Source organism: Streptomyces sp. D2-8, assembly GCF_023184515.1.
Taxonomy (GTDB): Bacteria; Actinomycetota; Actinomycetes; order Streptomycetales; family Streptomycetaceae; genus Streptomyces.
In genome coordinates this window covers 166916-215734 of sequence record NZ_JAAHBP010000011.1, presented here as the reverse complement: position 1 = coordinate 215734, position 48819 = coordinate 166916, and the positions used below count along the sequence as shown (strand labels likewise).

Below are 48819 nucleotides of genomic sequence, written 5' to 3'. Positions count from 1 at the left end.
CCGCCCTGCGGCCGCACTTTCGACTGTGGGATCAGCGGCTTCGCGATCTCCCACAGCCCGTCCGGAACAATCCAACTCCACGTACCCCGCCCCATACAGGGCCCAACGAGCGATCACCACATAGGACACCGTCTAAGGCCAGTGCAGGTGCGCAGGTGTGAGCGTCACCAGTTCATAACCGTCGGGAGAGGACAGCGAGCATTTCCGCTCCAAGGGCGTGCCGCGCTCCTTCTCGTCCTCGCGAGCTCACCATGGAACATGCCTTGGACGCCTACACCACCACCAGCGCTCGGCCTTCTCGTCGTTCCCGGGCTCGGTGCATGCACGGAAGATGCCGTCCAATCGCGTCACAGAGGATCTCAGGCCGCCGGCGTATACGTCGTCGACCTCGCGCACGAGACGCGCCAAAGTGTCCCGGGCCTCCAGATCACGCCGGAAGAGGTCTTCCCGGTACCGGCCAGAAGGGCTCCAGTCGGACTCCAACCGGCGCACCAGCCTCTCCCACACGCGCAGGCTGTAGTGGACGCGCCCTTCGACGCTCGCCGTCGTGTCCGTCGGACACGTGGCCAGGAAGGCATCGGAGAGAGGCGTCCCGATGGGCTCGTATTCGAGAGCTTCGGGGAGCCACTCCACCTTCGCGCGAGGGAGATCGGCCACCTTCTCCTCCACCGCGTCGACCCGGTATCTCGTGTCCTCATCGGAGTCGATCGCCTCCAGCCGGCATCTCACGACGCGTCCATCCGGCACCGCGACCCAGTATGCGGAGTCCAGGTCGATGTCCATCGAGGGGTAGAGGGCCGAGGTCGTCGTACGGACCGCGAGCCCTTGCGCCAAGTCCGCCTCACTGAGAGCTCCGGCCGTCTCGTCCTCGACGTAGATGTCGAGCTCCAGCGCCAGGTCACCGGGCGGCAGCACGCGGTACGTGCACAGAATAGGTGAGTCCCAGCGACGCGCTTCCTGGTCCCCGTCCGTGTCGGCGACGTCGACCGCTTCGCGCGTCACGGCCAGCAACTGAGCCAGCGCCCCGCGGAGCCGCGACGGCTCTGTCTCCGCGACGGTGAAAAGATTCGCGATCACTTGTACGTCCCGTCATATACCCGCTTGGCCTTCGCGGCCTTGTCCGGATTGTTGACGAACTTCGGATCGCGCTGCAGTTGCTGCGACTTACTGAGATCACCCTTATTCCGCACGATCTCCTTCAGAGCAGCGTATTCAATGCGGTCCATGTCGACCAAGCCAGGGCCGGAGACCGGAAAGACGGTTCCGGTCCTGTCGTGGCGTTCCTGATCATGTACGTCGTCCCAGAGTGACCTCTCGTCGAACGGCCCCGGAGCGAGGGGAACCGTGTCGTTCGTCCCCGCGCCCTCATAGGTGATGATCCGAGTCGACCACGCCGGACCACCGCCGCTGTCGTTGCCGCCCGTACCACCGTCGGCACCCGTGCCTCCCCGGCCACCTGCACCACCCTGTGTGGCCGAGTCGCCTTCGGCACCCGCCTCGCCATCCGCGCCCGCACCACCGTCTGTCCCCGCACCACCGTCTGCGTACGCGCCGCCGTCCGCGTTCGCGCCGTTGTCGCCGTCGGCGCCGGCGGCCGAACCGTCATGCTGCACACCGTCGTTGTCCCCGGCCGCACCCGTCTCCGTGCCATCGCCCTGCGGGGCGGGGCAGGCCGTGCCCGTCACCGAGCAGACCGCCGACTGGATGCCGTCGGCGATACGCCCGCCGAGGCCGCCCACCGACAGTGCGACGATGATCGCCGCGACCACCGCGATGAGCCCCGCGTACTCCACCGCGGTCTGGCCCTCGTCCCGCCGCCAGCGGATCATTCTCCCCAGGCTGAACGCCCGCCGCTCCGCCCTGTCCTGAGGAGCGCTCTCGAACCACTCACGCGACCGGTCCCGGCGCAACAGCAGGATGACCGCCACCGGCATCGCCGCCTGCGTGATGCCCCGCAGATCACCGTGCAGCAGCGTGCCGAACGACAGCCACACGATCCACGCCTGTACGGCGATCAGTGCGCGGCTCGTCCACACCCCGCCCCGCCACAGGCGCCGGGCCAGGTAGATCCCGGCCACGCTGGGCAGCGAGTCGTACGCCAGGATCCCGAAGATCTCCCCGGAGTGGTACGTCACCACCGACAGCACGGTGACCACGTACAGCACCGTCAGCGCGAACTGCACCCACAGCAGCAACTGCGCCCAGCCCAGCTCCCTTGGCAACGGCGAATGCCGGTTCCGACGGGCTGTTCTGTGCACCCCACATCCCGCTCGGGGGTATCGGGTCACCGGCAGGGGACATGCGCGACCTCAGCTCAGCTCGATCAACGGCCGTTCAACACGGGCATCGAGCCGAGACTAAGGATCGTCGATCACTCACGCATGGGCCCGTGGCCCCAACGCTGGGCCCACTTTCGGTGGCTCAACTCTCCGAGCGAGGGAAGGAGACCTCGACCCGGCGGTTCTTCTTGCGGCCGGTTTCCGAGGAGTTGTCGGCGATGGGGTACTGCTCGCCGTAGCCGCGGACCTCGTAGGTGACGTTGGAGTCGGTCAGTTCCTGGTCGAGGACGTTCTGCACGGCGTCGGCGCGTTTTCTGGACAGGATGTCGCCGTGGGCGGAGGAGCCGAGGTTGTCCGTGAAGCCGAAAACGCGGATCTTCGTCGCGTTCTGCGTCTTGATCTCCTCGGCGATCGCGGAGATCCGGGCCTTCGCCTCGCCGCTGAGTTTCGCGCTGTCCTTGCCGAAGAGGACCTCGGCCTGGAGGGCGAACTTGACGTCGGCGTTGGTGTCCTCGCGGCGTTCATCGCCGCTTTGGTCTTCTACGACCTGTTTGATGTCGAGGACCTTGGCGGAGGCCAGGGTGGCGCCTTCGGGGAGTTTGAGGTCGGGGTCGTTGGGGTCGACCTCGACGGGGGCGGAGGCGGAGGCCTCGGTGCCAGGGGGGACGCCGGGGGTTTCGTCGGCGTGGGCCGAGACGGCGCCGTAGAGGTTCGTGGCGACCATGAGGCCGGCGGCGGTGAGGACCAAGGCCAGGCGTGGAGTCGTCGGTCCGGTGCGTGTGCGGGTCTTCATGGCCGGCCTCACCCGGAGATCTTGATGGTGCCGCTGGAGAACGTCGGCAGTTGCACGGTCACGTCTGTGGTGCTGGTGGGTGGTGCAGGGAATTGCATGAATACCGGAAGCGTCTGGCCGGCTTTAAGCGTTCCGAAGCCGGTTGTCGTCAGTGGCCGTCCGTCCGTGTCGCGGAGCACGTAGTAGCGCTTCTTCCCTTTCGAGTCCACGAGGGTGGCGCCACCCAGGGAGGGGCCGTGTTTGATGACTTCCGTTTCATCGCCGCTCATCTGGGACGGGATGACTACCGATTTCGCCCCGTCGTTCTTCAGGTTCCCGCTCACAGTGATGAACCCGCCCGCGTCCCTGGCCGCCGAAGTGACCTGGAGAAGAAGTCCTTCTGTGCCTTTGAGTTCGGCCAAGGGCGTCTCAGACTGCCCCTCCTGAGCACTCGGCTGAGATCCGTCTCCCTTGGAAGCGGAAGCCGACGAGTTCGGCTTCTTGTCTTCACCGTCACCACCACCGCCACAGCCGGCTGCCCCGAGGGCCAGTCCGGCCACTACGGTCAACGCGACGATCCCCCTGCGGGCGTTCCCAGTGAACCGAATGCTCATCTGTAGGCTTCCTTCATCACTCGTCGTTCGCTCTTCAGCCGGCCAGGTGGACATCGAAAAGGTCCTCCGGCGCTGGGAGATCTGTGAGGTCGTCGGGGTCCAGAATCCACTTCTGGCCCGAGCAGTCGAGCGTCGGCAGCGCATCCGCTGGGGCGTTCTCCGCAGGCAACTTGAAGCCGCAACGCGACTCGATCACCGCTATGGCGGAGGCTTCCGCGTACTGGTTTTCCGTGCCCGGGACGATGGACTCTCCAACGGGTTCACTGGACTGGACGTCAACTTTGTAGCTCAATGGCCGAGGGCCCTGCCCGCAGCTCCGCACTTCGGCGTCGTTCTGCACCGCAAACTGGTTCGCGCGTCCGCACCCGTCGAGTACTGCACCACGGCCGTTGAAGATGTCATCCCACGTGGCGGGGTCTAGCACCCTCTCAAGCCACTCACCTGCGAGCTTGTCCCGGGTCTCCTGGGCTGCCGCGAGCGCCGCCGCATCGGCGGCTGTCTGGGCACCACTCCGATTCACCGTGGCCTGGCCAACCGCAAAGTACGCCAACGCAAGGAAGAGCAGGCCTGCCACCATCGTGATGTAGATGGGGAAGGCCTGCCCTGCATCGCCACACCTGCGCGTATGCATCAGGTGATTTCGTTGATCTTCTCCTGGATCTTGTTGAGGATCGTCTGACCGATGTTCGTGCCCGTAATCGCCAGCACGATCGCCACCACCACCGCGATGATGCCCAGGTACTCGACCGCCGTCTGCCCCTTGTCGCCGGCGCGGCGCTGCATCGCCGCGGCCGTCGTGTTCTTCCAGCCGTTCACGCGGACCTTGGTCGCGACGGCGGTCTTCAGCATCAGGTCGCTCATGGTGTTCCCCTCCGGTTTCGGCTGTGTCGCTTTCGACACGACGACCGTACGGCGGAACGCCCTGTCCGCCAGAGGGCCCCAGGGCCCAATTCCGGGCCCAATCGCTCGGGCCCAACCGGTTGTTCCCCCATCGCGTCACCGAAGGTCACCCCAGTCCCCGGTGTGCGTCCGGAGCCGTGCCGATCCACTTCGCGGCGGCCTCGGAGCGGCTGGTGCTGTGGAGCTTGGCGAAGATGCGGTTGATGTGGTTCTTGACGGTCTTCTCGCTGATGAAGCACGTGGCGGCGATCTGCTGATTGTTCATGCCGGACGCGATGAGGTCCATGATCTCCGCCTCCCTCGTGCTCAGTTGGAATCGCGACCTGTCGGGAGCGGCCGGCCGGCCACTCGTCCACCCAGACGAAGACTGTCCCACATGCGGTTGCACTTGCGAAAGCTTTTCTGAAGAAGTAGGCGGGGGTGGGGTGGGCGAAGAATTGAAATGCGCTGGTGGAGCCGGTTGTTGAGGCTGCGTATGCGATTGCATGGAGGCGGAAATTCCGTATGCAGTCGCACTCGACGACTGGCCCAGGCCTTCCGGCAGGGGTGAGGCCGGGGCCCTCTCCTGGCGGAGTCGGGCCAGCAGGGCACCCGCCGCCGTGGGGGTGAAGTGGGCCCGGCCCTCCTTGATGTCCCGTACGGCATCGACCAGCTGGCCGGCCGTGAACTCGCCGTGGACCAGGTAGCCGCCCGCTCCCCTGCGCAGGGCCTCCTGGACGATCTCCGACTCCCTGCTGTAGGTCAGCATCACGACCGGGGCGATCGGCACCAGGTACGGAAGTGCCGAGATGCCGTCCACGCCGGGCATACGGACGTCGAGGAGGACGACGTCCGGGCGGTGCTGGAGGGCGGCCTCGTAGGCCTGGCGGCCGTCGGCGGCCTCCGCCACGACCTCGATGTCCGGGCGGCCGGAAAGCAGGGCGGTGAGGCCGGCGCGGACCACGGGGTTGTCGTCCGCCACGACGACCCGCAGACGGCGGGCCGGTCGCGCCGACGGCGGGAGCGGGAGGTCGGCGAACGGGTGGTGCGGTGGCGGCGGCTGCGGGGCGCCGGTGGGGTGGGGCGTCTGGTCCGGCATCAGGGGCCTCCTCTCGGGTCGTGGGGTCATGCGGTGGGGGTGGCCAGCGCGGCCAGGGGGAGTTCCAGGCGGACCTCCGTGCCCTGGGGGTGGCCGCCGCGGCCTATGCGGATGCGGGCGCCGACCGAGGCGGCGCGTTCGACCATGCCGACCAGGCCGAAGTGGCCCGCTCGGCGCAGCTGTTCGAGGGAGGTACCGGGTGGGAGGCCGCGGCCGTCGTCGTAGACGCTGATGCGGAGCAGGTCGCCGTGGACGCCGGCGCTGACGTCGACGCGGGTGGGGCGGGCGTGGCGGTGGGCGTTCTCCATGGCTTCCGAGGCGATGGTGAGGAGCTGGCGGGCCACCGCGGGCGGGACCGGGGGGACGGCGTGGGCTCCGGTGGGGCGGTAGACCGCCGGGAGGCCGGTGCGGGTGCTGAAGTCACGGGTGCGGGCGGCCAGCTCGACCAGGACGTCCGTGGCCTGGTCGGGGTCCGATTCGCGGCGCAGGTCGGCCAGGAGTTCGCGGGACTCGGCGGCGGCCCGGCGGGCCGAACGGGCGACCAGCGCAGCCTGCTGTCTCACCAGGGCCGGGTCCATGCGCTCGGCGCCGGCCGAGCCGGTCAGGCCGTCGGCGGCCAGGGCCACGCCGTGCAGGGTCTTGGCGACTGAGTCGTGCATCTCCCGTGCCAGGCGGGCGCGTTCGGCACTGACCGCCTCCGTCACGGCGAGCCGGGCCTGGACGGTGGTGAGGGCCTGGGTGGCCGCGCCGAAGCGGAGCATGAGGTTGCGGAGGCTGGAGCCCACGGCTCCGGCGATGACGCAGAGGCCGGGCAGCAGAGCGGACTCGGTGATGCCGGGGGCCGGGTTCTCCTGCGCCGCGTGGATGAGGAGCAGGAGGAGGGCCTGGAGGGAGGCGAAGACCGCTGCGCCGCGCCAGCCGTAGACCAGGCCTGCCAGGAGGGGGGTGCAGACGCTGACGTAGGCGAGGGTGCTGTCGGGGCCTGCGGCGATGAGGAGCAGGGCTCCGAAGACGGTGTCGGCGGCGAGGAGGGTGGGGTGGCGCAGGAGGAGAGGGCCGAAGCGTTCCCAGTCCCTGAAGAGGACGTAGGAGGTCATGAACGTGACGACCACGGCCGCGCCGACGAGGCGGGTGGGGAGGCCGTCGTTCGCGTTGACGAGGGCGGTGGGGGTGGCCAGCGCGATCATGGCCAGCCTGAAGCCGAAGACCTGGCGGCACATGGCCTGAAGAGCGTTGACCTGGATGTCGATCGCGGGGCTTCCGGGCGTGCCGTTCGCCCGGCCTTCGGCTGGGACGGGGCTCCCACCCGCACCGCTCGTACGGCCGTCGCCGTCGGGTACGGGCGGCCCCGGTGCGAGCGACCCTGGTGCGGCCTGCCCCGGTGCAAGCGACCCTAATACGGGCGGCCCCGGTGCGGGCTGCCCTGATACGGGCCGCCCCTGCGGGAGCGCAGCGCCATCGGCGGCCGTCCCGCCGGTCACCGGCCCCTCTGGACCACCACGTGCCGTCGGCATCGGTCCCCGCGCCGGGGCATCTGCCGCAGCCCCCCGAGGCGCCCCGGGCTCCCGGCGTCCACTCCCCTTGATGCGCAGCGTCGGCTCCCCGCCGGCACGTCCCCCGGCCGCCTCCCATCCCGGCGGCAAGGCAGGCGTCACCGACGTCACCGGTACGTCCGGTGCGCCCGTGCGGACATGCGCCGGGAGCACCGTCCCCGCCGGGGGCGTCGTGATCTCCGGTGTCTGCTCCGCTCGGCGGCGACGACGTCGTCCCAGCAGACCCGTCCGCTCCCCTGTCATCGACATTCCGTCGCCCCCCTCCCCTACTTCCCCTACTTCCCCGTCACCGAACCGAAGTCCGTGCCCGAGCCGAGGATCAGGCCGGCGCCGAGCAGGAGCATCGTGGCCGGGACCATGAAGGTCGTGATCATCATCGTGGCCTTGGGGACGGCCCGGGCGGCCTTGCGGCGGGCGTTCTGCGCGTCCGTACGGCGCATGTCCTTGGCGAGGGACACCAGCGTGTCGACGATCGGCGCGCCCAGTTCCTCGCCCTGCTGCCACGCCGTCACGAACATCGCCACCTGCTCGGAGTCGTTGCGGCGGCGCAGCTCGGCGAAGGCCTGGCGGCGGCTCATGCCGAGGTCCATCTGGCGCAGGGTGATGCGCAGTTCGTCGGCCCAGGGGCCCTCGTAGCGGGAGGCGACCCGGTCCAGCGCCTGGCGGAAGCCGAGGCCCGCGCTCACCACGACCGCGAGGACGTCCAGGAAGTCCGGCAGGGTCCGTTCGATGACGTCCTTGCGGATGCGGATCGCCGACCAGATGCCGACCTCCGTCCAGAACGCGCCGAAGGCCAGCAGGAGCAGGGCGACCAGCAGTTGGCCCCGCATGAGGAAGACCAGGAAGCCCAGGGCCCCCAGGAAGCCGTAGACCGCCCGTCGTGCCGCGTACCTGTCGATCGTCAGGCCGCCGGGGTTGCCCGCGAGGTCGATCTTGCGGCGGTACTTCGCCACCTGGTTGGGGCCCATCAGGCGCAGGACGGCGGGCGCGTAGCGCATGCCCATGCGGTCGATGAGCGAGTCGACCGCGCCGGTGCGGGTGGAGCCGACCTCCAGGGCCAGGGCGAGGTCGCCGGGCAGTTTGGCCTCCGCGCGGTACATGCGGAGGCCGGCGAAGACGCCCCAGACACTGAGGCCCATCAGCAGGGCGAGAAGCAGTCCCATGGTTGCCTCCGGGCTCTCAGACGTCGATGCGGGACAGGCGGCGGATGAGGACGAAGCCGACGGCGTAGAGCGAGAAGGCGATGATGACCGCCGCCTGGCCGAAGGGGGAGCCGGTCATGCGGTCCAGGGCGCCGTCCTTCACCCCGTTCATGAGGAAGAGCGAACCCACGCCGAGGACCGGGACCGCGTACGACGTCATGTTGACCTGGGAGAGCTGGGTGCGGACCTCGCGCCGGGTCTCCTTGCGCTCCTCCAGCGTCTCCGTCAGGTTGCGCAGGGCGCTCACCACTTGACCGCCGGCCCGGTTCGACAGGACCAGCGTGGTGACGAGGACGACCAGTTCGCGGGAGGGGAGGCGGTCCGCCATTTCGCCCAGCGCGTCGTCCATCGAGGCGCCGACCTCGAGCTGGGCGGAGACCTTGCCGAGTTCCTCGCCCGCCGGGGCCTCCATCTCCTCCGCGGCCATGCCGATGGCCGTGCGCAGGGCGAGGCCCGCCTGGGTGGCGTTGGCGAGGATCCGGGCCATTTCGGGGAGCTGGTTGATGAACTTCTCGATGCGTTTCTGGCGTTGCCAGTTGAGGAACTGGACCGCCACCCCGATGCCGAGCAGGCCCGCCAGCGGCCCGAAGAACGGCGCCAGCGCCGCCTGCCCGATCAGCCACAGTCCCGCGACCGTGGCGAGCATGTAGACGAAGAACTCACCCGGGGTGACGTCCAGGCCGGTCGCCGCCAGGCGCAGTTCCAGCTTCTTGCCCAGCTTGGTGCGCCGCAGCCGGCGGTCGATGCCGCGGAAGTTGCGGCGCCGGCCGGCCACCGGGATCTGGCCGGTGGCGGAGAGGCGGTCGACGAGCGCCTGCCGCTGTGCCTTGCCCGAGGCGTAGGAGTGCAGGCCGACGACCGCGAGGACGCAGGTCAGCAGGGTGATGCCGGTGGTGAGCGTGATGAGCTGTTGCAGTTCCATCGGTCGGTCCTACCTGGCTTCTCGGGTGGCTAGCTGGTCCGCGGACCGGGCGATGCCGAACGCCTGCGGGAGGGGCTGGTTCGCCATGTAGAGGCGGTCGGCGGTGCGGCGCGGTAGCGGGAAGTACTCGAAGGCGCCGTGGATACGGCCGTCGGAGGTCATGGGCCGCGCGGTGAAGCGGGCGACCGTGACCAGCCGGTACGGGTCGCTGCCGTGGCTGTCCATCAGTGCGATCTCGGTGATGCGGCGGGCGCCGTCCGCGAACCGGGTGAGCTGCACGATGACGTCGACGGCGCTGTTGATCTGGTCGTGCAGCGCCACGAAGGGGATCTCGACGTCCGACATGGACGCCAGGGTCTGGAGCCGCATCAGCGCGTCCTCGGCGCTGTTGGCGTGGACCGTGGCCAGCGAGCCGTCGTGGCCGGTGGACATCGCCTGGAGCATGTCGAGGGACTCGCCGCCGCGGACCTCACCGACGACGATCCGGTCGGGGCGCATGCGCAGGGAGTTGCGGACGAGGTCGCGGATGCTCACCTGGCCCTTGCCCTCGACGTTCGGCGGGCGCGACTCCAGGCGGATGACGTGGGCCTGCTGGAGCTGGAGTTCGGCGGAGTCCTCGATGGTGATGATGCGTTCGCCGTCGGGGATCAGCCCGGAGAGGGCGTTCAGCAGGGTCGTCTTTCCGGTGCCCGTCGCACCCGAGACGATGATGTTGAACTTCGCCTGCACCAGGCCCGCCAGCAGGTACAGCATGTGCTCGTCGAGCGAGCCGAGTCCGATCAGCTCCTGGAGCGTGAAGGAGCGCGGGAAGCGTCGGATGGTGAGGGTGGCGCCCGTCAGGGACAGGGGCGGGATGATGACGTTGACGCGCTCGCCGGAGGGGAGGCGGGCGTCGACCATCGGGTTCGACTCGTCCACGCGGCGGTTGACCGTCGAGACGATCCGCTCGATGGTCTGCATCAGCTGGTCGTGGGAGGCGAAGCGCAACGGCAGTTGCTCGACGCGGCCGCCGCGCTCCACGAAGATCGCGTCCGGGCCGTTGACCATGATCTCGGTGATGGACGCGTCCTCCAGGAGCGGCTCCAGGATGCCGAGGCCCAGCGCCTCGTCGACCACCCTGCGGATCAGCTGCGCGCGCTCCACCGTCGACAGGACGGGACCCTCGCGGCTGATGATGTGCCCGAGCACCCGCTCCAGCCTCGCCCGGCGCTCGGCGGCGGCCAGCGAACTCATCTCCGCGAGGTCGATCTCCTCCAGGAGCTTGGCCCGGTAGGAGGCGACCATGTGGCCGTCCTCGCCCCGGTTGCCTTTCTCCTCGGGGGTGTTGATGCGTGCTCGCAGGCTCATGAGTGCGGTGCTCCTAGCTCGTTGCTCAGTGGTCGAGCGGCATCGTCGCGGTCTTGACGGCCGGGTCGAACTTCCAGCCCGGCACGAGGGACGGGATCTGCACGGTGGCCGTGACCGTGACCTCGTCCCCGCCGATCGACGCCGGGCAGCTCGTCTCGTCGGCCAGCCAACTGCTCACCGCGGCCTTGCAGTCCGCCTCGTGCGGCCCCTCCAGCGACGCACTGCGCGCCCCCGTCCTGGCCGCCGTGCCGGCCTGCTGGGCCGTGTAGGCGATGAGGCCGAGCTGCACGGCCCCCAGGGCCACGATCAGCAGGATCGGCAGGAAGCCGATGTACTCGATGGCGACCTGGCCTCGGTCGCGGCCCTTGCGGATACCGTTCATCACCCTTTCGCCTCCTCGACCGCCCCGGCGTGGCCGTGGACCGTGAACCCGAAGGTCAGCGCGCCGGGGAAGAGGACCGGGACCTGAAGGCGCGCGTCGGCCGTCACGTAGCCGGAGCCCGACCCGCAGGTCACACTCGCCCCGGATCGCCACGCATCCGACAGATGCTTCAGCCCGGCCGCCTCGCACACCCCCTGCCGCGCCCCCGGCTCCGCCGCCGTCGCCTGGCGTACCGCCTCGTCCGCGGCATTGCCCGCGAGGGTGTAGGTGTAGCCGACGAGGACGACCTGCCACAGCGCGATCAGCGTCACGATGATCGTCGGGGTCATCCCGAGGAACTCGATGGTCACCTGACCCTTGTCCCGCTCCCACCGCTTTCTTGAGAGCACCCTCACCCCTCCCTCCTCCGCCGAAAGCTCACCGCCCCCCGGCCCCCCTTCTGCGCACCGTCCGCGGCCTTGACCAGTCCCAGCTCCCCCGCCAGGCCCCACAGGGCCTGCTTCACCGAGCTCTTGTTCTCCAGTTCGTGGATGCGGCCCGCGTCCACGACGCTCTGCAGTTCCTTGAAGTTGGCGGGGACCACGGTGGCCGCGACCGCCGTGCCGGTGATCTTCTGGATCAGGGGCGGCTGGATCTCGGTGCTGCGGGAGTGCCGGTTGACGACGACGGTCGTCTCCTCGGCCTTGCGGATCTGCAGCCGGTCCCACATCCGCACGGCCCGTTTGGCGCCCCGTACGGCGACCACGTCCGGGGTGGTGATCAGCAGGGCCCGGTCGGCCATCTCCACGGCGGCCGCCCCCGCTCCGCCGAGCTGGGCGCCGCAGTCGATGACGACGACCTCGTAGCGGGAGCGCAGGGCGCTGACGATCTGCCGGGTGGCGCGGTCGGTGACGTCCTCGCCGCGTTCCCCTTCGGCGGGGGCGAGCAGCAGGGCGAGGCCGGTGTCGTGGCGGAAGACCGCGTCGGCGAGGACGCGCGGGGAGATGTCCGTGATGGCGGCCAGGTCGACGACGGAGCGGCGGAACTGGACGTCCAGGTAGGAGGCGATGTCGCCGGTCTGGAGGTCCATGTCGACCAGGGCGGTGCTGCGGCCGGAGGCCTGGGCGGCCAGGGCCAGCTGGATCGCGGTCAGGGTGGCGCCGGCGCCGCCCTTCGCGCCGCTGACCGTGATGACGGTGCCGCCGACGCCGGTGAACACGTCGCCGCCGGCGCCCAGGTGCCGCCGTACGCCGACGGACCACTGGGCGACGGCCTGGACGCGGCTGGCGAGTTCCTCGTAGCTGAGGGGCAGGGCGACCAGGCCGCGGGCGCCGTAGTCCATGGCGGCCTGGAAGAGGCCGGGGCTCGCGTCGGAGGTGATGAGGATGACGCCGACGGCCGGGAAGCGCAGGGCCACTTCGCGGATCAGCTCCAGCGCCGGGACGGGGCCGATCCGCTCGTGCACCACCACGACCTCGGGCAGTTCGTCGACGGACTCGGCGGCCAGCCGGGCGAGGGTGTCGATGAGCTGGGTGGAGTCGACCACGGGTGCGACGGGCTCGGCGTCGGGGAGCTGGCTGAGCAGCGTCGTGACGGATCGGACCGCGTCCGTGTCACCGACTGCCGGGAGGATCCTCGTGGGCATGGCAGCCTCTCACTTGTCTTTCGCGAGTTCGTACGTCCGGTCCCGCTCGGGGACGGTGGTGTCGCTGCCGGGCGCGACGAGGGCGAGCCGGACGCGCTTGGCGAACGACTCGGCGTAGGTGATGCGCTGGGCGTCGAGGGCGGACAGCGCGAACGTGATCGGGACGGCGTCGGTGGGCTGCTGGGTGCGGTTGCCCTCGTCGGGCTTCAGCGCGGTCAGTTCGCCGACGTCGAGGACCTTGGCGCTGGTGATGATGATCTTCGACTGGTCGGGGTCGCCCTCGCGCGCGCCCTCGAAGGTGGCGTAGACGTTGACCGAGGCGCCGGGTGTGATCTTGCCGGCCACGCCGGTGGCCGCGTCGATCATGATGGCGACCTCCTGCTGGCCGGGCTGGAGGGCCGGCCGGCGGACGATCATGTCGGTCTGGAGCAGGGAGCCCGCCCGCAGCGTGGTCACGGCGATCTTGCCCTGTATCTCCCGCAGATCGGTGACCGCGTTGTCGGACAGCCACCGTTCGGGCATCTTGATCTTCTCGAACTGGCCCGTGCCGAGGGTGGTGTAGGGCGGCACGTCGGATTTCAGCCGGTAGGCGGTGACCTCGGGGCCGACCTTCGACTTCACGTCGCTGATGACGGAGAGCACGCCGGCGAAGGCGCCGAGGGCGCAGACGACCGACAGAAGCAGGAGAATCACGCCGCGGCGCTGACGGGAGTTCATGAACCGTACAACCTCGTTGGGGATATCGGTCGAGCGGGATCGGAACAGTGCTGACGAGCGGTGTCAGGCCTCAGCCGACGGCCGTTCGGTTCTCGAGCTGCTTGCGGGGCGGGCTGTCGTGGGCGGGTGGCCCGGCCGAGCAGAACACGCAGCGGTCGCCGATGACGTCGATGCCGCACCAGTGGCACGGGCTGCGCCGGACGGAGGTGACCAGCTGGTAGAGGACGGACAGGTCGGGCAGGTAGCTGCAGAACTCGATGAGCCTGCCGGTGCCCCACCAGCCGGGCGACTCGGCCGGGAGCGCGGTCTCGCGCAGCCCCTGCACCTTCCAGGAGGGGGCGAGGGTGCCCGTGACCCAGTCGGACTGGAGCTGCCCCTTGGCGACCAGCATCCAGGTGCCGAACTCGGGGCCGGGGAGCCGGGCTTCGGGAGTGATTCGGACCAGGTGCGGTTCGGGGTGGGCGAGGACGCCGAACTGGCTGCCGGGCACCCAGGACTTGGCGTGCGACTTGAGGCCGACGGGGACGCGGTCGAGGCGGGCGACGGAGCCCAGCAGCGCGCCGGCGTGGATGTAGTGGACGAGCAGCCGGCCGGCCGAGGCGAGGACGCCGGGGCTGATGTCGCAGGAGGCGAGCTGCCGTAACTGGCGGACCAGGACGGCCAGTCCGAGAGGCGGAAGATCCGGCCGGAACAGCGCGATCCGGTCGCTCTCCATGAGGGAGCGCAGGGTGTGCAGCCGTCTTTGCACCGCGGTGGGCGCGGCCTGCGAGCAGACCACGATCACGTGCCCGTGGTGCTCGACCAGGGCCTGCATCTCGGCCAGCGCCTGCTCCAGGGGGCGTCGATCGACGTCCCGCAGCACGACGGCGGGCAGGGTGCGTTCGTCCTGCGGCGGCAGCGCCATGTCGGCGCTGGTCACGGCAATGGCAGTTGGCACGCGCAGCTCCCCGTTTCCCCATGCCCGTCGGAACGCCGGATGTCACTCCGGCGCACCGTGTCGACTTCACTGCGTGACTACCTCAGCACTGTATCCACGGCTCTGTGACCGGAGAACAGCGTTTGTGTAGCTGAGCAGCAACTGCCATTGCACAAGATGCGTCAAAACGGGGCAGGTTGAGCATCTTGCCGGTCACCGCGCGGCGGGAGTGATGCTCGACAGGTTGGTCTGGACCTCTTGACAGCCGCGTTGGTCTGGACCATTTTCTTGTCATGTCCAGACACAGACGATCCCTGCGGCTGTGGTCGGGTGCCGTCACGGCTGCCCTGGCCCTCACTGTCACGACCGTCGGCCAGGCGAACGCCGCCGACGTCAACAACGCCAGGAACGCCGGCTTCGAGTCGGGCCTGAGCGACTGGACCTGCTCGGCGGGCAGCGGTACGACGGTCTCCTCCCCGGTGCGCACCGGCACGGCGGCGCTGCGGGCGACCCCGTCGGGGCAGGACAACGCCCGGTGCGCCCAGACGGTACGGGTGAAGCCCAACGCGACGTACACGCTGGGCGCCTGGGTCAGGGGCGGGTACGCCTACCTGGGCGTGACGGGCACGGGCACGACGGACGTGTCCACCTGGACGCCCGACTCCTCGTCCTGGAGGCAGCTGTCGACCACCTTCACGACGGGCTCCTCGACGACCTCGGTGACGGTGTACACGCACGGCTGGTACGGGCAGGCGGCGTACTACGCGGACGACGTGTCGGTCCTCGGCCCCGACGGCGGCGGGGGCACGGACCCGGGCCCGACGATCCCGTCGGCGCCGGGCGGCCTGACCGTCTCCGGCACGACGTCCGACTCGGTCACCCTCGCCTGGAACACGGTGTCGGGAGCGACGGGGTACACCGTCTACCGCGACGGCACGAAGGTGACCTCGGTCTCCGGCACAGCGGCGACGGTGACCGGGCTCGCGGCCTCGACGTCGTACTCCTTCCAGGTCACGGCGACGAACGGGGCCGGTGAGTCGCCGAAGTCGGCGGCGGTGACCGGCACCACGAACCAGCCGAACGGCCCCGGTCCGGCGCTGCCCGAGCACGCCGTGACCGGCTACTGGCAGAACTTCGACAACGGCGCGACGGTCCAGCGCATCTCGGAGGTCCCCGCCGCCTACGACATCATCGCGGTGGCCTTCGCCGACGCGACGGGCACGCCCGGGGCGGTGTCGTTCACCCTGGACTCGGCCGGGCTGGACGGCTACACCGTCGACCAGTTCAAGGCGGACGTGAAGGCCAAGCAGGCGGCCGGCAAGAAGGTCGTCATCTCGGTCGGCGGCGAGCGCGGCACGGTGTCGGTCAACGACGCCGCGTCGGCGACGAACTTCGCGAACAGCGTGTACTCCGTGATGCAGACGTACGGCTTCGACGGTGTCGACATCGACCTGGAGAACGGACTGAACGCGACGTACATGACGCAGGCGCTGCGCGCCCTGTCGGCGAAGGCGGGCCCCTCGCTCGTCCTGACGATGGCTCCGCAGACGATCGACATGCAGTCCACGTCCAACGGGTACTTCCGGACCGCGCTGAACGTGAAGGACATCCTCACGGTCGTCAACATGCAGTACTACAACAGCGGTTCCATGCTCGGCTGCGACGGCAAGGTCTACAGCCAGGGCTCGGTCGACTTCCTGACGGCCCTGGCCTGCATCCAGCTGGAGAACGGCCTCGCCCCGTCCCAGGTGGGCCTGGGCCTGCCGGCCTCGACGCGCGGGGCGGGCAGCGGCTACGTCTCACCGACCGTGGTGAACAACGCCCTGGACTGCCTCGCCAGGGCCACCCACTGCGGCACCTTCACACCGCCCCGGACGTACCCCGGCCTGCGCGGCGCGATGACCTGGTCGACCAACTGGGACGCGACGGCGGGCAACGCGTGGTCCAACGCGGTGGGACCGCATGTGCACGGGCTGCCGTAGGGGCGGCCGGACTCACCCCGTCGGACGGTAGGGGCCAAGCACCCAGGCCGGCTGCGGGGGCCGAAGCCGGGGCCGGGCGGGGGAAGTGGCTGCTCGGTCATCCGGCGAATCGCCCCTCCTAGAAGAAGTCCCCCCACGGCTGGTCCCAGACCTGCTTCACGCACAGGATCAGGAAGAGCAGGCCGGCGATGGCGAGCATCGCGTTGCTGAGGGGGCCGTTGCGCCACTCGCGGGGCGTGCGGGAGGAGTTGAGGAGCCAGATCAGGGTGCCGGCCAGGAACGGCAGGAAGGCCGCGCCGAGGACGCCGTAGATGATGATCAGGCGGAAGGGCTGGCCCTCGAAGAGCAGGATCATCGGCGGGAAGGTCAGCCAGAGCAGGTAGGCGCGGAAGGGCCAGGAGCGTTCGCGGGTCCCCGAGGCGACCTCCTCGCCCTTGGCCCGGCCCTTGCCCGACAGACGGGTCACGAAGTCGGCGAACATCAGGCTCACGCCGTGCCAGACGCCGATCAAAGAGGTGAAGGACGTGGCGAAGAAGCCGATCAGGAAGAACGTCGCCGTCGCCGAGCCGTACTCGTCCTCCAGGATGTCGCCCAGCTGGATCAGGCCCTTGTCGCCGCTCGCGATCGCGACGTTCGCCGAGTGCAGCAGCTCCGCGCCGACGAACAGCATGGCGATGACGAAGATGCCGGTCGTGATGTAGGCGACGCGGTTGTCCAGGCGCATGACCTTCATCCAGCCGGTGTCGGTCCAGCCCTTGGCGTTGACCCAGTAGCCGTACGCCGCGAGCGTGATCGTGCCGCCGACGCCGCCGATCAGGCCCAGGGTGTTGAGGATCGAGTCCTTCTCGTCGGGCAGCACCGGGAGGAGGCCCGCGAAGGCGTCGGCGATGTTGGGCGTGACGCGGATCGCCAGGTACACCGTCACCAGGAACATGACGCCCACCAGGATCGTCATGACCTTCTCGAACACCGCGTACTTGTTGAACCAGACGAAGACCAGACCGACCAGGCCGCAGGCGATGCCCCACCACTTGAGGTCCATCACGTCGGGGAACAGCGCTTGCAGCGGCAGCGCGCTCGACGACATGGCCGCCGCGCCGTAGACGAAGCCCCAGACCACGACGTAGACGGCGAAGAACCACGTGGTCCAGCGGCCGAGGCTGGCCCAGCCGTCGAACAGGGTGCGGCCGGTGGACAGATGCCAGCGGCCCGCCGCCTCGGCCAGGGAGATCTTCACCAGACAGCCGATGATCGCGGCCCACAGGAGGGTGTAGCCGAAGTTGCTGCCCGCGATCAGCGTGGCGACCAGGTCACCGGCGCCGACACCGGTCGCCGCGACGACGATGCCCGGGCCGATGTACTTCCAACTCGCCTTCCGGGGCTGTGGGGGATGCGTGGCCTCGTGATCCGTGGTGTTTCCCGTGGTGTCCGCCATGCAGATCAAGAAACCGCAATGAGCCCGGGCCGACAAGAGGGCCTGAGCGGAATCACTCCAGGGGCGCGGGGAACCGCGCGAACAGCCACGACGAACCCGCACACCGGAGCCGGGCCCGGGCGGCGTGGCACACCGCCCGGGCCCGGCCCAGCGGAACGTCACGGCTGTCGCCGACCGCAGCCGTCCGCTCCGCACGTGCCGAGCTCGAACCACATGGTCTTGCCCGCCCCGTCCCGGTGGCAGCCCCAGCGCTGGGCCGGCGCGTCCACCAGGAACATTCCCCGGCCGTTCTCCCCGGTGCCCGCGTCCAGCACCCGCGGCACCCGGCGTTCGCCGTCGGCGACCTCGCAGCGCAGTACGCCGTGCGCGGCGAAGAGGGTGAGCCGGAAGCGGCCCCCGGCGTGCACCAGGGCGTTGGTGGCCAGTTCGGCGACGAGCAGTCCGGCCACGTCCGCGACCTCACCGCGCCCGCCGAGCCCCCATCCCTCCAACTGCCTGCGGACCTCCGAGCGTGCCTCGCGGACGGCGGAGGGCCGGGGTGCGTACTCGACACTCAGGTGGCCTGCTCCCAGGCGTGGTTGCGGGAACGGGCCGTAGCGGGCGTCGGGGTCCGGGAGGTCCGCCCGGAGAGTTGCAGCATGGGTCCAGGGTGATCCCCGGGGGTGGTCCGGCGCAGGGGGAGGACTACCCGATCCCCTACCTGCTTGTGCAGATAGGGGGCTATGCGTACTGGAGGCGGACCGTGGCTCCCCGGGCGTCGTCGCGGATGTCCACGTACGCACAGACCTGACGCGCGTACCACAGCCCCGGGCCCGGTTCCGGGCCGGTGGGGGCCGGTGGGACGAAACCGGCGAGCGGGTCGTCGAGACGGCGGACCGAGCGCAGTTCGCAGACGCAGGCGGGTGCCTCGCCCCACAGCAGGGCGTCACCGCCCAGGGGCGCGAGGGCCGCCGCGGACTCCGCCACGGCAGCGGCGAACAGCTCGGCGTCGGCGGCGGGCAGTCCCCGCGCCACCGCCCAGCTCTGCACGGCCGCGGCGTGCGGTTCCGCGAGGGGCAGCGCACCGGCCGGGGGCAACGGCAGCGGTACGGCATCGAGTTCGGCCACGAGCCGCAGCGGGTCCTCGTACACCTCCGTGTCCGGGTGGGTGCGGCGGGCCGCTGCGACGACGGCGGGCCCGGCGGTGCGGGTGTCGTAGGCGCACAGGGCGGTCGTGGACATGGGTGCGAAGAGGAGGTTGGCGAGCGCCTCGTAGCGGATCCACTCGGTGGTCTCGCGGGCCGAGCGGCCGGCGCGGCCGCTCCAGACGGGCTCCATGACGAGGTGGATCCGGCCGCCCGGGCCGGCGTGCGCGGTGAGGTACGCGGCGGCCCGGGCGATGGCGTTGGCGGCGGAGCCGGTGTACCAGTCGGTGTGCGGGATGCAGGTGACGTCCTTCGCGTCGGGGCCGAGGGCGTCGCGCAGGAGGTCCAGGTTGTGCGGGGCGGCGATGGCCACCGGCGGCGGTTCGCCGGAGGTGCCGAGGCCCTCGCCGAGGAAGGGCAGCGCGGCGGCCAGGAAGCCGTCGTCGGAGTCGAAGACGGCCATGCGGTGGTCGAACGGGCTGAGTTCTGCGGTGGTCACGTGATCCCCTCGGATGGGTGGGTGCGGCGGGTCAGCGCTGTGCCGTCGTCCAGGCCGCGATCTGGCTGCGGTTGCTGAAGGGCGCGGTTGGCGGGGGTGAGGCGGAAGCCCGGGATGACGGCGGCGGCCCGGTCGGCGAAGAGCGTGAGGGCCGGGTAGCCCTCGGCGGCGGACAGGTCGCCGTCCGGGTCGGGCACCGGCAGCGGCCGTACCTCCAGCAGGTGTTCCTCGGTGAGGCCGAGCCGGTGCCGGCTGGTGGCGAGGATCCGGACGCCCTCGGTGCCGTGCAGCAGGGCCGCGGCGAGCTGGGTGCACGCACCCGCCAGATGCTCGCAGTTGTCGACGACGAGGAGCAGCCGCCGGTCCCGTACCTGTTCGACGAGGGCGTCCAGGGGCGGCTGGGCGGAGCGGTCGTGCAGGCCGAGTGCGTCGGCGGCGGCGAGCGGGACGAGTGCCGGGCCGTGCAGTCCGGACAGGTGCACGAAGCGCACGCCGTCCGGGAAGGCCCGCTGCACCCGGGCCGCGATGCGTGCGGCGAGCCGGGTCTTGCCGACGCCGCCCGGTCCGGTCAGCGTCACCAGCCGTGCGCGGGCCAGCAGTTCGCGGCCCTGGGTCAGTTCGCCACGCCGGTCGACGAAGCTGGTCGTCTCGGCCGGCAGGTGGTGGTCCCGTCGTGGCGCTGATCCGCCCATGATCAGCCAGTCCTCTGAGGGGTTGGGGTCCGGGGATCCTGACACTCCGGCTCCCCTTGCGCGGACCCTCACTCTCTCCCGCGGCGTACATACATGCACGCCGGGGCCACACCTGTGGGTGCACTTCCGCAGGGACACCTCGACCGTGGCGCCGCGCGCGTACACTGCGCGGCCACTTTCAGTCTTGACCTGCTCATGCCATTGGCAGAACGATATGCGCCACCCGCACCAGTACGTCGCACGGAACAACCCCACCTCCCACAAGGAGATTTCATGCGACTTCGCATACGAGGCTCCGGTGCCCGCACCGGCAGACGCACCGCCGCCCTCGCCGGCCTCCTCGCCCTCGCCCTCGCGGCGCCCCTGTCCGCGACGACGAGCGACGCCACCGCCGACAGCGCCCGCAAGGCGGCCGCTTCGGCCGACGACACCCGGCAGTACGAGGTTCATCTGCACTCGACGGCCAAGGACCGCACGGCACTTCAGCGCACGGGCGTCACGGTCGACGAGGTCCACGGCCACGGTGTCGTGGTCTCCGGCCGCGCGGACCAGATCAAGAAGCTGCGCGCCCAGGGCTACGAGGTCACCCCACTCGGCGCGGTACCCGACCGCTCCGCCGGCGAGGACGACGTCCGGCTGCACGACTTCCCGTCGGGCGACTCTAAGTACCACAACTACGCGGAGATGACGAGCGAGATCAACTCGATCGTCTCGGCCAACCCGTCCATCGCGAGCCAGCGCGTGATCGGCAAGTCGTACCAGGGCCGGAACATCGTCGCCGTCAAGATCAGCGACAACGTGGGCGCCGACGAGTCCGAGCCGGAGGTACTGTTCACGCACCACCAGCACGCCCGCGAGCACCTGACCGTCGAGATGGCGCTCTACCTGCTGCGCGAGCTGACCTCCGACTACGGCTCCGACTCGCGTGTCACCGGCATGGTGAACAACCGCGAGATCTGGATCGTCCCGGACATCAACCCGGACGGCGGCGAGTACGACATCGCCACCGGCTCGTACCGCTCCTGGCGCAAGAACCGGCAGCCCAACTCCGGTTCGTCGTACGTCGGTACGGACCTGAACCGCAACTGGAACTACCGCTGGGGCTGCTGCGGCGGCTCCTCGGGTTCGACGTCCTCCGACACCTACCGGGGCCGGTCGGCGGAGTCGGCGCCCGAGGTGAAGGTCGTCGCCGACTTCGTGCGCAGCCGGATCGTCGGCGGCACCCAGCAGATCAAGGCCGGGGTCGACTTCCACACGTACAGCGAGCTGGTGCTGTGGCCGTTCGGCTACACCTACTCCGACACGACGACCGGGATGACCGCCGACGACCACGCGGCGTTCAAGACGGTCGGGCAGAAGATGGCCGCCTCCAACGGGTACACGGCGGAGCAGTCCAGCGACCTGTACATCACCGACGGGTCGATCGACGACTACCTCTGGGGCGCGCACAAGATCTTCGGCTACACCTTCGAGATGTACCCCCGCTCCGGTGGGGGTGGGTTCTACCCGCCCGACGAGGTGATCGAGCGGGAGACCTCCCGTAACCGCGACGCGGTGCTGCAACTGCTGGAGAACGCGGACTGTATGTACCGGTCGATCGGCAAGGAGAGCCAGTACTGCGCTAGCTAGTCGGCGTCTTCCTCGAAGTAGGCGTCCAGCACCGCGTCCAACTGCTCGTCCCACTCCTTGAAGTGGCTCCTGGCCGGCGCCTCGATCTCGATCGGGTACCAGCGCCGGTCAGGGGTGTGGACGGTGACGGTGTACCGCTTGCCGAAGCGGGCCGTCTCCGTCTCGACCGCGCCGATCTCGTCCCAGCGGAACTCGCACTCCTGGTCGTCCAGGGACAGTCGTACGCCTCTGTGATCGGCGACCATCCGCGCACGGCGGTCGGACGCCTCGAAGACCGGGCCGTCGGCCTCGGCGTCCTCCGCCGGCTCGGAGGGCGACGCCTCGGCCGTCTCCGCCGGCTCGGGGGCGGTCTCATCGTCCTCCCCGGCCTCGGGCTCCTTCTCCGGCTCGCCGTCCTCCGTCCGTCCGGACACGGGTGGCGTGAGCCCGGGGATGAAGGCCGGGTCGAATCCGGCGCCTTCCAGGGGCTGGCTGCTCGAACCTATGCGCTGCTCCACAGCGGAGCAGTATGGTCGACAAACCTGTGCCGCACACAGTCGACCCCGACTTCGTTATCAGACGCCTACACGAAGAGGCTGATTACCGCGGCCACCGCGAACCCCGCCACCGACAGCACGCTCTCCAGCACGGTCCACGTCTTGAGCGTGTCCCGTTCGCTGATGCCGAAGTACTTCGCCACCATCCAGAAGCCGCCGTCGTTGACGTGCGAGGCGAAGATCGAGCCGGCCGAGATGGCCATGATGACCAGGGCGATGAAGGCCTGGGAGTGGTCCCCCTCGGACAGCAGAGGGGCCACGATGCCCGCCGTCGTCACGATCGCCACCGTCGCCGAGCCCTGGGCCACGCGCAGGACCACGGAGATCAGGTAGGAGAGGACGATCACCGGCAGGCCGACGTCGTTGAACGTGTCCGAAAGGGCCTGGGCGACGCCGCTGGCCTTGAGGACGGCGCCGAAGACGCCGCCCGCGCCGACCACCAGCAGGATGTTGCCGACCGGCTTGAGGGACGCGGTGGACACCGTCTCCAGGGACTTGCGGGACCAGCCGCGGCGGATGCCCAGCAGGTAGTACGCGAGGAACAAGGCCAGCGTGAGCGCCACGAACGGGTTGCCGAAGAACTCGATCACCGAGCGGAGGGTGGAGGGGTCCAGGGCGATCGAGGAGAAGGTCGCGGCGAGGATCAGGACCAGCGGGGTGCCGATGATGCCGAGGACCGTGCCGAGGGAGACCGGCTGCTCGCTCGGCTCCATCCCGGCGGCGCGCTGCTCGTCGATGACGACCTGCCTGGCTTCCTCCGCCGCCTCGACCATGTCCTGCGGCACGGGGACGAAGATGCGGCGCCCGACCCACGCCGAGTAGCCCCACGCGGCCACCACGGCCGGCAGACCGCACACGATGCCCATCAGGATGACCCAGCCGAGGTCCACGTTCAGCAGGCCGGCCGCGGCGACCGGGCCGGGGTGCGGCGGCAGGAACGCGTGGGTGACCGACAGTCCGGCGAGCAGCGGAAGGCAGTAGAGCAGGATCGATTTGCCGGTGGGGGTCCCCCCTGGACCGGAGCTTGTCGGAGGCCCTTGGGGGCGCTTGGCGGCGGCGTAGACGATCGGGGCCAGGACGAAGATGCCGACGTCGAAGAAGACCGGGATACCGAAGATCAGGCCGGTGAGACCCATGGCGAGCGGGGCGCGCTGCTCGCCGAACAGGCCGAGCAGACGCTTCGCCAGCACCTCGGCGCCGCCGCTGACTTCGAGGATCGCGCCGAGCATGGTGCCCAGGCCGATGATGATCGCGACATGGCCGAGGATGCCTCCCATGCCGGATTCGATGGTGGACACGGCGTCCGACTTCTGGACCGTGCCGAAGAGTTCGGTGACCGAGAGACCCGCGGCGAGGCCGACGGCTATGGAGACCGCGAGCAGCGCGACGAACGGCTGGAGTCTCAGCTTGATGATGAGGAGGAGCAGCAGCGCGATGCCGAGCGCGGCGGTGAGCAGGAGTCCGGCCGTGCCGTCGACGAGGAGGAGCAGTCCTCCCGTGTGGGGTGGGGTCTCGGCAGGGGCGGACGCGGCGAGCGAAGGGGACATTCGGGGGTCCTCTGCGTAAATGCATGCAGCTTCTGGGTAGGGGGGAGCGCGGCGCGGCGCATCGGTGGGCGCCGCGCCTCGGAAAGGCGGGGTGGGGGTGGGTCAGCCGAGAACGGCCAGGGCGTCGATCTCGATGAGGAGACCCGCGGGCAGTCCGACGTAGACGGTGGTGCGTGCGGCGGGCGGCTGGGTCAGGCCCTGCTCCTCGAAGTACGCGTCGTAGATCGCGTTGAACTCGGCGAAGTGGGCCACGTCCGTCAGGTAGACGCGGATCATCATCACGTCGTCCCAGGAGGCGCCGCCCTCCTGAAGGATCGCCTTGACGTTGGCCAGGGTCTGGAGGGTCTGCTCGCGCAGGGTCGGCCCGGCGGGCGTGGGCGCCTTTCCCTCCTCGGCGGGCAGGAAGCCGACCTGGCCGGCGACCTGGAGGACGTTGCCCTTCCGCACACCGTGCGAGAACTTCGCCGGCGGGGTGGTGTGGGTCTTCGGGGTGAGTGCGATCTTGTCCGTCATACGGTGCCCTTCACTGGTGTCCTGCCGGAGTACTCGCCGCTGATGGCGTCCGCCGTACGGCGCACCAGCGGCAGGAGGGTGAGGAGTTCGTCGGCGGTGACGACGACGTTCGGCGCGGAGACCGACATCGCGGCGACGACCCGGCCGTCGGCGCCGCGGATGGGCGCCGCGACGCAGTTGATGGACTCCTCGTGGCCGCCGAGGTCGGTGGCCCAGCCCTGTTCGCGCACCTTCTCCAGCTCGCGCAGGAACGCGCCGGCGTTGGGTGTCGAACGGGACGTGTACGTGGGGTAGTCGAGCTTGTCCGCGATGGCCCGCCGCTCGTGCTCGGGCAGATCGGCGAGCAGCAGTTTGGCGACCGCGGCGACGGTGATGGCGACGGGCTTGCCGATGCGGGAGTACATCCGCACGGGGTAGCGGCTCTCGACCTTGTCGATGTAGAGGACCTCGTTCTCCTCGTACACGGCGAGGTGCACGGTGTGCCCGCAGTTCTCGTTGAGGCGGACCAGGTGGGGGTGGGCGATCTCGCGGACGTCGAGGTTCTCCATCGCCTCCTGGGCGAGGGAGAAGAGCCGGGCGCCGAGGCGGTAGCGCTGGTCGGACTGGCGGTAGACGAGCCCGTGCTCGTGGAGGGTGCGCAGCAGCCGCAGGGCCGTGGACTTGTGCACACCGAGGCGGTCGGCGACCTGCCCCAGGTCGGCGGGGCCCTCGGCGAGCAGCGGCAGGATGCTCAGCGCGCGGTCGACGGTCTGGCTCATGGTGTACGTACCTCCTCGTCGGCCCGCTGTGTCTCCTCGGTCCAGCCCGGGCCGAGTCGCAGTCTCCCCCATGCCGCGTCGTCCAGGGCGGCGAGCCGGTCGGCGTGCTCCCGGGTGGGCGGTGTGGCGAGGTCGCCGGGCACGGTGAGCGCGGCGGCGGCCATCAGATGCCCGTGCCGCAGCCGGTCCCGCACGGGCAGTGCGCGCAAGGTGGCGGAGAGGAACCCGGCGGCGAAGGCGTCTCCGGCACCGACGGCGGCGACGACGTCGACCCGGGGTGCGGGCACGAAGGTGACGTCCCGGTCCTCGAAGACGGTGGCTCCGGCGGCGCCCTGCTTGACGACCAGGACCTCGGGTTCGGGGAGGGCGGCGCGGACGGCTTCGGCGCTGTGCAGCCCCCAGGCCTCGTCCTGCCCGACAAACACGAGGTCCGCGCCCCGGGCGAGGTCGCGCAGCACGCCCGGGGCGTCGGTGTCGCGCCACAGGCCGGGCCGGTGGTTGACGTCGAAGGAGACCAGGGGGCGGCCGGGGCGGCGGGCGGTCAGCTCGCGCATCAGGTCCAGGCAGGTCCCGGACAGTGCGGCGGTGATCCCGGACAGGTGCAGCACGCGGCCGGCGCGCACCGCCGCCGGGTCGGGGTCCGTCACGCTCATCGCGGACGCCGCGGAGCCGGTCCGGTAGTAGGCCACCTCGTGGGCGTCGCCGGCCCGGTCCCCGGCGGTGCGGAAGTAGATGCCGGTGGGGCGGCCGGGGTCGCGCCGGACGTGTGCCACGTCGACGCCGTAGGCGCCGATCGCCTCGACCAGGTGATCGCCGAACGGGTCGTCCCCGACCCTGCCGACCCACCGCACGGAGTGCCCCGCCGCGGCCAGCACGCACGCCACGTTCGACTCCGCCCCGCCGATGCCCCGCTCGAAGTTCGGCACGTCGGCGAGGCGCCCCGGCCGGGAGGGCAGGAACGTGACCATGGACTCGCCGAGCGCGACGACGTCCACGACGTCGGGGGCGTTGCAGGGTCCGGTGGGGGTCACGATGCTCGTAGCTCCTCGTCGAGGCGTCGGGGTGCCGGGGCGGCCGGTGGCGGTTTCATTGACCGGGGGTGGCCGAGATGTTAGACAGCGTTCAGCGACATACGCAATGAAGGTTGCAGAGAATGCAACACTGCTGATCAGGGAGGCTCCATGACGGCCGACACGGCCCAGTCCCTCGCCCGGCTCGCCGCCGAGCGTGTCGACCACCGCTTCAAGGGCCTTCCGCCGGACGCCGACGGACTGACCGTCGCCGAGCTGGCCGGCCAGCGCCGCAACCTCTTCTCCGGCGGCTTCGCCACGCCCGTGCTCGCGCTGTCCGCCGAGCGCCTGGAACACAACCTGAAGCTGATGGAGACCTATGCGGCCCGGCACGGCCTGGCCTTCGCGCCGCACGGCAAGACCTCCATGGCCCCGCAGCTGTTCCAGCGGCAGATCGAGCACGGGGCGTGGGGCATCACCCTCGCCGTGCCGCACCAGGTGCGGGTGGCGCGCGCCTTCGGCACCCGGCGTGTGTTCCTGGCGAACGAACTCGTGGACGCGGCGGCCCTGCGCTGGATCGCGGCCGAGCTGGATGCCGACCCGGACTTCGAACTGGTCTGTTACGTCGACTCCGTGCGCGGCGTCGAGCTGATGGACGCCGCCCTGCGGGACGCCACCCGGCCCGTGGACGTCGTCGTCGAGCTCGCGGCCGGCGAGGGCGCCCGGACCGGTGTCCGGACGGAGGCGGAGTGCGCGGCGGTCGCGGACGCCGTGGCGGCCACGCGGACGCTGCGGCTCGTGGGTGTCGCGGGCTACGAGGGCGAGGTGCCGAAGGCCGACACCGAGCGGGTGACGGCGTGGCTGCGGCGGCTGGTCGCGCTCGCCGCCGGCTTCGACAAGGCCGGGCGGTTCTCCGGGCTGGACGAGATCGTGGTCAGCGCGGGCGGCAGCGCCTGGTTCGACGCGGTCGCCGAGGTCTTCGCGGAGATCCCCGAACTGTCCCGTCCCGTGCTGAAGTTGCTGCGCTCGGGCGCGTACGTCTCGCACGACGACGGCCACTACCGCAAGCTGACCCCGTTCAACCGGGTGCCCGAGGAGGGCGCCCTGGAGCCGGCGTTCCGGCTGTGGACACAGGTCGTGTCGCGGCCCTGTGCCGAGCAGGCCTTCGTCAACGCGGGCAAGCGGGACGCGGCCTACGACCTCGACCTGCCCTTCGCCCAGGTGATCCGCCGGGACGGCGCCGAGCGCCCGGCCACCGGCGTCCGTGTGACCGCGCTGTCCGACCAGCACGCCTGGCTCGCCACCACGCCGGAGGCGGATCTGGAGGTCGGCGACTGGGTCGGGCTCGGGCTGTCCCACCCGTGCACCTCGTTCGACAAGTGGCAGCTGATCCCCGTCGCGGAGGCGGACGGCACGGTCGTCGACTACGTCCGCACGTTCTTCTAGGAGGCCGGCGCGATGGAAGAGCTCGTCATCCGGGACGCCGACGTCGTCGACGGCTCCGGCGCGGACGCCTACCGGGCCGACGTCGTGGTCGACGGCGGCCGGATCGTCTCCATCGTCAAGGAGGCCGCCGCGGCCGGATGCCAGCGGCCGAAGGCGCGCCGGGAGCTGGACGCCGAGGGCCTGGTCCTCTCCCCCGGCTTCGTCGACATGCACGCCCACAGCGACCTGGCGCTGCTGCGCGACCCGGACCACAGCGCCAAGGCCGCGCAGGGCGTCACCCTGGAGGTCATCGGCCAGGACGGCCTGTCGTACGCGCCGGTCGACGACCGCACGCTGGGTGAGGTGCGCCGGGCGATCGCCGGATGGAACGGCCCGGGTGACGACATCGACTTCGACTGGCGGTCGGTCGGCGGGTACCTGGACCGGCTGGACCGCGGGATCGCCGTGAACGCGGCGTATCTGATCCCGCAGGGCACGGTCCGGGCGCTCGCCGTCGGCTGGGAGGACCGCGCGGCGACCCCGCAGGAGCTGGACCGGATGCGGCGGCTGGTCGCCGAGGGCATGGAGCAGGGCGCCGTCGGCATGTCGTCGGGGCTGACGTACACGCCGGGCATGTACGCGCAGGATGCCGAACTGACCGAGCTGTGCCGGGTGGTGGCGTCGTACGGCGGCTACTACTGCCCGCACCACCGCTCCTACGGCGCCGGGGCCCTGGCGGCGTACGAGGAGATGGTCGCGCTGACCCGGGAGGCGGGCTGCTCCCTCCATCTCGCCCACGCCACCATGAACTTCGGCGTGAACAAGGGCCGGGCGCCGGAGCTGCTGGCCCTGCTGGACGAGGCGCTCGCGGCCGGCTCCGACATCAGCCTCGACACCTACCCGTACACCCCGGGCTGTACGACGCTGGCGGCGGTGCTGCCGAGCTGGGCGGGCGAGGGCGGCCCGGAGCGCACTCTCCGGCGGCTGGCGGACGAGGAGACGGCGGAACGCGTCCGCCACCACCTGGAGGTCACCGGCTCGGACGGCTGCCACGGCGTGCCCGTCGAGTGGGACACGATCGAGATCTCGGGTGTGAACGATCCGGCCCTGGCCGATTTCGTCGGCCGGACGATCCAGGAGTCGGCGGACCGGCGGGGCGAGACGCCCTGGGTGACCGCGCGCGGGCTGCTGCTGGCCGACCGGCTGGCCCCGACGATCCTCCAGCACGTCGGGCACGAGGAGAACGTCCGGGCGATCATGCGCCACCGGGTGCACACCGGCGGCTCGGACGGCATCCTCCAGGGCGCGAAGCCGCACCCGCGCGCCTACGGCACCTTCCCGCACTACCTCGGGCACTACGTAAGGGAGTTGGGGGTGCTGTCCCTGGAGGAGTGCGTCGCGCACCTCACGTCCCGCCCGGCGGCCCGGCTCCGGCTGCCCGACCGGGGCCTGGTGCGCGAGGGTTACAAGGCCGACCTGGTGCTCTTCGACCCGGCGACGGTCGCGGCGGGCTCCACCTTCGCGGAGCCGCGCACGCTCCCGACGGGGATCCCGCACGTCCTGGTCGACGGTCGGTTCGTGATCGAGGACGGCCGGCGCACGGACGTGCTGGCGGGCCGGGCGGTCCGCAGGACTCCTCCCGCGTGACCGCCCGGCCGGCACCCTGCCCCAGGCCCTGTCGTTTGGATCATGCCGGCGTCGCGGGGCTCGGGTCGGCCGAGAGGCGCAGTCGCTCTCGGCCGACCTGATCCAAACGACAGGCCCTACGGCTTGGGCAGGGTGCAGCCGCTCGCGCTCAGGTCGAGCTTGCTGTCGATCCCGAAGCAGGCCGGGATCCCGTAGGTCTGCTGGGCGTAGTTGATGCCCTTGCGGACGGTCACGGTGCCGTTCGCGTCGACCTCGCACGGGTTGTTCACCGTGCAGCGCTCACCGTCCTCGTTGCCGGTGTTGTTGACGGCGACGACCTTGTTGGTGGCCTGGTCGACGACGGGCGAGCCGGACGTGCCGCCGATGGTGTTGCAGGCGGAGGTGTAGCGGACCGAGTCCTTCCAGGTCCAGTCGCCCTCCTTCAGGGTGGGCACGAACCCGTCGATGTTGCAGCTGTAGATCCGCTTCCAGTAGCCGGAGGGGATGCTGATGGCGGTGCCGGCGACCGGGTGGCTGTCGCTCAGCGTCAGCGCGTTGATGTTGTACGAGCTCTTGATCTGCCCGTAGGTGGTGGTGAGTTGGTACAGCGCGACGTCCGTGTCGGTCATCGTGCCGTAGGCGAGCTTGGCGGCGCGCAGGGTGGCGACGCGCGAGCCGGAGGCGTTGAGCAGAGTGAAGGTCCGGCTGGACGCCTTGTCGACGAGGACCTCGCCGGGGCCGGGGAACCCGGACTCCAGGCAGTGGCCGTTGGTCATCACGAGCGCCGGGTCGTTGTCCTCGGCGTCCGGCATGCGGACGACGGAGCCGGAGCAGTTGCTGAGCGCGACGGTGCCGGCGAAGTTCACGGCCTTGGCCTGAGGGCCGCGGAGCCCGGACAGCGTCTGCTCCACGGACGTGACCACGCCGGAGACGGCGGACGTGGCCGAGCCCGTGTCCGCGGTCTTGCCGACGCCCGTGGGGGCGGCATCGGCAGCGGCCGCGGGGGCCGCGCCGGCCCCGGCTATCGCCAGGGCGCAGAACGCGGCGGCGAGAGGTTTTCTCATGGGGGGTCCCCTCTTGCGACGGAGGCGACCGGAAATCCTCCGGCCGCCTGCACTGTTGTCATGTGCATTGTGATCGTCGCGAGGGGGCGGCACAAGAACCTGTTCCACAACCGGAACCTTGAATTCCCTTCAGACCCTACTCAACCGCCCTTCCGGGCCGGTCACTTGGGTCCCTTGGTGCCTCCCGGGCCGCGTCCGGGCTTCCCGTCGGGCCTGCCGGGCGCCGACGCCGTGGCGGTGGCGGTGGCGGTGGCGCCGGAGTCCGCCGGAGCACTGGTCGTGGGGGCGACCTGGGGCGGCGCGCTGTCCGTGGCGGACCCGGACGGGGCCCGGCTCGGCGCGACGGACGGGCTCGCGGACGCGGCGCCGGACGACCCGTCAGAATCCCCCGGCCGGCCGGCGAGCGGAGCGCCGGGGGTCGCGGCCGGGCCGGTGCCCGCCGGTGTCGCCGTCGGCGACTCTCCCGCCGTCCGGCCCGAGCGGCCGCCTTCGCCGTCCCGCGTCCCGGCGGAGGGCCCGCCCGAGAGGGAGAATCCGGCGATCAGCGCGACCACCGACGCACCCACGGCACCGGCGGCGACCGTCGCGCGGCGACGGCGCCGGGGAGCCGGCTTACGCCGGGCGCGGTGGCCGGCGCCGGACCGGCCCCGCGCCGGCACCACCGGCAGCCGGCGGGTGGCGCCCGCGTCGTCCGCGCCGGCCGTGTGCGCACCGTCCCCGACGGCCGCCGGGTCCGCGGCGTCGTACGCGTCCTGCCATCCGTGGGCCTCCGCCGGATCCGCGTACGCGTCGTACACCGGAGGCGCTGGGGCCTGCGGCAGGTACACGTTCGGCGGCTCCTGCGGCCCACCGCCCGTCACTCCGTCGGCGTACTCGAATGACTTGGACATGGCGGCGCATTCTAGGGACTGAAGGTGCTGGTGGGACAGCACGCGGCGATATCGCCCCAAATCCCCGCGTCTCACGTGGCGGAAAACACGGCCCGGGAGCCATTACCGGGCCGTAAGCTCCCAGACATGCAGGTGATCCAGTCGACCAAGCTCGCCAACGTCTGTTACGAGATCCGGGGTCCGGTGCTCGAGGAGGCGATGCGGCTGGAAGCCGCCGGCCATCGGATCCTCAAGCTGAACACCGGCAACCCGGCCGCGTTCGGCTTCGAGTGCCCGCCGGAGATCCTGGAGGACGTCCTCCGGAACGTGTCGTCGGCGCACGGCTACGGCGACGCCAAGGGCCTGCTGGCCGCACGCCGGGCCGTCGTCATGCACAACCAGACCCTCGGCATCGAGACGGACGTCGAGCACGTCTTCATCGGCAACGGCGTCTCCGAGCTGATCGTGATGGCGATGCAGGGCCTGCTGGACGACGGCGACGAGGTCCTCGTGCCCGCGCCCGACTACCCGCTGTGGACCGCCGCCGTCTCCCTGTCCGGCGGCACCGCCGTGCACTACCGCTGCGACGAGCAGGCCGACTGGATGCCGGACCTCGCCGACATCGAGCGCAAGGTCACCGACCGCACCAAGGCGCTCGTGATCATCAACCCCAACAACCCGACGGGGGCCGTCTACGACGAGGCGATGATCAAGGGCCTGACCGACATCGCCCGCCGGCACAACCTGCTCGTCTGCTCCGACGAGATCTACGACAAGATCCTCTACGACGGCGCCACGCACACCCCGACCGCCGCCGTCGCCCCGGACCTGCTCACCCTCACCTTCAACGGCATGTCGAAGGCGTACCGGGTGGCCGGCTACCGGGTCGGCTGGATGTCGATCTCCGGGCCGCGCGCCCACGCCGACTCCTACATCGAGGGCCTGACGATCCTGGCGAACATGCGCCTGTGCGCGAACATGCCCGGGCAGCACGGAGTCGTCGCGGCGCTCAGCGGGCGGCAGACGATCAACGACCTGGTACTGCCGGGCGGGCGGCTGCGCGAGCAGCGGGACACGGCGTACGAGCTGCTGACCCAGATCCCCGGTGTGACCTGCGTGAAGCCGAAGGGCGCGCTGTACCTCTTCCCGCGCCTCGACCCCAAGGTCTTCAAGATCAAGGACGACCGCCGCATGGTCCTGGACCTGCTCCGGCGCGAGAAGATCATGGTCGTCCAGGGCACGGGCTTCAACTGGCCGGAGGCGGACCACTTCCGGGTGGTGACCCTGCCCTCGGTCACCGACCTGCGGGACGCGATGGGCCGGATCGGCCGCTTCCTGGACGGCTACGGCCAGCCCTGACCCCGACGCCGAACCTCGCCCGACTGCCCGCTCACGCTTTGTGTGCGGGCAGTCCTGTTTTGTGAGCAGCTCAACTTTAGACGAAATCTAAGCTAGGATGGTTTCCTGTAAGAATTCAGGAGGCCTTCCCATGTACGAACCGATCCGCGCCAAGTCGGTCCACAGCACGGTGGACGGCCCCGATCCCGACTTCCCCCACCGTTCCCGTGAGGAAGAGCTGGACATCCAGCTCGCGGGCCATCTCGGCGCCCTGCTCGCCGTCACGGACGAGCTGCGTGCGACGCAGGGCTCGGCCGACCTGGACACGGCGGCGGAGCGGCTCGCGGAGCAGGTGAGCAGGCTGCGCGGCGGACGTACCCCCGTGCGCGCGCCGATGAGCGGCCGGCGCGAGCCGAGCGCCACCGCCCTGCACCGGCGGGCGCACGCCCTGGCGGGCCGCGCGCTGGTCGTCGCCGCCTCCCGCGCCGACACGGCGGCCGCGATCCTGGCCGCCGAGCGGATGGACGCGCACACGGCGGCCCTGGAGCCGCGCACCCTCGCGTCCCACTGAGCCCCCACCGGGCTCCTCAGACGGCCCCGGTCCGCGCGCACCCGCAGCGACGCGCGGACCGGGCGCCACAGGCCCACCGCGGACGACTCTCCCGGGGCAGCGCGCCATGCCGAGGGTTCAGGAACCGTGGTACAGCCGTTGCAGGTCGACGAGGACCACCTCACCCCGGCTCTCGGCCGACCGCAGCTCCGGGTCGAAACCGGCGCCGCTGTAGCAGGCGGGTCTGGCATGGCTGGTGTCGACGCCTCTCGACTCCAGCAACTCCAGGATGCGACGCAGGCGTTGCAGGTGCCCGAGATTCATGACCTTGTGCCACTTGGCCTCTCCGACGGACAGCAGAATGCCCTGGTCCTGACCGATCGCCCCGTGCACCACGACATCGGCTTCGAGAGAGGTGCGGGCCACCGGATCGGCGACGGTCCCGGCGGCGACCTGGATCGGCATGCCCCCGAATGTCGCGGGATCCGCGTGCCACTCGACCCACTCGCGACACAGGCGCTCGAAGTGCGGACCGACGACCTTGCTGAGGAAGGTGGGCCGGCTGTGGTCCCACATCTTGGCCGCTCCTCGGCGACGACTGAGCAGAGCCGTCTCGGGACGTACGACGGCATGGTGGAAGGTGATCAACGGCTCCGCGACGTGGTACGTGGTGCGGTTGGAGCGGAAGGCATCGGGCTCGGCGGTCAGCAGGCCGCAGTTCCTCAGGACGGACAGCGGCAGTGAGATGTCCGTGGCCTTGCGGCCCACCGCACTCGCGATGCCGCCACTGGTGCGGTTGCCGCCCGCCACCGCGGCCAGAACCGAGTGGTACAGCGAGCGGTTACGCAGGTCCGGCTCGGCGGCCAGCAGGTACGGCGCTTCGCCGTGGATCGGGCGTGCCGGATTGAGTACGGTCCGGCAGACCCAGGCGTCGAAGTCGTCGGGCCCGTCCGGTACGTCGTCGTCGACGAACTCCCGGCGGTACGCGGGGGTGCCGCCGACGATCGCATGGACGAGGACGGCCAGGCGCGGGTCCTGGATACCCCAGAACTCGGCGGCCTCACGGAAGCCGAGGGAGTGGACCACGAGATCGAGCCCCGCCCGGCCGTAGAGCGGGGAAGCCCCGGAGAGGAGCCCGCCCATGAAGGACATCGCGCTGCCGCACAGCAGGATCCGGGGCCGCTCCTTGCGGTGGCGCTCGGAGCGCACCCCGATGGCGGCCTGCAACTGGGACGGGAGGGCGGGGGCGTTTCGCACCAGATAGGGGAACTCGTCGATCACCACGGGCAGCGGCCGGTCCGTCGCGAGCCCGAAGAGCATCTCCAGCGCCTGGTCCCAGTTCGCCGGCCTGGGCGGCACGGCGGCGCCGGTGAAGCGCGCGACCGCCTCGCCCAACAGGTACAGGGATTCGGTGGCGGATGCCTCGACCGCCGCGTAGTAAAAGCCCTCGGTGGCCTCCGCCAGCGCCTGGAGCAGGAAGCTCTTGCCTTGCCGACGACGGCCCGACACGACGCCGAGCCGAGGGCCCGCGCCTTCGGCGGTCGCGAAGGCGGTCAGCTCACTCCACTCCCACTCCCGGTCGAACATGTCCGGCGGTCTCGGCAGACTTCGTGCTGCGGGGCGGGCCATGACACCTCCCAGTTCTTAGAGACGTACCTCTTAGAAGTACACCTGTAAGAACGGCGGGAGGCGGAATCCGTCACGCGGTGCGCGCGACGAGATTCTGCGGTTACGCGCGGGCGGGACGACGGGGTCGGCCGGAGCAGGAGCGGGCCGACGGCTCGGCCGTGAAGGAGAAGTCCTCGTGCGGGTTGGCCTCGACGGCGGCATCGGCCGTCGACCAAATGGGCTCCTCCAGGGTCCTGGCCATGCGCGCCACTCCTCGCCCCCCTCGGCCGACGACGCACGTCGGGGAGCGCGGCAGGACCGCGTCCACTCTGTCGAGCCGCACGCCCAGAGAACCGCCGCCTCGTGGCGCTCGACCCAACAGGCACTTGACGGACCGGTTGGAGGCCCTCGGGGTGGGACAGGGCGACTCACCACACCCAGCCCCAAAAGTCATGCACACACATGGAAAAGTTAAACACTTCGCAAAGGAGCCTCAACCGAGAGGCCGGGCGAACCGGGCAATGCATAACAGACCACCCTTTCCCACCCTTTACTGGATGGTAACTTTCACCACTGCTCTGGCTTGACCACCAGAGCCACACAACAGAAAACAAACGGGAGAAATTGTGCGTAAGTCGGCTGTAGGCGCTCTCGCGGCCGGCCTCTTCGCCATGGGGGCGGGCACGGCGTTCGCCGCCTCGTGGCATGACATTCCGACACTCTCGACCGGTGGTGCAAAGTTCCACCACGGTCAGTACAAGTGGCACCCCGCAGGCCAGAACCACGGGGCCTTCGAGTGGAAGGGCCGGCTTCAGGACGCCGACCACGGCGACGGCCACAACGTGTACGTGCAGGTGAAGGTCGAGGGCTACGACTGGAACCGCTACAACGGCAAGCAGAAGAAGACCGTTCCGGTGGGGGCCTCCAACTGGGCGCCCCCGCAGCGGTACACCGACGACGCGTACATCCGCGTCTGCCGTGACAAGGGTTCGCTCAACCCGGACAACTGCTCGGCCACCAAGCACTACCAGAGGTAAGCAACAGCACACCGCCAAGTACCGGGCCCAGGCTGACCCCCTGGGCCCGGTCACTTCTTTGGGGATAGCCATCAGTACGTCAGAAGTCCTTTCCGCCGAAGGCGTTGACCTTTCCTACGGCAAGCAACTGGCTGTCAGCGACGCCCACCTCTCGATCTCCCGAGGGGAGGTCGCGGCCATCACCGGACAGAGCGGTTCGGGAAAGTCATCGCTGCTGTACTGCCTCGCGGGGGTGCTGCCTCCCGCGCGCGGACACGTGCGGTTCGAAGGGCAGCCACTCGGCGATCTCACCGACGACGAGATCAGTACGCTGCGCCGTGAACGCTTCGGGTTCGTCTTCCAGTACGGCGAACTGCTCCCCGAGTTGACCATCGAGGAGAACACCGCTCTGCCGCTGCGCTTGGCCGGACAGCGCAAGCGGCCCGCGCTCGCCGCCGCCGGCGAGGTCCTCACCCGGCTGGGACTCGGCGAACTGCGCGAGCGCCGCCCGTCGCAGGTGTCAGGCGGTCAGAGCCAACGCGTCGCTGTCGCCCGGGCCCTGGTCCACCGCCCGGCCGTCGTGTTCGCCGACGAGCCGACCGGGTCGCTGGACAGTGCCAACGCATCCACCGTACTGAAGGAGTTCCTCGGCCTGGCGCGCTCGCAGGGCACCGCGGTCATCCTGGTCACCCATGACCCCGCCGTCGCCGCACAGGCCGACAGCCATTACACGATGTCCGATGGAGTCCTCACCCCGCGGGGGGCGGCGTGAGGGAGTTCCTGCTCGGTCTGCGCCTGCTGTTCGGCGCCGGCCGCGGCAACCGCATACGTTTCTTCCTCATGGCGGCCGGCGGCTCCCTCGGGGTCTGCTGCCTCGCCCTCGTCCTCACCATCCCGCAGATCCTCGACGCACACGACGGCCGGGCAGCCGCACGACAGCCACGGTCCGCCTCGGTGCAGCCCGCGGGTTCCACGCTGGTCCTCCAACGCACCGACCCCTACGGCTCCAAAGCGTTCACCCGGGTGTTCATCGCCAAGGGGACCAAGAACGCCGACAAGCTCCCGCCAGGACTGAAGGAACTTCCGGACCCGGGCGAGGTGTTCCTCTCCCCCGGCGCGGCCGACCTGCTCCGTGACCAGCCCGCGGTCGCGGGACTCCTGCCCGGCGACGAGAAGGGTCTGATCGGCGCGACAGGGCTCGCCCACCCGGACGAGCTGTTCGCCTACATCGGCACGACACGCGACAAGATCGCCGACGAAGGCCGTGCCCTGAAGAGCTGGGGGTACAGTTACGCCCCCTTCCCTGCCGTCGAACCCTCGACCCTGACCTACATCCGCTTCGCCCTGGGATCACTCGTCCTGCTCCCCCTCGGCATCTTCCTCTCCGTCTGTGCCCGGCTCTCCGCCGCCAGCCGGAACCGCCGCCTCGCGTCCCTGCGCCTGCTGGGCCTGAGCACCAAAGGCACCCAGCGGGTCAACGCTGCCGAAACCGTCGTCGCGGCACTGTTCGGCGCGATTCTCGGCCTGGGCGAGTACTGGGTCCTGAACCAGGTGATGACCCGGACCGGACTGCCCAGTCTGAGGTGGTACCCGGCCGATGGCGCGTTGTCCGTGACGACCATCGCCGTCTGTCTGATCGGCGCCCCGCTCCTCGCATGGTTCGTCGGCCGGGCCAGCGCGCGCGATGCCGCCGCCAACCCACTGGAGGTACGCCGCACCGCCGCACCCAGGCGCCCCACCAAGTGGGGCGGCCTGCTCCTGGTGTCCGGCCTCGGCATCGTCGTCGGCTACTGCGCCACCGGCTTCACCGACCACCCCGCCGACACCCTCGGCCCGAACGCGTTCCTGATGCCCGCAGGCATCCTGCTGACCGGCCTGGGGCTGGTGCTGACGCTGCCCCTGATCTCCTACGCCCTCGCCCGCCGGCTGGCGCGAACCACCCAGTCCCTCACCCTGAATCTGGCGATGCGCCGCAACGAGGTCGAGCCGGGCAGCACCATGCGGGTCGTCACCGGCCTCGTGCTCCTCGTCTTCTCCGCCTCCCTCGCCCAAGGCGTCCTCATCCAGCTGGAGCAGGTCACCCGGCCGTCCGCTCCCGTACAGGACTACTCCATCCCCCTGTCGTCGCTCACCTCACGGCAGCAGCACGAAGTCGCTGGCGTACCGGGGGTACGCGCGCACGCGGTGACGATGGAGTCCTGGACCGACCCCGATGGTTCCGCTGACCAGCCCTGGGGCAGCGCCGTCGTAGCCGCCTGCGACCAGTTTTCCAAGCTGGTACGGCACTCCGAGGGCTGCGTGGACGGCAAGGTGATGCGGCTCAGTGACCCGAACGCCGGCACCGGACAGGGCGCGCGTCCCGGTGACACCCTTCCCTTCCGCATTCCGGAGGGCGATCGTGGCAAGACCCTGAACATCACACTTCCGCACGACGTGATCGCCTACAGCGCGTACGACCCCTCGGCGGTCCACGGAGCGGACGTGATCATCCCGCCGTCGGCGCTGCCCGCCACGGCAAGCCCGGAGGGGGCGCGGTACGTCCTCACCAGCAGCTCCGACCACGCTGAGGTCCGCAGGGTCCTCGACGGTATCGCCGCCGTCGCCCCGACCACCGCTGTCGAACCCGTCGGCGTGAACATCGAGGGCCTTCAGCAGATCGCAGTCCTCGAGACCCTGCTCGCCGTCGGCATGATCATGGGGCTGGTCATCGGGACCGCGGCCTTCGTCGTCTCGGTGACCGACCGAGCGGTGGAGCGGCGCGCGCAGGTCACCGCCATCACGCTGATCGGAGCACGGGCGCGGACGATGAGAGCCGTGCAGTGCGTACAGGTCGTGCTCCCCCTGAGTGTGGGGCTCGCGCTGGCACTCGTGACGGGCAAGCTCGCCGAATCCTGCTATCTCATCACTGGCGGCAGCGAGATCTACTGGGACTTCGCCGGTGTCCCGGTGCTCGCGCTCGCGGCAGTGGGCGTGGCGGGCGTGTCCGCCGTCGGCACGCTCCCTCTCGTGGGTCGGCGCATCGACCCGGAACTGATCCGCCGCGACTGACCACGTGCACTCGGCTGCTCGCGGTTCACCGGCTCGGCTTGCTCCGCACCTGACAAGCCGAGCCGACCACTCACCGGCCTCCGTCGGACAAGGTCCTGGGCTGCGGGCGGCCCGGAAAGGTGCCCTGCGGACGCCGCGTCCCGCTGAGCCCCCAGGGCTCCCTGGACGGCCCCGGTCCGCGCGCACCCGCAGCGACGCGGGGACCGGGCGCTACGGCCCCTCAGTGAGGGCCGTCGGGTACCCGCACCCGGGTCCGCCTCCTGGGAGTCACGCGGGAACGACCTGGGCAGCCCCCGCGACCGGGCACAGCGTGGCGTGGCCGTCGTGGTGCCCGGAAGAGGGCAGGCCCGCTGTCGCAGGTCGGCAGGCAGTGGACCGGACAGCGGAACGGGCCGGACGAAACGAGGTCTACCTGCTGGCCTGCCCGAAGCGTTGCGACCCGGCGGCTGTCTTTCCGGTGAACCAGCACTGACCCCGGATCACTTGAGGGAGGCGACGAACGACGTCCAGGCCGGGGCCGTGATGGTGAGGACCGGGCCGTGGGGGACCTTGGAGTCGCGGACGGGGACGACGGCGGTGTGGGCGTCGCACACCTCGACGCAGTCGCCGCCGTCGCCGTTGCTGTAGGTGCTCTTGCGCCAGCGGGCGGCGCCGGGGAACGCTTCTTCGGCTACCTCCACGCAGTCGCCGCCCGTTCCATTGCTGTAGCTGCTCTTGCGCCAGACGGCCGTGCGCAAGTCAGGTGCGTAGTTCGCCATTTCCGTCATCCTCAGCCGCTTGGTCGATCAGGGCGAGGGACGCCTCCGGGGGCAGTGCGGCGGCCCTGAGCCGATCGTATGCCTTGCGGTACTGCTTCACGAGGGCCGGATCGTCGATGGTGTCCCCGCTGTACTGGGACTCCAGATAGACCAGGGGTGGAGCGTCCGTGAAGGCCATGACCTTCGCCATGCCCATCATGAGCGGATGCGCCCCGCAGTTCCACGGAAGGATCTGGGGAACGATCCGGCGGCGTCGCGCGAGTTCCGCGATCCGCTCCCACTGTTCGGCGCTCTGGTCCGGCGGCAGGATCGGCTGCCGCAGCAGCGACTCGTGCAGGATCACCCAGTACTCCGGGGTCTTGTGGTCGTCCTCGAACAGCCGGGCCCGCGCCAGCCTGGCGGTCACCTTCTCCTCCACCTCCTCGTCAGGCGCCAGGGGATGCGCGGAGCGGGTGACCGCCCGCGCATACGCCTCCGTCTGCAACAACCCCGGCACCAGCGTCGGACACCACTCCTCGATGGTCTCCGCGTGCTGCTCAGCCTCCAGCACCCGCTCGAAGTAGCTCGCGTGCCCCCGCCGTTTCGCCCGCCGCACGTCCTCGCACCGCCGCCGGAAGAAGCCGTCCGTGCCGAGCACCTTGTCCACGTGCTCGGCGAGTTCCGCCGGCATCCGGCGCGTGCCGCGTTCGATCTCGCTGAGGTGGCTCGGGCCGTAGAAGCTGCCCTCGACGAGTTGCTGGAGGGTCAGGCCCGCCTCCTCCCGCTTCCAGCGCAACTCGCTGCCGTAGAAGGTCGGGACGCCCGTCGAACCGTCGATGTCCTTGCGCTGCCCCATCGTTCACCGTCCTTGGTGTGCCGTTACCGCCCGCTACCTAACCCGGCACCGCGTACGCGCAGATCAGGCGCGGGATGCCGATGGGCTGTCACGGTACGGCGGTCGGCGGCAGAGTGTGAGCGGTTCGTCACACAGCGCACTGGAAGGTGTGAACCCATGCACAGCCCCACCGAAGCCGACGTCTGCGTCGAGGAGTTGCGAGCCGCGCTCGCCGCACACGGCATCACCCTGCCGTCCCTCGGCGTCGACCTCCCGGCCTACGCCTCCCGCTGCCCCACGCGGCCGCTGGTCGCGCTCGGCAACTGCAATCTCCTCACCGCACGGGCGCTGACCACGGCCCTGCGCAAGGGGCCCGCGTGATGCCGCCGGCGCTGACGCTGGAGTTGCTCGCGACACCGGCCGGGGTGTCCGGCGTGCGGCGGGCACTGCGCTCGCACGGGATCGACGTGCAGCTCTGCGCGAGCGAACTCGTCACGAACGTCATCCGGCACGTCGGGGAGGGCGTCCCCGTCACGGTCCGGGTGTGGCGGGACGGCGGGCTGCTCCGGCTGGGGGTCACCGATCCCGACCCCCGGGCCCTGCCCGTCCTGGTCGCAGCGGCCGGGGCCGAGGCGGAATCCGGCCGAGGACTGGCGCTGCTCGACGCGCTGGCCCTGCGGTGGGGCGTGGAGCAGGAGGCCGGCCGCAAGACGGTGTGGTGCGAACTGTTCACCGACGCCGAAGCCGTCGCCGTCACCGCCGCCGGCACCCCGGAAACGCCCGAGCGCCCCGGTCGACGTAGTCCGTCGGCCGGAGCGCTCGGTCATCCATCGGCACGTTCGTGAGCCCGCTGGGCGGGCCGTGCCGAAGTCGGCGGGGTGAGCCCGTCACCGTCGTGCCCCGTCGGGGCGGACGGGGGACGGCGACGGGCTCGGCACCCGGCACGCCGTTGTGCGGGGCCCCGCCAATGCGTTCCGCGGCCGGTCAGACGTGACGATCGCTGGTCAGGGCACATCCCGGTCCCGACCGGCCGCGGAGCTCGGGGGTGGGGCTCAGCCCAGGCGCTCCACCAGCGCGCGGTACTGGTCCCACAGCTCCTTGGGCGTGTGGTCGCCGAAGGTGTTGAGGTGCTCGGGGACCAGGGCGGCCTCCTCGCGCCAGACCTCCTTGTCGACCGTGAGCAGGAACTCCAGGTCGGAGTCGGCCAGTTCCAGGCCGTCGGTGTCGAGGGCGTCCTTGGTCGGCAGGATGCCGATCGGCGTCTCGACGCCCTCGCCCGTGCCCTCCAGGCGCTCCACGATCCACTTCAGGACCCGGGAGTTCTCGCCGAAGCCGGGCCAGACGAACTTGCCCTGGTCGTCCTTGCGGAACCAGTTGACGTAGTAGATCTTCGGCAGCTTGGACTGGTCCTTGTCCTTGGCCACGTCGACCCAGTGGGCCATGTAGTCGCCCATGTTGTAGCCGCAGAACGGCAGCATCGCGAACGGGTCGCGGCGCAGCTCGCCGACCTTGCCCTCGGCGGCGGCGGTCTTCTCGGAGGCCACGTTGGCGCCGAGGAACACGCCGTGGTTCCAGTCGAAGGACTCCGTCACCAGCGGTACGGCGGTGGCGCGGCGGCCGCCGAAGAGGATCGCCGAGATCGGCACGCCCTTGGGGTCCTCCCACTCGGGCGCGATGATCGGGCACTGCGAGGCCGGGACGGTGAAGCGGGCGTTGGGGTGGGCGGCCGGGACGCCGGACTCGGGCGTCCAGTCGTTGCCCTTCCAGTCCGTCAGGTGGGCCGGGGTCTCCTCCGTCATGCCCTCCCACCAGATGTCGTTGTCGTCGGTGAGGGCGACGTTGGTGAAGACCGAGTTGCCCCACAGCGTCTTCATGGCGTTGGCGTTGGTGTGCTCGCCGGTGCCGGGCGCGACGCCGAAGAAGCCGGCCTCGGGGTTGATGGCGTAGAGGCGGCCGTCCTCGCCGAAGCGCATCCAGGCGATGTCGTCGCCGATGGTCTCGACCGTCCAGCCGGGGACGGTCGGCTCCAGCATGGCGAGGTTGGTCTTGCCGCAGGCGCTCGGGAAGGCCGCGGCGACGTACTTGGCCTCGCCGCGCGGCGGGGTCAGCTTGAGCACGAGCATGTGCTCGGCGAGCCAGCCCTCGTCACGGGCCATGACGGAGGCGATGCGCAGGGCGTAGCACTTCTTGCCGAGCAGGGCGTTGCCGCCGTAGCCGGAGCCGTAGGACCAGATCTCGCGGTCCTCGGGGAAGTGCGAGATGTATTTGGTCTGGTTGCAGGGCCAGGGGACGTCGGCCTGGCCGGGCTCCAGCGGGGCGCCCAGGGTGTGGACGGCCTTGACGAAGAAGCCGTCGGTGCCGAGCTCGTCCAGGACGGCCTGGCCCATGCGCGTCATGGTGCGCATCGAGACGGCGACGTAGGCGGAGTCGGTGATCTCCACGCCGAGCGCGGACAGCGGCGAGCCGAGGGGGCCCATGCAGAAGGGCACGACGTACATGGTCCGGCCACGCATCGAGCCGCGGAACAGGCCGCCCTCTCCCCCGGCGCCCCGGAAGATCTCCCGCATCTCGGCGGGGGCCTTCCAGTGGTTGGTCGGGCCGGCGTCCGCCTCCTTCTCGGAGCAGATGAAGGTCCGGTCCTCCACGCGGGCGACGTCGGTGGGGTCGGAGGCCGCGTAGTAGGAGTGGGGGCGCTTGATCGGGTCGAGTTTGCGGAAGGTGCCCTTCTCGACGAGCTCCTCGCACAGTCGCTCGTACTCGGCCTCGGATCCGTCACACCAGACCACGCTGTCCGGCTGCGTCAGTTCAGCGATCTCGTTGACCCACGAGATCAGCCCCTGATGGTTGGTGGGGACGGTGGGAGCCGCGATGTCGCGCGCCACGATTGCTCCTAAATGAGGGTTTTTTGTGATGTGGAGGCCCCGTGGGGGCTGCGACCCGGATGCTTCAGGGTGGATCTTGGCGCTCATCCGGTGCCGACCGCACTCATTTGATCATCCGACGTACGCGCCCATCTGTCCAGAGGAGCGCACAGGTGAGCAACGTGAGGCTCGCCACGGTTTCTGGCGCCCGCTTTGCGTGCACGTTGCGTTCACCTGACCATCCGTTTGCGTAACCATCGCCGGATCGCGATGAGAGGATGGCCACTCTTCGCCTGACAATCCGCGGCACTGATACGTCACTTACGGTTCCGTAGCTACCATTCGCCCATGACTGCGTTCGTCCCCGACGCGCCCACCGACTCGGCGGCCGACGGCCACGGTCCGCAGGCGCTCTCCCTGCCTCACCCGGTGAAGCCGAAACTGCGCGGCTGGCTGCACCTCGGCATGTTCCCGGCCGTTCTGGTCGCGGGCCTGGCGCTGACCGCCCTCGCCGACACCTCCAGAGGACGCATCGCCTGCGGCATCTTCGCTCTGACGGCATGCCTGCTGTTCGGCGTGAGCGCGCTGTACCACCGGGGCAACTGGAGCCCGCGCATGGACGGCGTCCTGCGCCGGCTGGACCACGCCAACATCTTCCTGATCATCGCGGGCACCTACACCCCGCTGACCATGCTGCTGCTCCCCGGCGCCAAGGGTCAGTGGCTGCTGTGGGGCATCTGGGCCGCGGCCCTGGCCGGCATCCTCTTCCGCGTCTTCTGGGTCGGCGCCCCGCGCTGGCTCTACACGCCCTGCTACATCGCGATGGGCTGGGCGGCCGTCTTCTACCTGCCGGACTTCATGCGGACCGGCGGTATCGCCGTCCTCGTCCTGGTCATCGTCGGCGGCCTGCTCTACAGCGCGGGCGGCGTGGTCTACGGAATCAAGCGACCGAACCCGTCACCGCGCTGGTTCGGCTTCCACGAGGTGTTCCACTCCTTCACCCTGGCGGCCTTCATCGCGCACTACGTGGGGATCTCGCTGGTGGCCTACCAGCACGGGTGACAGCTGCCGCACAGCACAGGGCCACGGCTTTCCGCGCCGTGGCCCTTTCTCATGTGCGCACACGTCTCCTGTGCCCACACGTTGACAGTGAGACTCTTTTGAGAGTAACTCTCATTTCATGGCTACTGTCACTCAGCAGGACTCCGGGCGCGGGGATCCCCGCCGCTGGTGGGCGCTCGGCGCCCTCGTCGCGAGCATGCTCGCGCTGGGATTCGATCTGACGATCCTCAACGTGGCGCTGCCGACGATGGCCGCGCAGCTGGGCGCGACCACCGGCGAACTGCAGTGGATCGTCGACTCCTACGTCGTCGTGTTCGCGGCGCTGATGCTGCCCGCCGGACTGCTCGGCGACCGGTTCGGGCGGCGCCGGATGCTGGTCACGGGCCTGGGGGTGTTCCTCGCCGGGTCGCTGGCCGGCACGCTGGTCGACACCCCGGAGCTGGTGATCGCGGCGCGCTCCCTGATGGGTCTCGGCGCCGCGCTGGTGATTCCGCTCGGCCTGTCCGTGCTGCCGTCGATGTTCGGCGAGGAGGAACGCGGCAAGGCCGTCGCCGCCGTCACCGCGTCCATGGCCGCGGGGATGCCGCTCGGGCCGCTGATCGGCGGGCTGCTGCTGGACCACTACTGGTGGGGCTCGATCTTCCTGATCAACATCCCCATGGCCGCGATCGGCATCGCCGCCTGTCTGCTCCTGCTGCCCGAGTCCCGCGACCCCTCCTCGCCCCGGGTGGACGCCCTGTCGACCACCTCCAGCGCGCTGGGGCTGGGTGCCCTGGTCTTCGGCATCATCGAGGCGCCCGAGCGCGGCTGGGGCAGCGGCCCGGTGCTCGGCTCGTTCGCGGTGTCCGCCGTGCTGCTCACCACCCTCGTCGCACGGGAGCGCCGCGCGGTGCGGCCCATGCTGGACCTGAAACTGCTCGGCCACCGGGGGTTCCTGTTCAACAGCCTGGCGGCGACGCTCGGCACGTTCGTCTTCTCCGGGCTGCTGTTCATGCTGCCCACGTATCTGCAGGAGGTCGGCGGCAGCGACGCCTTCGGCACCGGGCTGCGGCTGCTGCCGATGATGGGCGGGCTGATGGTCTCCGCACGGCTGAGCACCCTGCTGGTGCGGCGCACGGGACCGCGCCCGGTGGTCACCACGGGTCTGGTGGTGCTGTGCTTCGCCGCGCTGCTCGGCTCCCGCACGGAGCCCGGCTCCGGCTACGGATTCACCGCCCTGTGGCTGACGATCGCGGGCCTGGGCTTCGGCCTGGCGATGGTGCCCGCGATGGACGCGGCGCTCGGCGACATCCCCGCCGAGGAGGCGGGCAGCGGCTCCGGACTGCTGATGACGCTGCGCCAGGTGGGCGGCGCCATCGGCATCGCGCTGCTCGGCAGCCTCGTCGCGGGCGCCTACCACGACCGGCTCGACACCGCCGGACTGTCCCAGGGGGCGGCGGACGCGGCACGCGACTCGCTCAGCGGCGCCCACGCCGTGGCCGAGCGACTGGGGCTGCCGGCGCTCGCCCGCTCCGCCGACGCCGCGTATGTGGACGGCATGTCCACGGTCCTCGTGGTCTGCGGCATCGCGGCCCTGGTGACGGCGGCGCTGACGGCACTGCTGCTGCCCAACCCGCGGACCGCCGCGCAGGCCGGACAGCCCGGGGGGCTCGGCGGACCCGGGGGGCTCGGCGGACCCGGGGGGCTCGGCGGACCCGGGGGGCTCGGCGGACCCGGGGAAGCCGGAGGGGCCAGGGAGACCAGAGAGGCCGGGAAGCCCGGAGAGCCCGGGAGGCCCGGGAGGCCCGGCGGGCCCGGGGCCGGAGGGGCCGGGGGGCCCAGGAAGCCGCAGGCCGAGGCGGCCCCGGACGCGGACGTGGCCCGGCTGGAGGCCGATGACCGACAATGAGCCGTATGACCACGGCACGGACCCCTGTTCCCGAGGCCGCGCGCCATCTGGGCCTGCGGGAACGCAAGAAGATCAAGACGCGGATCGCGATCAGGGACGCCACGTACGCCTTGATCAAGGAGCAGGGGTACGAGACCACCACGGTCGAGCAGATCGCGGAGCGCGCCGAAGTCTCGCCGAGCACCGTCTTCCGCTACTTCCCCACCAAGGAGGACATCGTCCTGACGGACGAGTACGACCCCTTGGTGGAGGAACTGCTGCGGGCACGGCCCCGGGACGAACCCGTCCTGGAGTCGCTGCGCTGGTCGATCCGCCAGGGAATGACCATGGCCCTCGCCGAGACCGCGGACTCCGAGCAGGACGAGATGATCCTGCGCATCCGGCTGATGGTCGAGGTGCCCGTGCTGCGCGCGCGGATGATGGAGAGCATGTCCGTCACCGGGCGCCTGCTGTGCCGGGCGCTGGCGGAGCGCACCGGACGCGACCAGGACGAGCTCGAAGTGCGGGTGTACGCGATGGGACTGATGGGCGCCCTGCTGGAGGCGATGATCTACTGGGTCGAACGGGACTTCCGGGACGACCTGCCGGAACTGGTCGACCGCACCCTCGACACCCTCAAGGACCTGCCGAAACGGCCACCCGCTTCCGCGACCCCCATGACATCCTGACGGGGTGAACGGTCCCGAGATCCAGGTCGAGTTCGCCTCCGAGCTGCATGTGTTCGTGCCCCGTGCCCGGCAGGCGGGCACCCTGCGGGCCGCCACGGACGGCGTCTCCAGCCTCGGCCATGTCATCGAGTCGCTGGGGGTGCCGCTGACCGAGGTCGGCGCGCTGCTCGTGGACGGCCGCGAAGTGCCCTTCGCGCACGTCCCGGCGGCCGGCGAGTCGGTGACCGTACGGACCGTCGCGCGCCCCCAGCAGGTCCCGGGTCACCTGCGCTTCCTCCTCGACGTGCACCTCGGCACGCTGGCCCGCCGGCTGCGCCTCCTCGGCGTGGACACCGCCTACGAGTCGACCGACATCGGCGACCCGGCCCTCGCGGCGCGTTCGGCCGCCGAGCAGCGGGTGATGCTGAGCCGCGACCGGGGGTTGCTGCGCAGGCGCGAGTTGTGGGCGGGCGCGTTCGTCTACAGCACCCGGCCCGAGGAGCAACTGCGTGACGTCCTGGACCGCTTCCGGCCCGAGCTGCTCCCCTGGACGCGCTGCACGGCCTGCAACGGACTGCTGCGCAAGGCGACCAAGGACGAGGTCGCGGACCAGCTGAAGCACGGCACGCACGCCACGTACGACGTGTTCGCGCAGTGCACGGCGTGCGGCCGGGCGTACTGGAAGGGCGCGCACCACGAGCAGCTGGAGGCCATCGTGGAGCGCGCCCTGACGGAGTCACGCGGTCAGCGCTGACCCTTCTTCACATCACCCTTCCCACAGGCGATTCCGTCCCGGTTGCGGTCCAGGCCCAGCGGGTCGTCCTTGCCGTTGACCTTCAGGCGGCCGTAGTCGTTCGCCTTCAGCCACGCGCAGCGTGCTGCCGTCGTCCTCTTCACCTCCGCCGGGAAGTCCGTCGGCACGCAGACGTTGATCGAGCCGTAGTGGCGGTCGCAGCCGGAGACCGTGGGGCTGACCTTCTGCGAGGTGCGCTTCTTGCCGGGCCCCGCGACCTTGCCCTTCGGGGCGTCCGCGAAGTCGTGGACATGGGCCGAGGCGTCCGTCGCCTTGAGCGCCTGCGGGCCCTGGAGGTGCACCCACTTCGCCACCGACGGCACCCCGTTCGCGTCCACCGCGAAGAGCATGTACCAGCCGGGCGGGGCCAGGTTGGGGTTGCTCGTCACGTTCAGGTCGACGTTGTTTCCGTCGACCGACAGCGGCAGGTCGACGAACCGCTGGTTCGGGTCGGAGGAGTGCGTGACGGCGGCCGGGCGGATCAGCTCGGCCTTGGCGATCGGCCGGTCCACGGTGATCCGCTGGGTGTCGCCGTAGTTCCACTCGGTGTCGATCACCGAGGTGATCGCCGGACGCGGGCCCTTGAACAGGTAGGGCGGGCTGTACACCGACACGTCGTGGTTCCAGGAGCCGTTGCCCGGGTTGTCGCCGGTCGTCATCACCCGGCCGTCGGGCAGCAGGAACGCCGACGAGTGGTAGCCGCGCGCCTCGGGGTCGACGGCCACCGGGTCGAAGGTCTCCGACTCGGGGTCGAAGATCGACGTCTCGTAGACCGGGTTGGCACGGTTGTGCAGCGCGCCGCCCGTCTCCAGCACCTTGCCGTCGGGCAGGAGCACCGCGGAGACGTACATCTTGCCCTGGTCGCCGGTCTGCGGGACCGGGCCGTTGCCGAGGTCGACCGTGCCCTGCGGGATCGGCGGTCCGGCCACGTACGAGGGGCTCGGCTGCTTGAGGTCGATGATGTCGGTCAGGCGGTTCGCCTCCGGGTTGGAGTCGATGTTGCCGCCGCCGAGGGTGAGGACCCTCTGGTCCTGCGCCGGGGGCAGCAGCACGCTGGCGGACTGGTCGCGCTCGTCCTTGTCCCGCAGGCCCGGGACCTGGGTGATGGTGTTGGCGTCGTAGTCGTAGATCGCCGAGCCGGTGCCGGGGATGTTGTTGCCGAAGACGTGGCTGCCCGAGTAGAAGAGGCGGCCGTCCTGCATGAGGATCATCGACGGGTACAGGCCCCAGTACGACCAGGTCTGGTTGACCTTCCACAGCGGCTGCCACTGCTGCTCGGCCTCGGAGAACAGCTCGGCGGCGACCGAGCCGGTGGAGTCCTCGCGCAGCCCGCCGAAGGAGATGACGTCACCGTTGCCGAGGATCGTCGCCGACGGGTACCAGTGGCCGTCGTTCATGTCGTTGGTCTTCGTGTAGGTCTC

Annotated in this window: 48 protein-coding genes and 1 pseudogene (1 of these 49 running past the window's edge); 15 read left to right on the top strand and 34 right to left on the bottom strand. The window is 70.5% G+C overall.

The window, feature by feature from the left end:
- From G3I77_RS21455 to G3I77_RS21375, 17 genes and pseudogenes are all read right to left on the bottom strand, one after another.
- Nucleotides 1–95 (bottom strand): annotated as a pseudogene (locus G3I77_RS21455) (IS5/IS1182 family transposase); the annotation flags it as partial.
- 151 nt (nucleotides 96–246) lie between these two features.
- Complete coding sequence (locus G3I77_RS21450; RefSeq protein ID WP_248506117.1) at nucleotides 247–1002, bottom strand: hypothetical protein; 756 nt, start codon at nucleotides 1000–1002, stop codon at nucleotides 247–249.
- A gap of 71 nt (nucleotides 1003–1073) precedes the next feature.
- Nucleotides 1074–2222: a hypothetical protein gene (locus G3I77_RS21445; RefSeq protein ID WP_248506115.1), complete on the bottom strand. Its 1149-nt coding sequence runs from the start codon at nucleotides 2220–2222 to the stop codon at nucleotides 1074–1076.
- A 199-nt stretch (nucleotides 2223–2421) separates the two neighbouring features.
- Nucleotides 2422–3072, bottom strand: coding sequence for an OmpA family protein (locus tag G3I77_RS21440; protein WP_248506113.1), 651 nt, complete (start codon nucleotides 3070–3072; stop codon nucleotides 2422–2424).
- 8 nt (nucleotides 3073–3080) lie between these two features.
- Nucleotides 3081–3665, bottom strand: coding sequence for a hypothetical protein (locus G3I77_RS21435; protein ID WP_248506111.1), 585 nt, complete (start codon nucleotides 3663–3665; stop codon nucleotides 3081–3083).
- Nucleotides 3666–3699: 34 nt separating this feature from the next.
- Entirely contained in the window at nucleotides 3700–4296 is a 597-nt protein-coding gene (locus tag G3I77_RS21430; protein ID WP_248506109.1) for a pilus assembly protein TadG-related protein, read from the bottom strand.
- Nucleotides 4296–4526, bottom strand: a complete 231-nt coding sequence (locus tag G3I77_RS21425) for a hypothetical protein (RefSeq protein ID WP_031132638.1) — start codon at nucleotides 4524–4526, stop codon at nucleotides 4296–4298. The genes G3I77_RS21430 and G3I77_RS21425 overlap by 1 nt, the downstream gene beginning before the upstream one ends.
- Nucleotides 4527–4671: 145 nt before the next feature.
- Nucleotides 4672–5643: a response regulator transcription factor gene (locus G3I77_RS21420; RefSeq protein WP_248506107.1), complete on the bottom strand. Its 972-nt coding sequence runs from the start codon at nucleotides 5641–5643 to the stop codon at nucleotides 4672–4674.
- 26 nt (nucleotides 5644–5669) lie between these two features.
- Nucleotides 5670–7439: a histidine kinase gene (locus tag G3I77_RS21415; RefSeq protein ID WP_374386071.1), complete on the bottom strand. Its 1770-nt coding sequence runs from the start codon at nucleotides 7437–7439 to the stop codon at nucleotides 5670–5672.
- A gap of 32 nt (nucleotides 7440–7471) precedes the next feature.
- Nucleotides 7472–8359, bottom strand: coding sequence for a DUF5936 domain-containing protein (locus G3I77_RS21410; protein ID WP_248506103.1), 888 nt, complete (start codon nucleotides 8357–8359; stop codon nucleotides 7472–7474).
- A 16-nt stretch (nucleotides 8360–8375) separates the two neighbouring features.
- Nucleotides 8376–9320: a type II secretion system F family protein gene (locus G3I77_RS21405; RefSeq protein WP_248506101.1), complete on the bottom strand. Its 945-nt coding sequence runs from the start codon at nucleotides 9318–9320 to the stop codon at nucleotides 8376–8378.
- A gap of 9 nt (nucleotides 9321–9329) precedes the next feature.
- Nucleotides 9330–10667 (bottom strand): CpaF family protein, encoded by a 1338-nt coding sequence (locus G3I77_RS21400; protein WP_248506100.1) that lies wholly within the window; start codon nucleotides 10665–10667, stop codon nucleotides 9330–9332.
- Between the two features lie 25 nt (nucleotides 10668–10692).
- Nucleotides 10693–11049 carry a TadE/TadG family type IV pilus assembly protein gene (locus G3I77_RS21395; RefSeq protein ID WP_248506099.1) on the bottom strand — a complete coding sequence of 119 codons (357 nt, stop codon included), beginning with the start codon at nucleotides 11047–11049 and terminating at the stop codon, nucleotides 10693–10695.
- Entirely contained in the window at nucleotides 11049–11378 is a 330-nt protein-coding gene (locus G3I77_RS21390) for a pilus assembly protein (RefSeq protein ID WP_248506143.1), read from the bottom strand. The genes G3I77_RS21395 and G3I77_RS21390 overlap by 1 nt, the downstream gene beginning before the upstream one ends.
- Before the next feature lie 62 nt (nucleotides 11379–11440).
- On the bottom strand, nucleotides 11441–12673 hold the full coding sequence (locus G3I77_RS21385; protein WP_248506098.1) for an AAA family ATPase: 1233 nt from the start codon (nucleotides 12671–12673) through the stop codon (nucleotides 11441–11443).
- Between the two features lie 9 nt (nucleotides 12674–12682).
- The gene (cpaB, locus tag G3I77_RS21380) at nucleotides 12683–13390 is read right to left on the bottom strand and encodes a Flp pilus assembly protein CpaB (protein ID WP_248506097.1); all 708 of its coding nucleotides are present in this window, start codon (nucleotides 13388–13390) and stop codon (nucleotides 12683–12685) included.
- 70 nt (nucleotides 13391–13460) lie between these two features.
- Nucleotides 13461–14294, bottom strand: a complete 834-nt coding sequence (locus G3I77_RS21375; protein WP_248506141.1) for a hypothetical protein — start codon at nucleotides 14292–14294, stop codon at nucleotides 13461–13463.
- Nucleotides 14295–14599: 305 nt separating this feature from the next.
- Between G3I77_RS21375 and G3I77_RS21370 the strand changes: the two genes are divergently transcribed.
- Entirely contained in the window at nucleotides 14600–16288 is a 1689-nt protein-coding gene (locus G3I77_RS21370; protein WP_248506096.1) for a chitinase, read from the top strand.
- A 118-nt stretch (nucleotides 16289–16406) separates the two neighbouring features.
- Here G3I77_RS21370 and G3I77_RS21365 read toward each other — a convergent pair whose 3' ends face one another.
- From G3I77_RS21365 to G3I77_RS21350, 4 genes are all read right to left on the bottom strand, one after another.
- Nucleotides 16407–17723, bottom strand: a complete 1317-nt coding sequence (locus tag G3I77_RS21365; RefSeq protein ID WP_248506095.1) for an Nramp family divalent metal transporter — start codon at nucleotides 17721–17723, stop codon at nucleotides 16407–16409.
- Between the two features lie 158 nt (nucleotides 17724–17881).
- On the bottom strand, nucleotides 17882–18214 hold the full coding sequence (locus G3I77_RS21360; protein ID WP_248506093.1) for an ATP-binding protein: 333 nt from the start codon (nucleotides 18212–18214) through the stop codon (nucleotides 17882–17884).
- Between the two features lie 229 nt (nucleotides 18215–18443).
- Nucleotides 18444–19346: an MEDS domain-containing protein gene (locus tag G3I77_RS21355; RefSeq protein WP_248506091.1), complete on the bottom strand. Its 903-nt coding sequence runs from the start codon at nucleotides 19344–19346 to the stop codon at nucleotides 18444–18446.
- A complete protein-coding gene (locus G3I77_RS21350) occupies nucleotides 19343–20038 on the bottom strand; it encodes an AAA family ATPase (RefSeq protein ID WP_308311409.1) in 696 nt (231 codons plus the stop codon). The genes G3I77_RS21355 and G3I77_RS21350 overlap by 4 nt, the downstream gene beginning before the upstream one ends.
- Nucleotides 20039–20311: 273 nt before the next feature.
- Here G3I77_RS21350 and G3I77_RS21345 point away from each other — a divergent pair, with 273 nt between their 5' ends.
- Nucleotides 20312–21667, top strand: a complete 1356-nt coding sequence (locus G3I77_RS21345; RefSeq protein ID WP_248506089.1) for a M14 family metallopeptidase — start codon at nucleotides 20312–20314, stop codon at nucleotides 21665–21667.
- On the opposite strand, the gene G3I77_RS21340 is transcribed toward G3I77_RS21345, so the two are convergent.
- From G3I77_RS21340 to G3I77_RS21320, 5 genes are all read right to left on the bottom strand, one after another.
- Nucleotides 21664–22164: a hypothetical protein gene (locus tag G3I77_RS21340; RefSeq protein WP_248506087.1), complete on the bottom strand. Its 501-nt coding sequence runs from the start codon at nucleotides 22162–22164 to the stop codon at nucleotides 21664–21666. The two genes, G3I77_RS21345 and G3I77_RS21340, sit on opposite strands and share 4 nt — an antisense overlap.
- A 65-nt stretch (nucleotides 22165–22229) precedes the next feature.
- On the bottom strand, nucleotides 22230–23750 hold the full coding sequence (locus G3I77_RS21335; RefSeq protein ID WP_248506083.1) for a GntP family permease: 1521 nt from the start codon (nucleotides 23748–23750) through the stop codon (nucleotides 22230–22232).
- A 102-nt stretch (nucleotides 23751–23852) separates the two neighbouring features.
- On the bottom strand, nucleotides 23853–24263 hold the full coding sequence (locus G3I77_RS21330; RefSeq protein ID WP_248506082.1) for a RidA family protein: 411 nt from the start codon (nucleotides 24261–24263) through the stop codon (nucleotides 23853–23855).
- Nucleotides 24260–25021, bottom strand: coding sequence for an IclR family transcriptional regulator (locus G3I77_RS21325; RefSeq protein ID WP_248506080.1), 762 nt, complete (start codon nucleotides 25019–25021; stop codon nucleotides 24260–24262). The genes G3I77_RS21330 and G3I77_RS21325 overlap by 4 nt, the downstream gene beginning before the upstream one ends.
- A complete protein-coding gene (locus tag G3I77_RS21320; protein ID WP_248506078.1) occupies nucleotides 25018–26052 on the bottom strand; it encodes a sugar kinase in 1035 nt (344 codons plus the stop codon). The genes G3I77_RS21325 and G3I77_RS21320 overlap by 4 nt, the downstream gene beginning before the upstream one ends.
- Nucleotides 26053–26202: 150 nt before the next feature.
- Here G3I77_RS21320 and G3I77_RS21315 point away from each other — a divergent pair, with 150 nt between their 5' ends.
- On the top strand, nucleotides 26203–27477 hold the full coding sequence (locus G3I77_RS21315) for an amino acid deaminase (RefSeq protein WP_248506076.1): 1275 nt from the start codon (nucleotides 26203–26205) through the stop codon (nucleotides 27475–27477).
- A gap of 12 nt (nucleotides 27478–27489) precedes the next feature.
- On the top strand, nucleotides 27490–29103 hold the full coding sequence (locus G3I77_RS21310; RefSeq protein WP_248506074.1) for an amidohydrolase family protein: 1614 nt from the start codon (nucleotides 27490–27492) through the stop codon (nucleotides 29101–29103).
- 116 nt (nucleotides 29104–29219) lie between these two features.
- Here the strand turns inward: G3I77_RS21310 and G3I77_RS21305 are convergent, their stop codons facing one another.
- Together G3I77_RS21305 and G3I77_RS21300 are read right to left on the bottom strand one after the other, a co-directional pair.
- Complete coding sequence (locus tag G3I77_RS21305; RefSeq protein WP_248506072.1) at nucleotides 29220–30146, bottom strand: serine protease; 927 nt, start codon at nucleotides 30144–30146, stop codon at nucleotides 29220–29222.
- Between the two features lie 161 nt (nucleotides 30147–30307).
- On the bottom strand, nucleotides 30308–31036 hold the full coding sequence (locus G3I77_RS21300) for a hypothetical protein (RefSeq protein WP_248506071.1): 729 nt from the start codon (nucleotides 31034–31036) through the stop codon (nucleotides 30308–30310).
- A gap of 126 nt (nucleotides 31037–31162) precedes the next feature.
- Between G3I77_RS21300 and G3I77_RS21295 the strand changes: the two genes are divergently transcribed.
- Nucleotides 31163–32374: a pyridoxal phosphate-dependent aminotransferase gene (locus tag G3I77_RS21295; RefSeq protein WP_248506070.1), complete on the top strand. Its 1212-nt coding sequence runs from the start codon at nucleotides 31163–31165 to the stop codon at nucleotides 32372–32374.
- A gap of 130 nt (nucleotides 32375–32504) precedes the next feature.
- Entirely contained in the window at nucleotides 32505–32924 is a 420-nt protein-coding gene (locus G3I77_RS21290; protein WP_248506069.1) for a hypothetical protein, read from the top strand.
- 117 nt (nucleotides 32925–33041) lie between these two features.
- Here G3I77_RS21290 and G3I77_RS21285 read toward each other — a convergent pair whose 3' ends face one another.
- Nucleotides 33042–34532: an ATP-binding protein gene (locus G3I77_RS21285; protein ID WP_248506068.1), complete on the bottom strand. Its 1491-nt coding sequence runs from the start codon at nucleotides 34530–34532 to the stop codon at nucleotides 33042–33044.
- Between the two features lie 100 nt (nucleotides 34533–34632).
- Nucleotides 34633–34773 (bottom strand): hypothetical protein, encoded by a 141-nt coding sequence (locus G3I77_RS21280; protein ID WP_248506067.1) that lies wholly within the window; start codon nucleotides 34771–34773, stop codon nucleotides 34633–34635.
- Nucleotides 34774–35137: 364 nt separating this feature from the next.
- On the opposite strand from G3I77_RS21280, the gene G3I77_RS21275 reads away from it, so the two are divergent.
- The 3 genes from G3I77_RS21275 to G3I77_RS21265 all read left to right on the top strand — a co-directional run bounded on the left by G3I77_RS21275 (nucleotide 35138) and on the right by G3I77_RS21265 (nucleotide 38575).
- The gene (locus tag G3I77_RS21275; protein WP_248506066.1) at nucleotides 35138–35548 is read left to right on the top strand and encodes a hypothetical protein; all 411 of its coding nucleotides are present in this window, start codon (nucleotides 35138–35140) and stop codon (nucleotides 35546–35548) included.
- Between the two features lie 64 nt (nucleotides 35549–35612).
- Nucleotides 35613–36299, top strand: coding sequence for an ABC transporter ATP-binding protein (locus tag G3I77_RS21270; RefSeq protein WP_248506139.1), 687 nt, complete (start codon nucleotides 35613–35615; stop codon nucleotides 36297–36299).
- Nucleotides 36296–38575: an ABC transporter permease gene (locus G3I77_RS21265; RefSeq protein WP_248506065.1), complete on the top strand. Its 2280-nt coding sequence runs from the start codon at nucleotides 36296–36298 to the stop codon at nucleotides 38573–38575. The genes G3I77_RS21270 and G3I77_RS21265 overlap by 4 nt, the downstream gene beginning before the upstream one ends.
- Nucleotides 38576–39054: 479 nt before the next feature.
- On the opposite strand, the gene G3I77_RS21260 is transcribed toward G3I77_RS21265, so the two are convergent.
- Together G3I77_RS21260 and G3I77_RS21255 are read right to left on the bottom strand one after the other, a co-directional pair.
- Nucleotides 39055–39333 carry a DUF397 domain-containing protein gene (locus G3I77_RS21260; protein ID WP_248506063.1) on the bottom strand — a complete coding sequence of 93 codons (279 nt, stop codon included), beginning with the start codon at nucleotides 39331–39333 and terminating at the stop codon, nucleotides 39055–39057.
- Nucleotides 39314–40168 carry a helix-turn-helix transcriptional regulator gene (locus G3I77_RS21255; protein WP_248506061.1) on the bottom strand — a complete coding sequence of 285 codons (855 nt, stop codon included), beginning with the start codon at nucleotides 40166–40168 and terminating at the stop codon, nucleotides 39314–39316. Before G3I77_RS21255 ends, G3I77_RS21260 begins: the two co-directional genes overlap by 20 nt.
- A gap of 156 nt (nucleotides 40169–40324) precedes the next feature.
- Here G3I77_RS21255 and G3I77_RS21250 point away from each other — a divergent pair, with 156 nt between their 5' ends.
- Nucleotides 40325–40528, top strand: a complete 204-nt coding sequence (locus G3I77_RS21250) for a hypothetical protein (RefSeq protein ID WP_248506045.1) — start codon at nucleotides 40325–40327, stop codon at nucleotides 40526–40528.
- Nucleotides 40528–40992 carry an ATP-binding protein gene (locus G3I77_RS21245; protein ID WP_248506044.1) on the top strand — a complete coding sequence of 155 codons (465 nt, stop codon included), beginning with the start codon at nucleotides 40528–40530 and terminating at the stop codon, nucleotides 40990–40992. Before G3I77_RS21250 ends, G3I77_RS21245 begins: the two co-directional genes overlap by 1 nt.
- A gap of 207 nt (nucleotides 40993–41199) precedes the next feature.
- Here G3I77_RS21245 and G3I77_RS21240 read toward each other — a convergent pair whose 3' ends face one another.
- Nucleotides 41200–43029 carry a phosphoenolpyruvate carboxykinase (GTP) gene (locus G3I77_RS21240; RefSeq protein ID WP_248506043.1) on the bottom strand — a complete coding sequence of 610 codons (1830 nt, stop codon included), beginning with the start codon at nucleotides 43027–43029 and terminating at the stop codon, nucleotides 41200–41202.
- A 327-nt stretch (nucleotides 43030–43356) separates the two neighbouring features.
- Between G3I77_RS21240 and G3I77_RS21235 the strand changes: the two genes are divergently transcribed.
- The 4 genes from G3I77_RS21235 (at nucleotide 43357) to G3I77_RS21220 (ending at nucleotide 47359) form a co-directional block, all read left to right on the top strand.
- Nucleotides 43357–44070 carry a hemolysin III family protein gene (locus G3I77_RS21235; RefSeq protein ID WP_248506042.1) on the top strand — a complete coding sequence of 238 codons (714 nt, stop codon included), beginning with the start codon at nucleotides 43357–43359 and terminating at the stop codon, nucleotides 44068–44070.
- Nucleotides 44071–44188: 118 nt separating this feature from the next.
- Nucleotides 44189–45958 (top strand): MFS transporter, encoded by a 1770-nt coding sequence (locus G3I77_RS21230; protein WP_248506041.1) that lies wholly within the window; start codon nucleotides 44189–44191, stop codon nucleotides 45956–45958.
- Between the two features lie 5 nt (nucleotides 45959–45963).
- Complete coding sequence (locus G3I77_RS21225; protein ID WP_248506040.1) at nucleotides 45964–46626, top strand: TetR/AcrR family transcriptional regulator; 663 nt, start codon at nucleotides 45964–45966, stop codon at nucleotides 46624–46626.
- A gap of 4 nt (nucleotides 46627–46630) precedes the next feature.
- Complete coding sequence (locus G3I77_RS21220; protein ID WP_248506039.1) at nucleotides 46631–47359, top strand: Mut7-C ubiquitin/RNAse domain-containing protein; 729 nt, start codon at nucleotides 46631–46633, stop codon at nucleotides 47357–47359.
- Here G3I77_RS21220 and G3I77_RS21215 read toward each other — a convergent pair.
- A protein-coding gene (locus tag G3I77_RS21215) for a galactose oxidase-like domain-containing protein (protein ID WP_248506038.1) crosses the window boundary here: on the bottom strand, nucleotides 47350–48819 show its 3' portion. Its footprint extends 942 nt past the window's final position; only the last 1470 of its 2412 coding nucleotides appear in the window; its start codon lies off the right edge, out of view; its stop codon occupies nucleotides 47350–47352. The two genes, G3I77_RS21220 and G3I77_RS21215, sit on opposite strands and share 10 nt — an antisense overlap.

Excerpts from the sequence above, each read along its gene's own strand:
- G3I77_RS21230 (WP_248506041.1), top strand. The coding sequence starts at position 44,189 with ATGGCTACTGTCACTCAGCAGGACTCCGGGCGCGGGGATCCCCGCCGC.
- G3I77_RS21415 (WP_374386071.1), bottom strand. The coding sequence starts at position 7,439 with ATGACAGGGGAGCGGACGGGTCTGCTGGGACGACGTCGTCGCCGCCGA.
- G3I77_RS21365 (WP_248506095.1), bottom strand. The coding sequence starts at position 17,723 with ATGGCGGACACCACGGGAAACACCACGGATCACGAGGCCACGCATCCC.
- G3I77_RS21430 (WP_248506109.1), bottom strand. The coding sequence starts at position 4,296 with ATGCATACGCGCAGGTGTGGCGATGCAGGGCAGGCCTTCCCCATCTAC.
- G3I77_RS21335 (WP_248506083.1), bottom strand. The coding sequence starts at position 23,750 with ATGTCCCCTTCGCTCGCCGCGTCCGCCCCTGCCGAGACCCCACCCCAC.
- G3I77_RS21285 (WP_248506068.1), bottom strand. The coding sequence starts at position 34,532 with ATGGCCCGCCCCGCAGCACGAAGTCTGCCGAGACCGCCGGACATGTTC.
- G3I77_RS21425 (WP_031132638.1), bottom strand. The coding sequence starts at position 4,526 with ATGAGCGACCTGATGCTGAAGACCGCCGTCGCGACCAAGGTCCGCGTG.
- G3I77_RS21385 (WP_248506098.1), bottom strand. The coding sequence starts at position 12,673 with ATGCCCACGAGGATCCTCCCGGCAGTCGGTGACACGGACGCGGTCCGA.
- G3I77_RS21310 (WP_248506074.1), top strand. The coding sequence starts at position 27,490 with ATGGAAGAGCTCGTCATCCGGGACGCCGACGTCGTCGACGGCTCCGGC.
- G3I77_RS21245 (WP_248506044.1), top strand. The coding sequence starts at position 40,528 with ATGCCGCCGGCGCTGACGCTGGAGTTGCTCGCGACACCGGCCGGGGTG.
- G3I77_RS21305 (WP_248506072.1), bottom strand. The coding sequence starts at position 30,146 with ATGAGAAAACCTCTCGCCGCCGCGTTCTGCGCCCTGGCGATAGCCGGG.
- G3I77_RS21420 (WP_248506107.1), bottom strand. The coding sequence starts at position 5,643 with ATGCCGGACCAGACGCCCCACCCCACCGGCGCCCCGCAGCCGCCGCCA.
- G3I77_RS21405 (WP_248506101.1), bottom strand. The coding sequence starts at position 9,320 with ATGGAACTGCAACAGCTCATCACGCTCACCACCGGCATCACCCTGCTG.
- G3I77_RS21435 (WP_248506111.1), bottom strand. The coding sequence starts at position 3,665 with ATGAGCATTCGGTTCACTGGGAACGCCCGCAGGGGGATCGTCGCGTTG.
- G3I77_RS21290 (WP_248506069.1), top strand. The coding sequence starts at position 32,505 with ATGTACGAACCGATCCGCGCCAAGTCGGTCCACAGCACGGTGGACGGC.
- G3I77_RS21225 (WP_248506040.1), top strand. The coding sequence starts at position 45,964 with ATGACCACGGCACGGACCCCTGTTCCCGAGGCCGCGCGCCATCTGGGC.
- G3I77_RS21330 (WP_248506082.1), bottom strand. The coding sequence starts at position 24,263 with ATGACGGACAAGATCGCACTCACCCCGAAGACCCACACCACCCCGCCG.
- G3I77_RS21400 (WP_248506100.1), bottom strand. The coding sequence starts at position 10,667 with ATGAGCCTGCGAGCACGCATCAACACCCCCGAGGAGAAAGGCAACCGG.
- G3I77_RS21300 (WP_248506071.1), bottom strand. The coding sequence starts at position 31,036 with ATGTCCAAGTCATTCGAGTACGCCGACGGAGTGACGGGCGGTGGGCCG.
- G3I77_RS21255 (WP_248506061.1), bottom strand. The coding sequence starts at position 40,168 with ATGGGGCAGCGCAAGGACATCGACGGTTCGACGGGCGTCCCGACCTTC.
- G3I77_RS21440 (WP_248506113.1), bottom strand. The coding sequence starts at position 3,072 with ATGAAGACCCGCACACGCACCGGACCGACGACTCCACGCCTGGCCTTG.
- G3I77_RS21345 (WP_248506089.1), top strand. The coding sequence starts at position 20,312 with ATGCGACTTCGCATACGAGGCTCCGGTGCCCGCACCGGCAGACGCACC.
- G3I77_RS21280 (WP_248506067.1), bottom strand. The coding sequence starts at position 34,773 with ATGGCCAGGACCCTGGAGGAGCCCATTTGGTCGACGGCCGATGCCGCC.
- G3I77_RS21395 (WP_248506099.1), bottom strand. The coding sequence starts at position 11,049 with ATGAACGGTATCCGCAAGGGCCGCGACCGAGGCCAGGTCGCCATCGAG.
- G3I77_RS21325 (WP_248506080.1), bottom strand. The coding sequence starts at position 25,021 with ATGAGCCAGACCGTCGACCGCGCGCTGAGCATCCTGCCGCTGCTCGCC.
- G3I77_RS21260 (WP_248506063.1), bottom strand. The coding sequence starts at position 39,333 with ATGGCGAACTACGCACCTGACTTGCGCACGGCCGTCTGGCGCAAGAGC.
- G3I77_RS21410 (WP_248506103.1), bottom strand. The coding sequence starts at position 8,359 with ATGGGACTGCTTCTCGCCCTGCTGATGGGCCTCAGTGTCTGGGGCGTC.
- G3I77_RS21250 (WP_248506045.1), top strand. The coding sequence starts at position 40,325 with ATGCACAGCCCCACCGAAGCCGACGTCTGCGTCGAGGAGTTGCGAGCC.
- G3I77_RS21390 (WP_248506143.1), bottom strand. The coding sequence starts at position 11,378 with ATGACCCCGACGATCATCGTGACGCTGATCGCGCTGTGGCAGGTCGTC.
- G3I77_RS21375 (WP_248506141.1), bottom strand. The coding sequence starts at position 14,294 with ATGGCGCTGCCGCCGCAGGACGAACGCACCCTGCCCGCCGTCGTGCTG.
- G3I77_RS21295 (WP_248506070.1), top strand. The coding sequence starts at position 31,163 with ATGCAGGTGATCCAGTCGACCAAGCTCGCCAACGTCTGTTACGAGATC.
- G3I77_RS21315 (WP_248506076.1), top strand. The coding sequence starts at position 26,203 with ATGACGGCCGACACGGCCCAGTCCCTCGCCCGGCTCGCCGCCGAGCGT.
- G3I77_RS21235 (WP_248506042.1), top strand. The coding sequence starts at position 43,357 with ATGACTGCGTTCGTCCCCGACGCGCCCACCGACTCGGCGGCCGACGGC.
- G3I77_RS21350 (WP_308311409.1), bottom strand. The coding sequence starts at position 20,038 with ATGGGCGGATCAGCGCCACGACGGGACCACCACCTGCCGGCCGAGACG.
- G3I77_RS21370 (WP_248506096.1), top strand. The coding sequence starts at position 14,600 with ATGTCCAGACACAGACGATCCCTGCGGCTGTGGTCGGGTGCCGTCACG.
- cpaB (WP_248506097.1), bottom strand. The coding sequence starts at position 13,390 with ATGAACTCCCGTCAGCGCCGCGGCGTGATTCTCCTGCTTCTGTCGGTC.